The sequence below is a fragment of the Flavobacterium sufflavum genome (genome assembly GCF_004016525.1).
Lineage (GTDB): Bacteria > Bacteroidota > Bacteroidia > Flavobacteriales > Flavobacteriaceae > Flavobacterium > Flavobacterium sufflavum.
Genome location: NZ_SACJ01000001.1, coordinates 173,015 through 230,685, shown reverse-complemented (window position 1 = coordinate 230,685; position 57,671 = coordinate 173,015). Strand labels below are relative to the sequence as shown.

The 57,671-nt window shown below is 34.3% G+C and carries 43 protein-coding genes and 1 pseudogene (2 of these 44 running past the window's edge); 33 read left to right on the top strand and 11 right to left on the bottom strand.

The window, feature by feature from the left end; genetic code table 11:
* The 30 genes from EOD40_RS00775 to EOD40_RS00630 all read left to right on the top strand — a co-directional run.
* Nucleotides 1-382, top strand: the 3' end of a protein-coding gene (locus tag EOD40_RS00775) for an RteC domain-containing protein (RefSeq protein WP_128192996.1). 458 nt of this gene lie to the left of the window's left edge; only the last 382 of its 840 coding nucleotides appear in the window; its start codon lies beyond the left edge, outside the window; it ends in the stop codon at nucleotides 380-382.
* Nucleotides 383-606: 224 nt separating this feature from the next.
* A complete protein-coding gene (locus EOD40_RS00770) occupies nucleotides 607-948 on the top strand; it encodes a helix-turn-helix domain-containing protein (RefSeq protein WP_317127902.1) in 342 nt (113 codons plus the stop codon).
* A gap of 45 nt (nucleotides 949-993) precedes the next feature.
* Nucleotides 994-2,034 (top strand): hypothetical protein, encoded by a 1,041-nt coding sequence (locus EOD40_RS00765; protein WP_128192994.1) that lies wholly within the window; start codon nucleotides 994-996, stop codon nucleotides 2,032-2,034.
* The gene (locus EOD40_RS00760) at nucleotides 2,018-2,674 is read left to right on the top strand and encodes an ATPase (protein WP_164905428.1); all 657 of its coding nucleotides are present in this window, start codon (nucleotides 2,018-2,020) and stop codon (nucleotides 2,672-2,674) included. Before EOD40_RS00765 ends, EOD40_RS00760 begins: the two co-directional genes overlap by 17 nt.
* Before the next feature lie 178 nt (nucleotides 2,675-2,852).
* Entirely contained in the window at nucleotides 2,853-3,320 is a 468-nt protein-coding gene (locus EOD40_RS00755; RefSeq protein WP_128192993.1) for a GbsR/MarR family transcriptional regulator, read from the top strand.
* A 54-nt stretch (nucleotides 3,321-3,374) separates the two neighbouring features.
* Nucleotides 3,375-4,706: a TolC family protein gene (locus tag EOD40_RS00750; RefSeq protein ID WP_128192992.1), complete on the top strand. Its 1,332-nt coding sequence runs from the start codon at nucleotides 3,375-3,377 to the stop codon at nucleotides 4,704-4,706.
* 18 nt (nucleotides 4,707-4,724) lie between these two features.
* Nucleotides 4,725-5,786 (top strand): efflux RND transporter periplasmic adaptor subunit, encoded by a 1,062-nt coding sequence (locus EOD40_RS00745; protein ID WP_128192991.1) that lies wholly within the window; start codon nucleotides 4,725-4,727, stop codon nucleotides 5,784-5,786.
* 62 nt (nucleotides 5,787-5,848) lie between these two features.
* Nucleotides 5,849-8,986 (top strand): efflux RND transporter permease subunit, encoded by a 3,138-nt coding sequence (locus tag EOD40_RS00740; protein ID WP_128192990.1) that lies wholly within the window; start codon nucleotides 5,849-5,851, stop codon nucleotides 8,984-8,986.
* 37 nt (nucleotides 8,987-9,023) lie between these two features.
* Complete coding sequence (locus tag EOD40_RS00735; RefSeq protein ID WP_128192989.1) at nucleotides 9,024-9,446, top strand: DUF2141 domain-containing protein; 423 nt, start codon at nucleotides 9,024-9,026, stop codon at nucleotides 9,444-9,446.
* 221 nt (nucleotides 9,447-9,667) lie between these two features.
* Entirely contained in the window at nucleotides 9,668-10,807 is a 1,140-nt protein-coding gene (locus EOD40_RS00730) for a helix-turn-helix domain-containing protein (protein ID WP_128192988.1), read from the top strand.
* Between the two features lie 642 nt (nucleotides 10,808-11,449).
* Nucleotides 11,450-13,798 carry a TonB-dependent receptor gene (locus EOD40_RS00725; protein WP_128192987.1) on the top strand — a complete coding sequence of 783 codons (2,349 nt, stop codon included), beginning with the start codon at nucleotides 11,450-11,452 and terminating at the stop codon, nucleotides 13,796-13,798.
* Between the two features lie 106 nt (nucleotides 13,799-13,904).
* Complete coding sequence (locus EOD40_RS00720; protein WP_128192986.1) at nucleotides 13,905-14,276, top strand: hypothetical protein; 372 nt, start codon at nucleotides 13,905-13,907, stop codon at nucleotides 14,274-14,276.
* Nucleotides 14,277-14,635: 359 nt separating this feature from the next.
* The gene (locus tag EOD40_RS00715) at nucleotides 14,636-16,366 is read left to right on the top strand and encodes a family 43 glycosylhydrolase (protein WP_128192985.1); all 1,731 of its coding nucleotides are present in this window, start codon (nucleotides 14,636-14,638) and stop codon (nucleotides 16,364-16,366) included.
* A 27-nt stretch (nucleotides 16,367-16,393) separates the two neighbouring features.
* Nucleotides 16,394-18,961, top strand: coding sequence for a glycoside hydrolase family 2 TIM barrel-domain containing protein (locus EOD40_RS00710; protein ID WP_128192984.1), 2,568 nt, complete (start codon nucleotides 16,394-16,396; stop codon nucleotides 18,959-18,961).
* A 39-nt stretch (nucleotides 18,962-19,000) separates the two neighbouring features.
* On the top strand, nucleotides 19,001-21,274 hold the full coding sequence (bglX, locus tag EOD40_RS00705; RefSeq protein ID WP_128192983.1) for a beta-glucosidase BglX: 2,274 nt from the start codon (nucleotides 19,001-19,003) through the stop codon (nucleotides 21,272-21,274).
* Between the two features lie 34 nt (nucleotides 21,275-21,308).
* Nucleotides 21,309-24,521 (top strand): alpha-L-rhamnosidase, encoded by a 3,213-nt coding sequence (locus EOD40_RS00700; RefSeq protein ID WP_128192982.1) that lies wholly within the window; start codon nucleotides 21,309-21,311, stop codon nucleotides 24,519-24,521.
* A 34-nt stretch (nucleotides 24,522-24,555) separates the two neighbouring features.
* Complete coding sequence (locus EOD40_RS00695; RefSeq protein WP_128192981.1) at nucleotides 24,556-25,401, top strand: sugar phosphate isomerase/epimerase family protein; 846 nt, start codon at nucleotides 24,556-24,558, stop codon at nucleotides 25,399-25,401.
* Nucleotides 25,402-25,427: 26 nt separating this feature from the next.
* Complete coding sequence (locus EOD40_RS00690; protein ID WP_128192980.1) at nucleotides 25,428-27,125, top strand: GH35 family beta-galactosidase; 1,698 nt, start codon at nucleotides 25,428-25,430, stop codon at nucleotides 27,123-27,125.
* A gap of 368 nt (nucleotides 27,126-27,493) precedes the next feature.
* Complete coding sequence (locus EOD40_RS00685; protein WP_164905427.1) at nucleotides 27,494-30,109, top strand: glycoside hydrolase family 2 TIM barrel-domain containing protein; 2,616 nt, start codon at nucleotides 27,494-27,496, stop codon at nucleotides 30,107-30,109.
* 134 nt (nucleotides 30,110-30,243) lie between these two features.
* A complete protein-coding gene (locus tag EOD40_RS00680; protein ID WP_128192978.1) occupies nucleotides 30,244-31,974 on the top strand; it encodes a family 43 glycosylhydrolase in 1,731 nt (576 codons plus the stop codon).
* Between the two features lie 62 nt (nucleotides 31,975-32,036).
* Complete coding sequence (locus EOD40_RS00675) at nucleotides 32,037-32,840, top strand: SDR family NAD(P)-dependent oxidoreductase (protein ID WP_128192977.1); 804 nt, start codon at nucleotides 32,037-32,039, stop codon at nucleotides 32,838-32,840.
* Between the two features lie 66 nt (nucleotides 32,841-32,906).
* Nucleotides 32,907-33,725: an SDR family oxidoreductase gene (locus tag EOD40_RS00670; protein WP_128192976.1), complete on the top strand. Its 819-nt coding sequence runs from the start codon at nucleotides 32,907-32,909 to the stop codon at nucleotides 33,723-33,725.
* A gap of 24 nt (nucleotides 33,726-33,749) precedes the next feature.
* Nucleotides 33,750-34,907, top strand: a complete 1,158-nt coding sequence (gene uxuA / locus EOD40_RS00665; RefSeq protein ID WP_128192975.1) for a mannonate dehydratase — start codon at nucleotides 33,750-33,752, stop codon at nucleotides 34,905-34,907.
* 199 nt (nucleotides 34,908-35,106) lie between these two features.
* Nucleotides 35,107-35,715, top strand: a complete 609-nt coding sequence (locus EOD40_RS00660; RefSeq protein WP_128192974.1) for a TetR/AcrR family transcriptional regulator — start codon at nucleotides 35,107-35,109, stop codon at nucleotides 35,713-35,715.
* A gap of 175 nt (nucleotides 35,716-35,890) precedes the next feature.
* Nucleotides 35,891-37,249, top strand: coding sequence for an ATP-binding protein (locus EOD40_RS00655; protein WP_128192973.1), 1,359 nt, complete (start codon nucleotides 35,891-35,893; stop codon nucleotides 37,247-37,249).
* A gap of 878 nt (nucleotides 37,250-38,127) precedes the next feature.
* Nucleotides 38,128-38,619 carry a DUF6943 family protein gene (locus EOD40_RS00650; RefSeq protein WP_231129550.1) on the top strand — a complete coding sequence of 164 codons (492 nt, stop codon included), beginning with the start codon at nucleotides 38,128-38,130 and terminating at the stop codon, nucleotides 38,617-38,619.
* Nucleotides 38,576-38,755: a hypothetical protein gene (locus EOD40_RS00645; protein WP_128192972.1), complete on the top strand. Its 180-nt coding sequence runs from the start codon at nucleotides 38,576-38,578 to the stop codon at nucleotides 38,753-38,755. The genes EOD40_RS00650 and EOD40_RS00645 overlap by 44 nt, the downstream gene beginning before the upstream one ends.
* Before the next feature lie 242 nt (nucleotides 38,756-38,997).
* Entirely contained in the window at nucleotides 38,998-39,933 is a 936-nt protein-coding gene (locus EOD40_RS00640; RefSeq protein ID WP_128192971.1) for an ABC-three component system protein, read from the top strand.
* Nucleotides 39,930-40,172 (top strand): ABC-three component system middle component 8, encoded by a 243-nt coding sequence (locus EOD40_RS00635; protein ID WP_128192970.1) that lies wholly within the window; start codon nucleotides 39,930-39,932, stop codon nucleotides 40,170-40,172. The genes EOD40_RS00640 and EOD40_RS00635 overlap by 4 nt, the downstream gene beginning before the upstream one ends.
* Entirely contained in the window at nucleotides 40,159-41,973 is a 1,815-nt protein-coding gene (locus EOD40_RS00630; RefSeq protein ID WP_128192969.1) for a DUF2326 domain-containing protein, read from the top strand. Before EOD40_RS00635 ends, EOD40_RS00630 begins: the two co-directional genes overlap by 14 nt.
* 123 nt (nucleotides 41,974-42,096) lie before the next feature.
* On the opposite strand, the gene EOD40_RS17905 is transcribed toward EOD40_RS00630, so the two are convergent.
* From EOD40_RS17905 to EOD40_RS00615, 4 genes are read right to left on the bottom strand one after another with little or no spacing between them, the layout of a single operon-like run.
* Nucleotides 42,097-42,270: a hypothetical protein gene (locus EOD40_RS17905; protein ID WP_164905426.1), complete on the bottom strand. Its 174-nt coding sequence runs from the start codon at nucleotides 42,268-42,270 to the stop codon at nucleotides 42,097-42,099.
* Complete coding sequence (locus EOD40_RS00625) at nucleotides 42,257-42,565, bottom strand: hypothetical protein (RefSeq protein WP_128192968.1); 309 nt, start codon at nucleotides 42,563-42,565, stop codon at nucleotides 42,257-42,259. Before EOD40_RS00625 ends, EOD40_RS17905 begins: the two co-directional genes overlap by 14 nt.
* Complete coding sequence (locus tag EOD40_RS00620) at nucleotides 42,562-42,972, bottom strand: DUF5675 family protein (RefSeq protein WP_128192967.1); 411 nt, start codon at nucleotides 42,970-42,972, stop codon at nucleotides 42,562-42,564. The genes EOD40_RS00625 and EOD40_RS00620 overlap by 4 nt, the downstream gene beginning before the upstream one ends.
* Before the next feature lies 1 nt (nucleotide 42,973).
* A complete protein-coding gene (locus EOD40_RS00615; protein ID WP_128192966.1) occupies nucleotides 42,974-43,729 on the bottom strand; it encodes a hypothetical protein in 756 nt (251 codons plus the stop codon).
* 846 nt (nucleotides 43,730-44,575) lie between these two features.
* Here EOD40_RS00615 and EOD40_RS18195 point away from each other — a divergent pair.
* The 3 genes and pseudogenes from EOD40_RS18195 to EOD40_RS00595 all read left to right on the top strand — a co-directional run.
* Nucleotides 44,576-44,836: pseudogene (locus tag EOD40_RS18195) on the top strand (ATPase); the annotation flags it as partial.
* Between the two features lie 196 nt (nucleotides 44,837-45,032).
* On the top strand, nucleotides 45,033-45,356 hold the full coding sequence (locus EOD40_RS00600) for a type II toxin-antitoxin system RelE/ParE family toxin (RefSeq protein ID WP_164905425.1): 324 nt from the start codon (nucleotides 45,033-45,035) through the stop codon (nucleotides 45,354-45,356).
* Between the two features lie 10 nt (nucleotides 45,357-45,366).
* The gene (locus EOD40_RS00595) at nucleotides 45,367-46,473 is read left to right on the top strand and encodes a HigA family addiction module antitoxin (protein ID WP_128192963.1); all 1,107 of its coding nucleotides are present in this window, start codon (nucleotides 45,367-45,369) and stop codon (nucleotides 46,471-46,473) included.
* A 159-nt stretch (nucleotides 46,474-46,632) separates the two neighbouring features.
* On the opposite strand, the gene EOD40_RS00590 is transcribed toward EOD40_RS00595, so the two are convergent.
* From EOD40_RS00590 to EOD40_RS00560, 7 genes are all read right to left on the bottom strand, one after another.
* On the bottom strand, nucleotides 46,633-48,069 hold the full coding sequence (locus tag EOD40_RS00590) for an MFS transporter (RefSeq protein ID WP_128192962.1): 1,437 nt from the start codon (nucleotides 48,067-48,069) through the stop codon (nucleotides 46,633-46,635).
* Between the two features lie 506 nt (nucleotides 48,070-48,575).
* Nucleotides 48,576-49,382 carry an SDR family NAD(P)-dependent oxidoreductase gene (locus EOD40_RS00585; protein WP_128192961.1) on the bottom strand — a complete coding sequence of 269 codons (807 nt, stop codon included), beginning with the start codon at nucleotides 49,380-49,382 and terminating at the stop codon, nucleotides 48,576-48,578.
* A gap of 97 nt (nucleotides 49,383-49,479) precedes the next feature.
* Entirely contained in the window at nucleotides 49,480-50,244 is a 765-nt protein-coding gene (locus tag EOD40_RS00580; RefSeq protein ID WP_128192960.1) for an SDR family NAD(P)-dependent oxidoreductase, read from the bottom strand.
* 52 nt (nucleotides 50,245-50,296) lie between these two features.
* Nucleotides 50,297-52,585, bottom strand: coding sequence for a beta-glucosidase (locus EOD40_RS00575; protein WP_128192959.1), 2,289 nt, complete (start codon nucleotides 52,583-52,585; stop codon nucleotides 50,297-50,299).
* A gap of 109 nt (nucleotides 52,586-52,694) precedes the next feature.
* Complete coding sequence (locus EOD40_RS00570) at nucleotides 52,695-53,480, bottom strand: carboxylesterase family protein (RefSeq protein ID WP_128192958.1); 786 nt, start codon at nucleotides 53,478-53,480, stop codon at nucleotides 52,695-52,697.
* A gap of 39 nt (nucleotides 53,481-53,519) precedes the next feature.
* On the bottom strand, nucleotides 53,520-55,784 hold the full coding sequence (gene bglX / locus EOD40_RS00565; protein ID WP_128192957.1) for a beta-glucosidase BglX: 2,265 nt from the start codon (nucleotides 55,782-55,784) through the stop codon (nucleotides 53,520-53,522).
* Between the two features lie 132 nt (nucleotides 55,785-55,916).
* Nucleotides 55,917-57,671: the 3' portion of a glycoside hydrolase family 2 TIM barrel-domain containing protein gene (locus EOD40_RS00560; RefSeq protein ID WP_128192956.1), read on the bottom strand. Its footprint extends 822 nt past the window's final position; only the last 1,755 of its 2,577 coding nucleotides appear in the window; the start codon falls outside the window, past its right edge; its stop codon occupies nucleotides 55,917-55,919.

Here is a 57,671-nt window from a genome sequence, read left to right as displayed (position 1 = left end):
CTCCACATTTTTCGATTACAAATTGGCGAAAATTATTGCCTTTGATGACCTGGTTAAATATCTGGAAGTTCAAATCAGTGCTTTGAAGAGTAAAAGTCGATATGAGGAAAATCATTATACATCAAAACTCCACTGGACAGGTGCCAAAGTTGATTTGGTAGAATTAATCTATGCTTTGCATTGGCAAAAAGTGATTAACCATGGGAATATCGAAATCAAAGAAATAGCCTCCGAATTAAGCAGAATGCTCAATATAGATATCAACGACAATCTGTATCGAACATTCACAGATATCAAAAACCGTAAAAATCCAAATTCTAAATTCATTCAAAGTCTGGCAGATAATTTTAAAAAAATGCTAGTCGAAGAAAATAGCTTGTAATTTCTTTAATCTAATAAATTCCCAACTTGGGTACAACTTGGGAATTTTTTAAAAATCAGCCAAATCAATCCAAATCACATCAAAATTTAGGGTTAAAACCAAAACCCTAAAAACGTGTTTTTGGGTGTTTTGAAAAAATAGACCCCGAAAACACTAGCGTTTAGTACAATTTGATATAAAAAAACACCCAACTTGGGTTCACCTTGTGAATTTTTTTAAACCAATTGAAAGTAATTTGTTTTGTAACCATAACAACTCAAATCATGGATTTAAATGCTAGAAAATTATTCCCGGAAGTAGACAATTTAGAATTGCTAAGCTACCAGTTAATTACCAAAAGAGATTTGTTGAATTTTAGCAATCTGCTCTTTGAAGCACTTAAGGAAGCGGCTAATCTAAAAGCAGAAACTCCGCAATGGCTCAAATCGTCAGAAGTCCGTAAACTGCTCAAAATCTCTCCCGGTACTTTGCAAACCCTTCGCATCAACGGCACACTTCAATACAATCGGATAGGAGGTATCTTATATTACAAATATGATGATATTAAGAAACTGTTGGAAAAATAAATGAGACATCTTAAGTCTTAATTCTATAATCTTAATACTTGAATTATGAATTACATTAAACACCTTACCGGATTCTTCAATAAATCCAATCAAGATAATTCCATTAGTCCAACGCATATTAGTTTGTATCTGGCCTTATTCCAAAGATGGAACCTCAACCGCTTTAAAAATCCAATCATTATTTCGAGAGAAGAAATGATGACGACTGCAAAAATTAAATCAAAGGCTACCTATCATAAGTGTATGAAGGAATTGCACGATAGAAATTACATAATCTACAAACCATCTTTTAATCCCTATGAGGGGACAGAAGTCATTTTACCCGACTTGTCCAATAGTTGTTCTGCTGATGATTATAATGCTAGTTTAAATTTTGAACGAAGTAAACCAAAATATGAACCTGCAAAAAAACTAACGAGTTCAAATAAAGAACAAAGCAAACCAAAAAATGAATTGCCCACGGCTATTGAGCCTAGTGAAAATAAGGGGAGTTCAAATATTGAACAAAATAAGTCTAAAAAAGATGAGGTTAAAAATCAAACGGGTTCGGAATCAAATACCAGTTCAGATTTTGACTTAACCACACCAAAAAATGAACTTTTAACCCCCAAAAACGATAAAAATACCTCAGCCAGTTCAAAATTTGAACGAAGCGAACCAGAAAATGAACTTCTAAAGCCTTCAACCAGACTAAAAAATGAACGAACCGAGCTAAAAAACAGTCAGGTTGATGAACAGGTTAATATATATAATAATAAAACATTAGAAAACAATAATAAAACTATATATATACCCGAGGAAAAAAAAGAAGAAAGTAAATCAGATTTTATTGCTCCCACTATCGAATTAGTCAAAGAGTTTTTCCAGGAAAAAAAAGTAAGCGTCATTGAAGCCGAAAAGTATTTCAATTATTACAGCAGCAATGGTTGGAAAGTAGGGGGCAAAACCCAAATGAAAGATTGGAAGGCAGCTGCCCGGAATTGGATATTAAACCTGGACAAATTCAATCCCAAAAAAGAAACCGGCAATTTAGACCCTAAAAACCTCAACGTTTCAAATTCCAAAGACTATGCAGAACCACTTTGACCTTCAGGACACTTTTGAAATAAAAAATAACACAAAAATCTACGACCCCAAAAAATGTTTTCAATTTTTAGAACAGCAAGGCAAAAAACGCTATAATTCCAATTTTAAAATTGATCCAAAAGACATTCCGATTATCTACAAGCTTTTGATTTATGCGATTCAAGATCATAAGAGTGCTTTTCAGCTAGGGATTGACCTCAACAAAGGAATTATGCTTTCGGGACCAATTGGCTGCGGCAAGACCTCGTTGATGCATTTAATCAGGCCTTTTATGTATGCTAAAAATGATTATAAAATCATTGCTACACGACATATTTCATTTGAATTTGCTAAATCAGGTTATGATTCGCTGGCAGAGTACACGCTGAAATCTTCACAACAAAATCGTTTGTCAGCTTATTGTTTTGACGACCTCGGTGCCGAACAACAAATCAAACATTTCGGGAATGATTGCAATGTTATGGCTGAGATTCTAACCAGTCGATACGAGCATTTTGTTGAGAGCAAAGCGATAACCCACATTACAACCAATCTTTCAGCTTCAGAAATTGAAAAAGCTTATGGTAATCGGGTACGTTCCCGTTTAAGACAGATGTTTAACCTTATTGCTTTTGATAAAGAAGTAAGGGATAAGCGATAGATTTCACTAAATATTGTTAGTCAGTATAGATATGAAGAGTAGGGACTGAGTTAAGTGGGATAAGAAATCTTGAATTTTTTTTAATTGTATGTGGTCTATATGTTAATTTATTTTAAAAGTTGGTTCTTTAACTTGTGAACTAAAAGAACTTTTATATATTTGCAGCAAAGAAATTAATATGCCTGTACAATTATCAGATAAAAAATTAGAATTAATCGAAGAGCTGGGGATGCATTTCGAGAAGTCTGGTATGCAGCCTGCAGCTTCGAGAATATTTGCTTTGTTAATGATTTCTGATCAAGGCGAATTGTCATTTGAAGATATTTATGGGATTTTGAATATGAGTAAAAGTGCAGCAAGTAATAGTATTAATTTTTTAATCGCTTCTGATCAGGTTGATTTTATAACTAAACCTGGTGAGCGTAAAAGATATTTTCGATGTAAATTAAAATCTTTAAAAGAAGGTGTTCAGAAGATGCTTGAGAGTATGGATGTTTTTAATTCTATTTTAAAAAAGGTTCTTGAGCAACGTGCTGAAGAAACAGAAGAATTTAATAAAGGATTAGAGGATGTTGTGAGCTATCTTGATTTTATGAAGATGGAATTGCCAGCTTTGTTTTTAAAATGGGAAAATCTAAAAAAATAATTTTTTTACCTCTTTGGTTCTTTTTGTTAAGAACTAAAAAAAATAAGTTTAATTATGAATAAAAAAAATGTCTTAAGCTTAGTCTCCTGCTTTTTATTAGGAATCCCGACTTATGCACAGAAGGTTTTTAGTTTAAAGGAGTCTATAGATTATAGTTTAAAAAATCACGGAAGTAATGCGATTTATTTGAATGAAATTAAAATTGCTAAGAGTAGGTCAAAGGAAGCTTTGGCAGACTATTTACCACAGGTAAGTGGCTCTTTTTCATTGGATGATAATATAAAACGCCAGACAACAGTTTTGCCAGGTGCTATGTTTGGGAGTAATCAGGATGTTCAAGTGCAATTTGGAAATAAGTTTAATACTACAGCTGTATTACAATTGGATCAGACTATTTATGATCAGGCGTTGATTTATGGAATAAAAGCGGGTGCTCCTGCCAAAATTATTGCCGAACTAAAACGTCAAAAAAACAATGAGGATCTGATTTATAATACGGCAACAGCTTATTCTCAAATTCTTTTGTTGAAAGAGCAACAAAAAATGCTTTTTGCTAATGAAAAGCAATATGATGAGTTGTTTGCTATTTCTAAATTTCGTTTAGAGAAAGGAGTGGCTAAAAAGGTAGATTTGGATAGAGTAATGGTTCAGCTTAATGATATCAAAGCAAAACAAAAACAGATTCAAACGAATATTAATGTAGCTTATGCTTCTCTTAAGAATGAAATGGGTATGCCTCAAGAGACATCTTTTACTATAGAGGAGAGTCTTGATTATACTAAATATTTACAATTTACAAATGATAGTTTGGATGTAAAGAGTCTTGTTGATTACAAATTACAATCTCAAAACATTGCTTTGAAGGAAATTGATGTAAAGAGAAAACAAGCGGCTTATTTACCTACTATTTCAGGATATATCAGGAATGGACAACAGGCTTTCGGAAATGAATTGGATGCAGCAGTAAGTAATTGGAAAAATTTTTCAGCTATTGGTTTGAAAGCAAATGTCCCTATATTCAGTGGGATGCGTAAGCATTCGCAATTACAGCAAAGTCGCTTGGAACTGGAGAATGCTAAAGAAGATTTTAATTTAAGTATTGGGAAATTTGAGTTGCAGTTTCAGAATGCCAATAAGCAATTACAAGAGAACATTGCAACATTGAATTCAAATAAAAGTAATATGGATTTATCAAAGAGTGTATATGAAACCGGTGTGTTTGAATATAACAAAGGGGTTTCTTTACTCTCTGATTTGTTGAATGCTGATTTTTCCTATCAGCAGGCTCAATCAAATTATTTTTCTTCCTTATATAATTTGATTACTAATCGTTTGCTATATGAAAAGGCAAAAGGATCTATAAGCAATTTTGTAAATCAACTATAATCATAATTTAAAACTATAATGAAAAAGAAAATTATTGTAATATCAAGTGTATTGTTACTTTTTGTTTTAGTAGGCTTTGTTTTAAGTGAAAACAAAAAAGCTATTGATGCAAAAAATGTAGCAATAGATCGTTCAGCTATTCAGGTAGCTGTTACAGTTGCAGAGGTGTCAAAACAAAAAGTATCGGCAAATCTTGAATTACCAGCTACATTAGAGCCTTCAAAGGAAGCTGATATCGCAGCTGTAACTTCAGGTAAAATAACTAGTCTTCGTATTGCTTTAGGTTCAGTTCTTTCTACGGGTCAAGTTATAGGTACTGTAGATACCCGTCAGCAACAAATCAATCTTAAAGATGCAAAAGAAGTTCTTGCAAAAGCCCAAAAAGATTATCAGCTCAATAAAGATTTGTTTGAAGGAAATGCTGGGACTGCTCAAAGTGTAAAAGATGCTGAACGTATCTTGGAAAGTGCTCGTATTAAGTTGTCACAGGTAAATCAACAACTAGGTGACGCAGCTATTAAAGCTCCGATTAACGGTGTAGTTACAGCTAAGAGTGCCGAGGTAGGTGAATATATCAATATTGGAGCTCCGATTGCAAAGGTTGTTGATATTTACAATTTAAAAGCAGTGGTTTTTGTGAGTGAAAAAGATGTTTATAGATTGAAATTAAGTCAAAATGCTGAGATCACTGCTGATGTTTTACAAGGTAAAAGTTTTGGAGGTAAAATAAGTTATATCTCTCCGGTTGGCGATGAAAATCACAATTACCGTGTTGAACTTACAGTGAGTAATAAGTCGGCCATTCTAAAAGCCGGAACATATATTAAGGTTAATTTTAATTTAGGTGTTCAGTCAGATGTGTTACAAATACCGAAAATAGCTCTTGTGGAAGGAACTAAAAATCCATATGTATATGTGGTTTCTGCTAATAAAGCTGTCCAAAGAGTAATTACTGTTGGACGTGAATTTGGAGAGCAAATAGAGGTTTTAGGTGGATTGGACGAAGGTGATGAAGTTATTGTAACCGGACAAATCAACTTAACATCAGGAAGTAAAATTAAGAAAATTGCTGATAATTAATATTCTATTGAGAATGTTAAAAAGAATCAGTTGTTGCTGTTCTAACCATAAAAAAATATAAGATGTCAATTACAGAATTATCCATAAAAAGACCTTTACTAATTACTGTAATCTTTGTTACATTGATTCTTTTCGGATGGATCACATATAAACAATTAGATTACAATCTTTTGCCAAAATTTGAGGCAAATGTAGTTTCGGTACAAACGGTATATAGAGGAGCTTCGTCAGATGAAATTCAAAATAGTGTGACAAAGCCGGTAGAAGAAGCTGTGTCCACAATTGAAGGTGTTAATACTGTTTCGTCTGTTTCTCAGGAAGGTGTTTCAGTGGTAACTATTGAATTAAAATCAGGTTTTGATATGAACAAAGCTCAAAGAGATGCTGAGCGAAAAATTAATGAAATAAAATCGAAATTACCTTTAAATGCTGATGAGCCATTAGTTAGAAAATTTAGTACAGATGAAATGCCAATATTACGAATTAGTGTTACTGGTAAGTTGAGTGATTCTGAATTATATGATTTAGTAGATAATAAAATAAAACCACTGATTGAGAATGTTAGTGGTGTCGGTCAAGTTACATTGATTGGAGGTAATGAAAGAGAAATTCAGGTTACATTAGATAATGATAAGCTACAATCGTATGGGGTTTCTTCCAACCAGGTGAATCAAATTATTGCTAATAGTAATACTTCTTATCCTGCCGGTAGTATTGAGTCTAACAGTAGCCGATATTCCATTCGATTAGATGCAAAAACTTCAAAAGTAGAAGATATGCGCAATTTAATCATCAGGGAGAATGCTGATGGAAGCCGTATATTATTAAAAGATGTTGCGGCAATTACAGATACACAAACAGAACCAACAACTATAAATAGGATTAATGGAGTGTCGGGAATTGGTATTCAGATTAATAAACAGGCTGATGCTAATGCAGTTGAAGTAAGTCAGCAAGTAAAAACAAAATTAGAAAGTATAAAGCAGGAATTTGCAAAACAAGGTTTTAATTATGTAATCGCTGCTGACCAATCTGTATATACGCTCGCATCTGCAGATGCAGTTATGCATGATTTATTCTTGGCTATTTTGATTGTAGGAGGAGTAATGTTGTTGTTCCTGCATAGTTTGAGGAGTTCAATGTTTGTATTGGTTGCGATTCCTTCTGCAATGATACCGACATTTATATTGATGTATGTTTTTGGGTTTTCTTTAAATCTGATGACATTAATGGGGCTTTCGCTTGTTGTGGGTATTCTTGTGGATGATAGTATCGTGGTTCTGGAAAATATATATCGTCATATGGAAATGGGTAAAGATAAGGTCGAAGCTTCGCTTAAAGGACGTAATGAGATTGGATTTACTGCAATGGCAATTACTTTGGTGGATGTTGTAGTTTTCGTGCCTCTTTCATTTGCAGGAGGTCTTATTGGTAATATCCTTAGAGAATTTGCTTTGGTTGTTGTTTTTTCTACTTTAATGAGTTTATTCGTGTCGTTTACCTTAACACCATTGTTAGCTTCAAAATGGGGAAAATTAGAAGTATTGAATAAAAATACTTTTATGGGTAGATTGAATATTGGTTTTGAAGCCTTTTTGGATAGGTTAAAAGAAAGTTACGGTCGTATTTTAATTTGGAGTTTAGGACATAAAAGGTGGATTTTAGGAGGTGTTTTCGTGTTGATGATTGGTTCCTTTACATTATTGGGTAAGGGTTTTATTGGGTCTTCTTTTTCCGGTAATGGGGATAGAGGGGAATTTACCCTGCAATTAGAAACTTCTCCTCAAACTCCCTTGTATTTAACCAATCAGAGAGTAAAAAAAGTAGAACAATTGTTGCTTTCTCAACCAGAAGTAGTTAAGGTTTTTACTAATGTAGGAACACAAAGTGGTTCAACAGGAGGAAGTTCGTCCAGCAGTAATGTTGCAGAATTAGCTGTAACATTGGTAGACAAGGAAGAACGTGAAATTTCGACAGAAGATTTTGGAGCGAAAATTAGAAATGAATCGGCTAATATTCCTGGTATAAAAGTAAGCATAATGCCGACAACTATTGCCGGTACAATCTCACTTCCAATTCAGATAGCAGTTAAGGGTACAGATATGGATTCGATATGGAAAGCTGCTCGATTGGTGCGTGCTATTGTAGCCAAAACACCTGGAACAGATTATGTGGAATACAGTACTAAAAATCCAAAATCGGAAATTTCTATAGATTTAAACAGAGAAAGGGTTTCTCAGTATGGGTTGACTATCCCTGAAGTGGGTAATGCTGTTCAATTAGCCTTTAGGGGAGATAATCAAACAAAATATAAGGAAAGCGGAGAAGAATATCCTGTTAATTTGACTCTTGAAAAAGCTGATCGAATGGATATTGATAACGTTAAACAGTTGACAATTAAAAATAATTCAGGTGCAGTTGTAAGGTTGGATCAAGTGGCCGATGTTAGGGAAACATTGGGGCAGGCGGTGCTTGAGAGAACAGATAAATTAAATACAATTAAAGTGACTTCTGCTGCTGTTGGCCGTCCTAGTGGTACTATAGTTGCTGATATTCAAAAGAAATTGGAGACTGTTACTCTGCCACAAGGAGTTACAATTGATTATTTGGGAGATGCCAAAAACCAGAAAGAAGCTTTTGGAAGCTTAGGTTTTGCTATGCTATTAGGTATTCTTCTGGTGTATCTTATTATGGTCGCTTTGTACGAAAGTGTTGTATATCCGTTTGTAGTATTATTTTCCATACCGGTAGCCATTATCGGGGCTCTTTTAGCTCTGGCCTTGACCATGGAGTCTTTAACAATTTTTGCAATAGTAGGTTTAATTATGTTATTGGGACTTGTAGCCAAAAATGGAATTTTAATAGTTGACTTTACTAATCAATTAAGAAGTGAAGGCTTATCTGTTACAGAAGCATTGGTTGAGGCTGGGAAGGAGCGTTTGCGTCCGATTTTAATGACCACAATTGCTATGATTGTGGGTATGTTGCCTATTGCATTGGCACATGGAGCTGGTGCTGAGGTAAAAAATGGTATGGCCTGGGTAATTATTGGAGGATTGACCAGCTCTTTATTGCTGACCTTGGTTTTAGTTCCATCGATGTATATGATTATCGAGAAAATGAGGTTGAAAGTTAACGGATGGTTTTCTAGTCACGAAGATTTGAAAGTTCAAAAGTTAGAAAATTCAATAGAGGTTTAGGGAACTTTTTATTAATATTCTATAACTCAAATTAAAAATGAAAACAAGATTAACAATTTTATTATCAGTATTAGTATGCAGTGTTTATGGACAGAAACATAATTTAACCATTACACTGCCAAATATTAAGAATTCTGATGGAGGAATTCATGTTTCAGTTTACGATAGTAAAAATAAATCCTCATTTACCAAAATAGGTTATGAATTTAAAGTGATTGATTTCAAAAATGATGGGGTAAAAGGCAGATATGTTATAAAGAATCTGCCAGAAGGAGAATATGCTATTGCAATTTATCATGATGAAAATGGGGATAAAAAATGTAACACAAACCTTATTGGTATACCTAAAGAGGGATATGGATTTACTAGGCTTGAAAAAGTTTGGTCAATCCCTAAATTTGATGAATGCAAGGTACTTCTAAATAAGAATTTGTCTGTTCCCATTAATCTCATTTATTAGATAGCTCAGTATAGCAATCTTGTTACAATAATATTGGCCTCCTTTACAGGAGGCTTTTTTGTAGGCTTATTTTAGGATGAGAAATACAAAAGATATTGGAAAGTAAAAATTATTGATAATAACGAAATTAATGTTAATTTTATTAACGAATTCGTTGTTTTTTAACAAGCTGATAATTATAGCGTAGATGATTAATAAGAATAAAAAAATTACATTGAATTATGGATTTAATATTATCATACATAGGGTTTTCACAATCAATTTTTGCAATAATAATGATCTTGACAAAAAGACCAATGAAAATTGCATCGATAATACTATGTGTGTTGTTAATGGTTTTTGCATTGACCTTTGGGTTTGATATACTTCAACATTATGGTATACTGCCTTCGCGTAGATGGTTTTTGTCATTAAGTCTTAGGATGATGTGTGCTCCATTGTTGTTTTTGTATACAAAATATATAACTAAGGATTTTAATAAATTTAATCCACGCGATTACTTACACGCAATACCATCCATTTCTTTAATACTTGTGTTCTTGATTTTGAAGCTTCAACCGGAAAATAATTCAATTTCGGCTGAATTGTTTTATGAAAAATATAAATTGTTGAGGATGATTTACGGGTGGATTTTTATTTCACTCATAACGTATTATGTTATAAAAGCTTTGACAATTGTAATACAATTTAAAAAGCAAATTAAAGATAACTATTCGTTTAATTCGTATAAGATAAGCCTTGATTGGCTATTTGTAATGATAATTCTGTTTGTTCTTTTAATATTATTGATAATAATTAGTAGTGTTTTGTATGAACAAGGTATGATTAATACTAAAGTTTATATTTTCAGGCATATATTAGAGCTTATCCACGTTTATACATTGAGTATTTGGGGTTTTCATCAAAAACAATTGATATCAGGTACCCAAACTGATTCAGATGGTGAATCTGATTTTGAAGAGGTGTCATCTGGTAAATATGTGAAATCAGGCTTGAAAAAAGAGGATGCTAAGAGCTATGTGGAAAATCTTATAAAGTATATGGACGATTCAAAAGTATGGAAGGATAGTGAATTGTCTATTGCAAAATTAGCATCTCAAACATCAATTTCAAAGCATCAATTATCTGAAGTTCTTAATGAATATCTTGGCAAAAATTTTTATGTTTTTGTAAATGAATACAGGATTGAATATGCAAAGCAATTGTTAATGAATAAAGAATATAGTAACTGGTCAATTATTGCAATAGCTTATGAATGTGGTTTCAATTCTAAAACAGCATTTAATATTTTTTTTAAAAAGTATACGCAACAGACTCCTAGTGAATATAAAAAAATCATTGTCTCTGATCCGGAAAAGTGATTTAGGATTAGTAAAATGGAATACAATTTTAGACAGTAGTGAACTTAAGTTTACTACTGTTTTTTTTTATGCTTTAGGGTGTGAGTAATTATGAAAAAAGAGGGTTGTATTGCAAGGGTAATCCTGTCTAAAATCTAATGAATTATTTATTTTGGTTTATCTGATAAGTGATTTTGAGTGCTTGAGAGGTTTTTTTAGTTGTTTTTGTGATTTTAAGGATAATTAAATGTTTGTTTTTTTATGATTATTTTTAGTGTATGTGTAATTTTATTTACTTTTTTTTATTTAAAGTAAAATTTTTTTCATCCGTACAATTTGTACTTGTTGTTTTAAATAGAGCGTTAATCCCTTGTAATTCAGTATTCCGAGTTAAGTGTACAAGATTCCCAATCCAAAAGAACATGTTTTTTTATTGGGAAAATAAATCGAAACAGTTTTGATGAGTTCACGATATAAATTTGTTAACCAAGATAAAAGTTTGGAAACAACTTAATAGAACTATTACTAACCGTTTGAAAATTTTAAAAATTATTATGAAAAAGATTCTCGTTCTTTTACTAAATGACAGTTAAAGTTAATTATTGACTTCATTTAGACGCTTAAACTTATTTTAAAACAATATTTAATTTTAGAAATATTATTATGAAAACAAAACATTTATTATCCATGTGTGTGATTTCCATTTTTTCATTATCAAATGGTTTGATGGCACAAAAAGTGGATAAAAATAAAAATCAACAAGTTTCAGATTCAACTTCTACTAATAAAAAAGAAGAAAAAAATAGAAATGTAATGTTAAATGCAGATAGTAATATCGGTCCGCGAAATGTAAACATCGGTTTACCATTCACTGGAGATGTTGTTATCTTAGAAAATGATCTTCCTGTTGTATATTACTTTTATCCAACAATCCCAACTACTTCTTGGAGAATGGATAACAGTTTGTCTAAAATGGGACTAATGTCTTTTGCCGAAAGTGCAATCACGACAGGTAAAGTAGGATATGCTGTGAAAAGCTCTGATAGGGATGCCAGTACTAAATTGAAAGGATTTGGGTCTGTATATGTAAATTCATTTGGAGCGTCCAGATATGATTTAACGCTAACTGGACCTCTTGGAAAAAAAGGATGGGGATATATGGTGGATGCCTACAAGAATTTTGACAGAGGTAATGGGACTAATTATAAATTTACCCCATGGAATGACAATACGACAATGCTTAAATTTGCCATTCAGAAAAAATACAGCAAAGGAAATGTGCGTTTGCTTTATAAATCTATTAATGTTCAGTCAGTAGTAACCAATTATAGTCCATTGACCTATAATGGAAACGGTAAGACTACTCCTTTGAGTAATTTTGAGTTAGGAACAGATTCGTATATTCTGGAGACTGGTAAGATACCTTATTATGATTATAATACAGGTGTAGCCTCTTATGCTGATCTAAACAGTAGTAAATTTTCTCGTACAAACTCCAATTCTTTATATTTAACAGGAGAACATAAATTTTCTGGTGGTTGGAATATGACGTATTCAACAATGTATCAGGATGTAAATAGCCCCTTGGCAATAACGTTTCCTTTAACTCTTGGTGTTTATGACCCGGATCGTGCTGCTGCAAGTAATTGGAGTTTTAAATATGCTGGTACGTCTAATGCTTATACTGGTTCTGCACAAATGGTTTCTTCACAGATGATACCACAGTCTAAAAATAATTCAATATTTACCAGAGTGGAATTGACTAAAAAGTTTGGTGTACACGATGTTCGTTTTGGACTTAATCAACTCTACACTCATAGACAATATAATGTTAATTCAGGTTTGTATTTCCAAACAGTTGAAGCTAATCCTAAACTTTTGGATATGTATGTTTTTGTTCCGGCATTTAATATGTCTGTAAAAGCTACTAATGATCATAGTTTGATGCCTGCATCTGCCGGTGGATATGGAAGTGCTACAAATGATAAATACAAAAAGCTGGCTTTATATGCAACGGATGATTTTAAATTAGGAAAAAGATTAGATGTAGGTTTTGGAATTCGTTTAGAAAACCAAACAATTAGTGATAAAACAAATCCCTATATCAATGATTTTGTAAAGGATAGACCTTTAATCAGCAAAGATTTCTCAAATCGATTGAATAAAGTAGGAGCTTTTAATTTTGTGTATAAAATAACGGGTCAGTTTGGTGTTGTAGGAGATGCTACTTATAACTCATGGTATGAGCGTTATTGGGACTATGCTTTTAGAGATGCAAATGGGAATCCTATTCCTGATCCATCAACTCCAGGTGCAAAACCTATGCAAACTGAGGGTAAAGAATTTCAAACAAACGTAAAAAACTTTGGTGGTGGTATTTTTTATAATTTAGGGAATAGCATGCAACTGGTATCTAAGTTAACTTATATCTCTAAAGATAATATTAGAGCTAGTCAATCGGTAACTAACCCTGCTAATCAATCTGAAAGAACAACTTTTGATCCAATTATTTATGATCTAAGTACAGTGGGATGGACTACTGATATTATGGCAAATCCATTCAAAAACTTTTCTATTCATTATTTGTTGACTGTTCAAGCACCTAAATACCAAAATTATTCGTATTCTGCTTATGGGACTACATATGACTATGGCGGTAAATATATTCCTGAATTATCAGGAGTGTTAATGGAAATTGATCCGAGTTACTCTTTGAAAAATGGTATTAGGCTTTGGGCAAGTTTACGTTATTTTGGAAAACAATATGGTAACCCTACAAATGTACTTTATTATAACGGATGGTGGGAAAACTTTGGAGGTGTTGACTACCGTGTAAGTCGTGATATCAACTTGAAACTACAGGTAACGAACTTCTTGAATCAGCAAGGTGTGAAAGGTAAGATACAAGGTGCTGATCAAATTACTGATGCTGCTCCTTTTACTAATCGTACTATTGTAGCGAGTGGTATTCGTCCAAGAACATTTGAGTTAACTTTACAATATAAATTCTAAACAATCAATTTTACATTTTAAAATTTGACAGCACTATTATAAAGTGCTGTCAAATTCAAAAAAAAATAACTTTAATTTAAATACTATTATTATGAAAACAATTAAAATGATGTTCGCAGCTGCTTTACTTATGTTGGTATCAGTTACTGTAAAAGCGCAAGATAAAAAAACAGATTTCTTTGTTGGTAAATGGGAATGTTTAACTGTTGGAACTCCTGGGGGTGATGGTAAATCTACCATAATTTTGAAAAGAAATGCAGAAGGAAAATTGACGGGTTCGTTAATAGCAATGACTAGCTCAGGAAGTGATAATGTTTTTTCAAGAGTAGATGAAAAAGAAAAATCTGTTACTGTGTATTTCAAAGCAAACGGTTATGATGTGTATATCTATCTAGAAAAGGTAGATGATAATCATTTGACAGGTAGTACTATGGATATGTTTGATACTACGGCTACACGTGTCGTTGAAAAAGGCTAAATAGTCCTTAGTTAAAAAAAATGGTTTGTTAGTTAGTTAGTTAATAAGGGTGACTTTTTAAAAGCACCCTTATGATTTCCTACTTATTTTTTTATAGCGTTTTTTGTCCTAAATAATAGTTTTTTTAAATCCTCACCTATTCCTGATTGGAATTATTCAATCAATCTTTATTCTATATTATTTGTAAATAATATATTTAATTAACTAAATATCATTTATTTAAATTCAGATAAAACAGCAATGTGTTTATCAAAAATATTCCATTGGATTAATGGGATGGTTTCTTTATATAGTTATGTTAAGCAATTAAGATGAACTCATTTTTAGAAATTAATTTAATATGTTAGAAAGAATCAATTATGAAAACAACTATAATAAAAAGAGCTTTTTATATTTTGATTTTCTTCGGTTCATTGAAAATCAGTGCTCAAAAGGAAATTAAACGAACTGCTTTTTGTAATCCAATAAACCTGAGTTATAGGTTTCAACCTGAGTTACCATCTCGTCGTGAAGCGGCTGATCCAACAATGGTATTGTACAAAGGCAAATACTATTTATTTGCTTCTAAATCGGGAGGATATTGGGTTTCAGATAATTTGTTGAATTGGTCTTTTATTACAAGTCCTGATCTTCCATTGGAAGATTATGCACCAACTGCTTTAGTAATGAATGAGGAAGTTTATTTTATGGCTTTAGATCGTAGAATTTATAAGTCGTCAGATCCAATGAGCGGGCGTTGGCAAATTGTAAAAGATTCTTTAGATATATATGCAGGAGATCCCTGTTTATTTTTGGACGATGATGGACGACTCTATCTGTACCACGGATTGACAAATTCGAAACCCATCCGTGGAATAGAATTAGATAAAAATACATTTAATCCAATAGGGGAAGAAAAGAACCTTTTAAATACCAATCCAAAACTAAATGGATGGGAAAGAACCGGTGACTACAATACGGAACAGAAAAGACCCTTTTTAGAAGGAGCCTGGATGACCAAACATGATGGAAAGTATTTCTTGCAATATGCTGCTCCGGGGACTCAATATAAAAGCTATAGTGATGGATTATTCATTAGCGAACAGCCATTAGGTCCATTCAAATTAGCTGATAATAATCCGTTTTCATACAAACCTGAAGGATTTGTTTGCTCAGCTGGGCATAGCAGTACTTTTCAGGACAAATATGGTAATTACTGGCATGCAGTTACCATGTTAGTGGGTTTAAAACATCGTTTCGAAAGAAGAATAGGATTGTTTCCTGCTTTTTTTGATAAAGATAACGTGTTTTATACCTATACCGGATTTGGGGATTTTCCACATACTGTTCCAAACAAAAAGATGAATGGCCCTGAGGATTATCAACCTTCTGCCATGTTACTTTCTTATAATAAACCAATTGAGGTTTCTTCTGAATTGGAAGGACATTCAAAAGCATACGCAAGCAATGAAAACATTCAAGATTATTGGAGTGCCAAAACTGGTGATAAAGGAGAATGGTTAATGATTGATTTACAGAATAAATGTAAAGTTAGCAGCGTTCAAATAAATTATTATGATGAAGCTACCAATATTACGGAACGATCACCATCTATTTATCATCAATATTTACTTGAGTATTCTAATGATAAGATAACCTGGAAAACGATTGTAGATAAAACAAAAAACACTTCTGATGCTCCTCATGATTATGTCGAATTACAATCAGCCATATCTGCCCGTTACATTCGGATCACTAATTATCATGTTCCGGATGGGAAGTTTGCAATTTCCGATTTTCGTGTCTTTGGTAAGGCTAATGCAAATAAAACTGAAGCAGTTACAACTTTTACAGCGGTACGTGATATTGCTGATGCATGTACCACGACGCTTAACTGGTCTAAAAAAGAGAGAGCAACAGGTTACAACATTCGCTATGGAACAGCTCCCGATAAGTTATACCTGAATTATCAGGTTTTGGGTGCAAACTCATTGACTATTCATAGTCTTAATGCGCTTCAGGATTATTATTTCACAATTGACACTTTTAATGAAGCCGGAATAACGAAAGGGGAAATTGTTATAAAAGTTCCAACAACCACAAAAAAATAGTAGACAACCAAACTACCAACAAAAAATATGAAAAAAGCAATTTTTATAATGCTTTTGTTAAGCCCATTTATGACTATAAATGCGCAGCGAAAGTTAGAAACAATTAATGAATACTGGCGTTTTGAAAGAAGTGATGTTAATTCGGCACAGGATGCAGCATTCAATGACCAAAATTGGGATATTGTAAATCTACCACATACATGGAATGCTGATGACGCCATGAAAGGGATTAATTATTATCAGGGAATTGGCTGGTATCGAAAAAAAATGATCAGTAAAATTAGTCAGGATAAAAAATATTGTCTGTATTTTGAAGGTGCCTTGCAGGATGTATATGTATTTGTGAACGGAAAACAAGTGGGAAGACATCAGGGTGGTTATTCTGGTTTTAGGTTTGATGTTACATCATATTTAAATAAAGGGAATAAAGCAGTAAATCAAATTGCGGTTAAAGTTGATAATACTCTCAATCCTTCTATCGCTCCCTCAGCTTTTAGTGCTGATTTTAATTTCTGGGGAGGTATTTATCGAGATGTTTATTTGGAAGAATATAATCAGGTACATTTTCGCAACGACAACTATGGTTCGAAAGGTGTATTTGTAGAAACGCCTGAAGTAAGCAACGAATCAGCGAGTGTAAAGATTTGGGGCGAAATCAAAAACGAGGGATTAAATGCATTATCGGTAAAGATTAAAAATATAATTGTTGATGCCGAAGGGAAAATAGTTAAAGAATTAATCTCAAAATTAAAAGTCGAATCTGGAAAAAATACTCCTTTTACAGCGTTGTCTGGAAAAATAACAACACCAAAATTATGGTCTCCAGATTCTCCTTATCTTTATCGTGTAAAGACCCAAATTATTGAAGAAAAAACAGGAGCAATTTTAGATTTGATAGACAATCCTCTTGGGTTTCGTTGGTTCAGTGCTGATACAAAGCAAGGATTCATGCTTAATGGGAAACCTATAAAATTAATCGGTGCCTGTCGCCATCAGGATTATGAAGGGTTAGGAAATGCGTTGAGTAATGATTTGAACCGTTATGATATTAAACTGATTAAGGAAATGGGGGCAAATTATATCCGAATATCTCATTATCCCCAGGATCCTTCCGTGCTGGAAGAATGTGATAAGCTAGGATTGATAGCTTGGGAAGAAATACCCATTGTAAACGCAATTACTCCTACAAAAGAGTTTTTTGAAAACTGTCGTATTAATTTGACCGAGATGATCAGACAGCATTATAATCATCCATCTGTTATGCTTTGGGGTTATTCTAATGAGATATTAATTGGCGGTTATTCTGATGCACTTGGCGAGTTACATAAGGAATTGGAAGCATTATGTCATAAAGAAGATCCTAATAGACTTACGGGGCTGGCTTTTCACGCAAGTCCGCTTTACAATAAAAAAGGACTGGGTGATTTGCCTAATATTGTTGGATGGAATCGTTATGAGGGATGGTATCGAGCAACACTTGCTGATTTTGGGAAATTTTTAGATGAAGAAAATACTAAATATCCAAATCGTCCTTTAATAGTAAGTGAATATGGTAGCGGATCTGATACACGCCTTCATAGTCTAAGCCCGGAAAGCTATGATTTCAGTATGGAATACCAACAGCTATTTCACGCTTCTTATCTGAAACAAATCCTTGAAAGGCCTTTTGTGATTGGTTCATCTATTTGGAATTTTATTGATTTTGGAGTGTCTAAACGAGGAGAATCTATGCCTGGAATCAATAACAAAGGTATAGTTCGATATAACCGTAAGCCTAAAGATATCTATTATTTTCTACAAGCAGCACTTACTAAAAAGCCAGTGCTTTATATAGCTTCTAGAGATTGGGTCGATCGTATCGGAACTTCTGCTTCAATAAACGAAAATTTCGCAAAACAACAAGTCAAAATATTTTCCAATTTGCCTGAAGTGGAATTATTGGTTAATGGTAAATCGGTTGGTAAACAAAAAGTAGTTGATTTTACTGCTGTTTATGAAGTCCCTTTTGAAGACGGCAAAAATATTCTCGAATTAATTTCAGGAAATCAGAAAGATGTGTGTATCGTTAATTTCAAAGTTCTACCTTATGATTTGCGAAGCAGTAAGGACAAGGAATTGGTTGTAGCCGTAAATGCAGGTTCAAAATGTTTTTTTACCGATCCTGATAACCGTGTGATTTATCAACCGGATCAAGCCTATCGAGAAGGTGGCTGGGGACATATTGGTGTTGATTTAACAAAAAAAACGACTTTAAATATGCCTCATAATGTCAAAGCTACCACTATTGATCCACTTTTTCAAACAGCTAGATTAGGTATGGAAGCCTATAAGTTTGATGTACCGGACGGTCGTTACGAAATTGATTTACAATTTTGTGAACTGCAGGAAAGTGAAGCCGGTAAAAGAGTATTCAATGTCAGCATAAATAATGAAGAGGTGCTCTCTACATTTGATTTATTCGAACTTTCTAGTTCGCTTACAGCTTCTATTAAAACATATACCATCGAAGTTAAGAATGGCAAAGGAATTCGAGTTGATTTTAAAGCTATAACCGGACAGCCAATTATAAGTGGTATCAAGCTAACCAGACTTTAGTATGGTATTGTTAGGTTTTAAATATAATTTATAAAATAAATGAAACACACACAATTTCATAGTATATGTCTTCTTTTTTCTCTGCTGTTCAGTACTATTTCTGCACAGAGCCAGAATAGTGATGATAAAAAAATGAATGCTTTTATCACGGCATTAATGAAAAAAATGACTTTGGAAGAAAAACTCGGACAGATGAATCTGGTTACTCCAGTTTCCAGAACGGGTCCTTTTGCAACCAAGAATACATTTGAAAAATTGAAAGATGGTTCTGCAGGAAATGTTTATGCAATTTTGGGGACCCCAAAATCGGTCCATTCCAGAGCAATTCTTGCCGATAGTACGCGCTTGAAAATTCCGTTTTTAAATGGTTTGGATATTATTCATGGATACAAAACAATTTTTCCTATTCCTCTTGGCCTTTCTTGTTCATGGGATACAACTCTTATTGAGGAAACTGCCCGTGTAGCCGCCACTGAAGCTTCTGCCGCAGGTTACAACTGGACGTATTCTCCTATGGTTGATATAACGAGGGATCCCCGCTGGGGTAGAGTTATGGAAGGTGCTGGAGAAGACCCTTATCTTGGGGGATTAGTTGGAGCAGCCATGGTGAAAGGATACCAGGGAACTAATTTGCGAAATGAAACTTCTTTAATGGCATGCGTTAAACATTTTGGGATGTATGGAGCTGCAGAGGCTGGAAGAGATTATAATACAACTGATATGAGTCGTTTGACTATGTATCAGAATTATCTTCCGCCATATAAAGCAGCCATTGATGCAGGTGCAGGAAGTATAATGACTTCATTCAATGATATTGATGGTGTTCCTGCTACTGGTAATAAATGGTTACTAACTGATTTGTTGCGCAAGCAATGGGGGTTTAAAGGTTTTGTGGTTACTGATTTTAATGCCATTCAGGAAATGATAGCTCACGGAGTAGCTGAAGATTATAAACAGGCTGCCGAAATTGCACTAAATGCAGGGGTGGATATGGATATGGCAAGTGAAAGTATGAGAGCGGCTATGGCTGAATTGTTGAAAGAAAAGAAGATTACTTTGGCACAAGTCGATGTTGCCTGCCGAAGAGTACTGGAAGCAAAATATAAATTAGGCCTTTTTGAAAATCCGTATCGTAATTTCAACCTTGAAAAAGCTGAAAAAACTTTCTTGACAGAGCAAAATATCAAGGTTGCAAAAGATGCAGCACTTAAGTCAATAGTTCTTCTAAAAAATGAGAATATGACTTTACCACTGAAGAAAAATACCAAGATTGCCCTTATTGGGCCATGGGGTAATGATCAGGCAGAAATGTCAAGTATGTGGGCTTTTGCAGGAGAAACCAATACTGTTGTTTCATTTTTAGATGGGATAAAAAATCAAAATCCTAATGTGGTCTTTAGTGCAGGAAGTCTGTCTACTGATAATACAGTTTTTATCCAGAAAACACGTAGTTACTATAATGAAGAAGAACAGCAAAAATTACAAGCTGAAGCTCTTGAAGTTGCTAAAAAATCGGATGTAATTGTAGCCGTTCTTGGAGAATCTAAAACAATGTCTGGTGAAGCAAAAAGCTTTACTGATATTTCAATACCAGAGTGCCAGAGAAAGCTTTTGAGAGCTTTGAAAGCAGCAGGCAAACCTGTTATTTTGGTTTTGGTTAATGGACGTCCATTGACTATTGAAGAAGATTTGCCTTATGCAGATGCCGTATTGGAGACTTGGCGTTTAGGTAATGAAGCAGGAAGTGCATTGGCTGATGTATTATTTGGTAATTATAATCCTTCAGGAAAATTGACAATGACATTTCCACGTTCTGTTGGGCAGATTCCAATTTATTACAATCATAAAAATACAGGACGACCTTATACCGAGGGAAAGAAAGAAAACTTTGTATCTAATTATCTTGATATGAAAAATTCTCCTTTATATCCTTTCGGTTACGGTTTGAGTTATACCACATTTACCTATGATAAAATAGTGTTGAGTGATGAATTGCTTACAGGAAATAATAAAACACTGAAAGCTACTATCAAAATTACCAATAGTGGTAAATATGCAGGAGAAGAAACGGTACAATTTTACCTAAACGACCCGGTAGCATCGGTTACACGTCCTGTAAAAGAACTAAAAATGTTTCAGAAAGTATTTTTATTACCTGGAGAGACTAAGGAGTTGACTTTTTTGATTACTCCTGAAAATTTGAAATTTTATAACAGTCAATTGAAATGGGATTGGGAGTCAGGAAAGTTTAACGTGTACATCGGCACAAATTCAGAGGAGGTAATGCAGGCAAGTTTTGTTTGGAAGAAATAGAATTTTGTTTAGATGTTTTTAAAATAATTGAACTATGATTTATAATAAGAAAACTATTAAGTTGGGCATTTTCGCCTTTTGGATAATGTTGTTTGCTGTTTTTCAGGTAAAAGGGAATAACTCTATTTCTGAAAAACAAACTGTACCCGTTAATCTCAGATGTGATTATTTGGTAAACCCTATGGGTATTGGAAATTTGAATCCAAGTTTATCATGGCAATCAAGCACATCTCAAAATAATTATTTACAAACAGCTTATCAGATAATTGTTTCAACAAGTCCAAAGTTTTTAACGGAAAATAAATGTGATGTTTGGAACAGTGGAAAAATTTTAGGTGGTGAATCGGTATCTATACCTTATGCGGGACCAAAAGTAGAATCCCAAAAAAGATATTATTGGACAGTTAGGGTATGGGATAACAAGGGGAATGTTTCCTTGTGGTCAGACTCGGCTTTTTGGGAAATGGGAATTTTAAATACTAAGGACTGGAGTGCTAAATGGATTTCAGATACTCATAATGAAGTAAAGTCAGATCGTGAAAATATGAGATGGATTTGGTTAGCAAATCAAGATGCAACAGATGTACCGTCAAAAACGAAGGCATTTTTTCGTCTCAAAATAAATCTTGATGAGTTACCAAAGACTGCTAGTTTGCAGACTGTTGCAAGAGGTGATTATCAGTTATTTGTAAATGGTAAATTGGTTGTTACAAAGAGTAAAGCTTGGCAAACGTTTGAACGTCAGGAACTCATTGGATATTTGAAATTAGGAGAAAATGTAATTGATGTGAAAGTTTCAAGTGTAAGAACAGCTTCATTTTCACAAAGCACAGGTAAAGCATATCCTGGCAATTATTCTGCTTTTGCAGCAGTATTAAGAATGGAAGAAAAGGATGGAAAAATTATTAAGTTTCCAACTTCTAGCAGTAATTGGGTTTCTAGAAATAATAATGAGGTTGATTGGAAATCGCCTAAAGTAGTAGGAGAATTGAATGAACCTAAATTCGGTTTAGATCCAGGACCACTTTCAGAGTCAGCATCATATATGCGTAGAGCTTTTAATGTGAAAAAGACAGTAGCATCAGCACGGTTATACGTTTCTGCATTAGGTACTTATAGAATGTATGTTAATGGACAGCGCATTGGAAATAATGTGTTGACACCAGAGTTTACCAATTATAATAAAAGATTAACCTATCAAACTTACGATATAACTGCCTTGTTGAAAAAAGGCCAAAATGTCGCTGGTTCTTTGTTAGGAGACGGTTGGTACGGCAGTCCGTTTGGGTGGAATGGAGAGTATGATCTTTATAATATGACTTCAAATAAGTTATTGGCAGAGATTCATGTAAGCTATACTGATGGGACAAAAGATAAAATTGTAACAGATGATTCCTGGAAATCAAATTCTTCCCCAATTTTAATGTCAGAGATATATGCAGGGGAATTTTACGATGCCAGATTAGAACAAAATGGCTGGAATAATTTAGGATTTAATGACAAAGGTTGGAGTTCTGTTAGTGTTATGGAAGGCAGTTATAATAATCTGTCACCTCAGGTAAACAATACAGTTAAGGTAACACAAACGGTAAAGCCAGTTGAAATTCGTAAAACCGGAGATCATCGATGGATTATTGATATGGGACAAAACCTTGTAGGTTGGACACGATTAAAGGTAAAAGGAGAGGCTGGGACACAAGTAAAAATGCGATTTGCTGAAAAATTGAGTTCAAAAGACAGCTTGTTTGTTGATAATCTTCGAAATGCAACTGCAACAGACAACTATGTACTCAAAGGAAAAGGAGAAGAAGAATTTATCCCTCATTTTACCTTTCATGGTTTTAGATATATTGAAATATCCGGTTTTCCGGGGCAACTTACAGACAAGTCTGTTGTTGCCGAAGTTATAAGTTCTGTAGATGAGGTTACAGGTTTTGTAAATACATCAAGTACTTTAATAAACAATATGTATTCACTAGGTATCTGGGGGCAACGTGGCAATTTTATTAGTGTGCCAACAGACTGTCCTCAGCGGGACGAAAGAATGGGATACACGGGAGATGGCCAGGTTTTTTGGAGAACAGGAACCTATAACTATGATATTGCAGCTTTCACACATAAGTGGATGAAAGATATCAAAGACGAACAAACCGTGGATGGTGGATTTACAAACACGGCACCTGCTGTACCCAAAAATAACAGAAAAAATGGTTCGCCAGGCTGGGAAGATGCAGGAGTAGTTGTTCCTTGGGGATCTTGGATGCAGTATGGAGACAAGAGTGTTATTCACGAAAACTGGCCTGCAATGGTTCGTTATATGGATTATGTGGCAGCGATGAGTAAAAATTATATTCGTCCTGGAGGATACTTAGGGGATTGGTTAGCTCCAGATACAACTACGCAGAATAATTTAATTAGTACAGGTCTTTGGGCTATGACAGCCAATATGATGTCCCAGATGGCAACTGCAATAGGAAAAGAGGATGAAGCAAAAAAATATTTGGAGTTAAGGGAGAAAATAAAAGAGGCTTTTCAAAAAGAATTTATAGCTGCTGATGGAAAGGTAGGATCTGGAAGCCAAACTTCTTATGTCATTGCTTTGCATACCGGAATGGTTCCTGATGCTCTAAAAGCAACTGTAACGGAAAAATTGGTAAAAGCGATTGAAGCACATAATTGGCATTTGTCAACAGGATTTTTGGGAACTCCTTATTTACTTTTTGCATTGTCAGAGAATGGAAGAGCGGATGTAGCTTATCGATTATTGCTTAATGATACCTATCCATCTTGGGGGTACATGATTAAGAATGGAGCAACTACTTGGTGGGAACGTTGGGATAGTGATAAAGTGGAAGCATCAATGAATTCTTATAATCATTATGCTTTTGGATCTGTTGTGGAATGGATTTATCGTTCAATGGCAGGTATTAATGCAGACCCTAATGCAGCTGGATTCAAGAAAATTATCATCAGTCCCGTATTTGACAAGTCTGGAAAGATTACCCAGGCAAAAGGTGAATACAAGTCTGTATATGGTGAAATTTCATCGGAATGGAAAATTCTTCCAGATAATAAAGCAGTACTGAAAGTCAAATTACCTGCAAATACTACAGCTAAAATAGTATTACCTGCAAATGTCCATATTATTGGTGTAAAGAATGGAGGGGTATTAGAAAATAATAATTCATTCAATAACTCTAAAATGGAGATAGGATCTGGTGTACATGAGTTTGAAATAAGATTATAACATTAGTCATTTTTTAATTAAGTAGACAAAACCGATGGCAATTCAGGCAATCCAACAGTTTCAGCTTCGGACTGTGTTAGGCAGTGAAAAAAAAGCAAGGGAAACATTACGGGCAGTTAAGGAATCAGGATATGAGGCTATAGAACTGAATGGTTTTATGATAAAAAAAATGCCTTTGATTGTTCCTCTTTTAACCAAACTTGCAGGGATGCCAATAGGATTTAGCGGACGTCTTGACTGGAAAAAGTTGATAGCGGAATCGGGTTTGTTAGTTGTAGGTATTCATGAAGATTTGAGAAGTATTTTGAAAGATCCTCTTAAAATAATTGAAGAAGCTAGAGCATATCAAACAGATTACATTATTGTTACAGGAATGTTTCGGTATGATTATTCCAGCCAACAGGCAGTGAACGAGTTGGCAAACAAATTAAATCAGGCAGGTAAACTGTTGGATGCAGCTAATGTGCAACTCCTATATCATAATCACAATTGTGAGTTTCGTAGATTAGAATCGGGTAAGACAGCATATCAGTTATTGCTGGAAAAAACAAATCCACAATATGTGAACTTTGAATTTGATTCCTATTGGGCTATAGAAGCTGGTTGTGATGCTGTTGCCTTAATGGAAACTCTTGGCGATAGAATGAAATTATATCACATTAATGATCGTGGAACGAGGATGAAAGGCAGTAAAGGATCAATAGTGAAATCGGACGGAATGGAATTAGGGTATGGAAACATAAACCTAAAGGCATTAATTGAATCTGCAAAAAAGAATGGTGTGAAAGCAATTATTTTGGAAACACATAGAAATTGGGTGGACAACTCACCTGTAAAGTCTTTTCAGCTAAGTGCTGAATTTTTAAAGAAACATATTTAAATCAAGAATATTCAAATTTAATTTGTATGAAACAAATACTTTTTTTTATAGCATTTTTTATCATAACTAATGCTAATTGTCAAAAATATAGCGCACCTTATCTTAAGAAAGTTGGCGGGAAAACGGAATTAATAGTTGATGACAAGCCTTTTTTAATGTTATCAGGAGAGTTACATAACTCAAGTACAGGAAGTGCTGCATACATGGAACCTATTTGGGAGCGTATGGCACAAAAGAATCTGAATACAGTTTTGGCTGCTGTTTCATGGGAAATGATTGAGAAAAAGGAAGGGACTTTTGATTTTTCATTGGTAGACGTGATGATTAATGGGGCCAGAAAGCAAAATTTGAAGTTAATTCTCTTATGGTTTGGTAGCTGGAAAAATGGATTGTCAACTTATACTCCTTTATGGGTAAAGAATGACTACAAACGTTTTCCATTAATAAGAAATACTGAAGGGGAAACCAGAAATGCGCTTTCTACTTTTGGTGAAAACTCACTTAAGAGCGATACCCTGGCATTTTCAGCATTGATGAAGCATATTAAAGAAGTTGATCAGAGAGACCACACTGTAATTTCAGTTCAAGTGGAAAATGAAATTGGAGTTTTGGCCTCAAGCAGAGATTACAGTGCTAAAGCTAATACAGCTTTCAATAGTAAAGTTCCTGATGAATTAATGAATTATCTTCTTAAGAATAAAAACAGTTTACACCCAGCATTATTAAAAGTATGGGCTGCCAATGGTTATAAAAAGGTGGGAACCTGGGAAGAAATTTTTGGGAAAGGCGAAGAATTAGATTCCAAAGATTGGAAAACTAATTTTTCATTTTATACCGAAGAGCTTTTTATGGCCTGGAATTATGCAAAATATGTTGGTGAAATTGCAAAGCAAGGAAAAAAGCAATATTCAATCCCAATGTATGCAAATGCTTGGCTCAAGAAAAAAGGGGGACGTCCGGGAAGATATCCCTCAGGTGGTCCATTGCCTCATGTGTTTGATATATGGCGGGCAGGTGCACCATCGATTGATTTTTTTGCACCGGATATTTATGCAGTGAAAGAATTTGACTGGATGTGCGAGGAATTTACCAAATCTGGAAATCCTTTATTTATTCCTGAAACAACAGTAGATTATGAGGGAGCGGCCAGAGCTTTTTATGCTTTTGGAAAATATCATGCTTTAGGATATTCTCCTTTTGGAATAGATGGAGGAGGATTACTGCTTACTGCTGATCCTAAAGATTTTTCAATTCAGAGGGCATATAATTGTTTAAAGAATATTTCTTCTTTCATACTAGAAAATAGAAACACCGAGAAGATGACAGGGCTATTACTACAGCAAGGCGAAGGATCTGCGAAGATTGAGATGGCTGATTTGGATATCGTTGCTGAAAGGTATTCCTCTAAAAACACAGGAGACTTAGTTGGAGTTGATGCGAGCCTTAAAGGAGAAGGTAATCAGAGTGCTGCTGGTTTACTTATAATAAAATTAGCTGACAATGAATTTTTAGTAGCAGGAGGTGGTGGTGTTATGGTTAAAATTGCACAAAATGCAAGAAATAAGTCAAATGTAGGTTATGCTTCTGTCGAAGAAATAATTGTAGAAAATGGTAAAATGCAATTTCATTTACTCAATGGAGACGAGACCGCCTTTGGTGGACCCATTATTCCAGTAGGTGATTTTAAGGCATTTAAAATCAAAGTATATGAGTATGAGAAATAGTATTAAAGAGGGGATTTGAAATAAACGCAAGATACCATACGAAATAGTATCATGGCAAGGGGCAAACAAAAATATGTTGTGCTATAATTAAGCCCGGAGAAGTGAAAATATTTAAGATCAAAATGTATTCCTATTAAGCTTGTTTTTAAGAATGAATTTATTCAGGGACTGTATCATTTTTAGCCAGATTAGTCTCTAGTTATTGTTTTAATGTTTAATAAAGTATAAGTTTAGTTAGTATGAAATTTAGAATATTATTTGAGTATAGGCTAACTAAGATATGTCTGGTTTTAGCTTTATTTTTAATGGGCTACAGTGGATTAATATATGGGCAGTCAAATTTTAAAGGTCAACATAGTACCTCAGTCTTGACTAAAGAAAATAATAATTTACAAATAACCCGAAATCAGTTGTTAATAAACAATAATTGGGAATTTAATATTGGAAAAGGAGAATCTTTTACCAGAATTAATCTCCCTCATACATGGAATAGTAATGACAATTCTAAAGATGGTAAAGAGTATTATCGTGGTGTGGCTAAGTATAAGAAAGATATTGAGTTAAATCAGGATCAGCTTAATAACAAGAAAATATTTTTATATTTCGAAGGTGTCAATCAGGTTGCTACTCTCTTTGTAAATGGAAATAGTATTGGGAAACATATTGGAGGTTATTCGACATTTGCTTTTGATATAAGTAAATCAGTAAAAGCAGGAGCAAATACAATTGATTTAGAAGTTACAAATGAATCTGATGACAATATTGCACCTTTATCAATGGACTTTACATTCTATGGTGGGATTTATCGTGATGCTTTTTTAATCGTTACTAATTCCATCCATTTTGATGTATTAAATAATGGTTCCAATGGAGTTTTGATTTCCACACCAAATGTGACTGAAAAAATGGGGGGATTGAATATTCGAACCCGTTTATTGAATGAAACTAATAAGAACAGAAAGTTGATATTGGTACATCGTATCATTTCATCTAATGGGAAACTAGTTGAAACGATTACCAAAAATGTGGTGCTTTCGGCTAATTCTGGCGTGAATGAAATAAGTCTTGCTGGAAAAGTAAACACTCCTGAACTCTGGTCGCCAGATTCGCCTAAAATGTACACGGTTGTCTCAGAAATTAAGGATTTGGAAACAGGAAGTGTCGTAGATCAAGTGGTAAATCCACTAGGATTTAGATGGTTTAGTATGGATCCCCAAAGAGGATTTTTCCTGAATGGAAAACATTTAAAGCTTACGGGAGTCAGTAAACATCAGGATTTTGAAGGACTTGGTAGTGCTGTTTCCAATGAGTTACTGATTAAAGACTTGGAAATGATGAAAGCAATGGGAGCAAATTGTTACCGCAGCTCGCATTATCCACAAGATCCTGAAGTTCTGAATGCCTGTGACCGTTTGGGAATTTTAGTACTAGATGAAATACCATTGGTGAATTCAATTACCGAGTCGGAAGCTTTTTCAGGGAATTGCCATCAGGTACTGACCGAGATGATTACGCGGGATTATAATCATCCATCGATTTATTCATGGGGGTTAAGTAATGAAATCTGTATTTTGGCAAAAGGACGTATAGGCTCTGAACGGGGTAATGATTATGACAATTATCTTAAAAAAATTATTTCTTCCCTGAATGCAAAAGCAAAATCACTAGATCCATTTCGATTTACCACGCAAAGTATGCATTACAAAACCGATCGCTATGAATCCTCGGGAGTAAACAAGATTGGCGATTATATAGGGGCTAATTTATACTTGGGTTGGTACTTTGGAGTACCAGATTCCTTGATTGTCAGTGCAAAAAAAATGCAAATATTATCTGGTAATAAGCCTTTAATGATTTCCGAATATGGAGCAGGAGCAGATCCCCGTTTGCGCGCAGATAATCCGAGAAGATTTGATTTTTCACTGGAATATCAGACTCAGGTACATAAAGCATGGCTGAAAAGTATTCTTAATAATGATTTTGTGGCGGGTTCTTTCGTTTGGAATTTTGCCGATTTCAGTTCGCCATATCGCGGCGATACCAATCCATTTATTAATAATAAGGGAATTGTTTCGTATGGGAGAATACCAAAAGATGCATTCTATTTTTATGAAGCTGTTCTGGCGAAAAAACCAGTAATCAATATTGGAATGAAAAATTGGAAGTATCATAGCGGGATTGGAAATAGTCCAGGCAGTGCTTCTAAAAAGATTGTGATTTATGCAAATACGGATGAAGCTGAATTATCAATCAATGGAAATTCGTTGGGACAAAAAAAAGTAAATGACTATTCTGCAGAATGGGATGTCCCTTTTCGCAATGGAAAAAACCTAATTGAAGTTTCCGGGATCGCTTCGAATGGAGAAATTGTAAAAGACTATCATACCATAGATTTTAATCTGATCCCCTCTGATTTGCACCAAATGAAAACTGGTGATGTTATAAGGGTCAATGCTGGTAGTTCCTTGTATTTCTTGGATGAAGAAGAAAAAGCAGTTTGGATGCCGGACAGGGAATTTACAAAAGGAAGCTATGGTTTTATTGGTGGAAAATTTCTGGTCAATCAAAATGACCGTATCGAATATCGCGAAGGCGTTGCCGATAATATAAAAGAAACAGTAAAAGATCCGTTGTTTCAAACTCAGCGTATTGGTGTAAAAGGCTTCAAAGCAGATGTTTCCTCTGGTCAGTACGAAATAACATTCTGTCTGGCAGACTTATCGATAAAATCAAAAAGTTCAGTTTATGAATTAGGCAAGGAGGATGATGTCAATAAAGCTAATGTATCTGGAACAACTGAATTTGATATAATGATTAATGGACAAAATATAGCGGAGAACCTGAATCCAAAAAAAATCAAAGGAGAGTTGACAGCCTATGAGTTCTCAACCATAATTTATACCGAAAGCGGATTAAATATTGATTTCATTGCCAAAAATGGAATGGTTGGTATCAACGGAATAAAAATTAGAAAGATTAAATGATTTTTTGTAATTAATTGAAAACAAATGTTTTTTATGTGGGTATTGGAATTGGTCATATTGATTCCGATAGTAGCCCTGTGCAAAAGATTGGTTAAAAAAATAATAGATATTGTAACAAAATAGAGCAAATTGCAATGAGAAAGATATTGATTTTATTTAATGTATTAATTGGATTTACAAGTGCTTTTGGGCAAGAAACTATAAAAGAAGATAAAAAGCAAGGTACCTTTTGTAATCCAATGAATCTAAATTATAGGTTTCAATCCAATTATAGAGAGGCTGCAGACCCGGCAATAATAAGGTATAAAGATAAATACTTGTTATTTGCTTCTCACAGTGGGGGATATTGGTATTCTGATGATTTAATGGATTGGAAGTTTTTAGCAATTGAGAGCCTACCTGCAATTCAAAAATATGCTCCTGGAGTTATTACTATTAAAGATACTGTATATTATGTAGCATCTTCCAGAATGAAAGATTATATCTATTATACAACGAATCCTTTTAAGGATAATTGGAAGAGAATGGATAAAAAATTACCTATGGACGTATGGGATCCTCAATTTTTTCAAGACGATGATAATAAGGTTTATTTATACTGGGGCTGTTCCAATTTAGAAAAAGAGCCAATACGAGTGGTTGAATTAGACAAAAATATGCAACCTAAAACGGAACCAGTCGTTTGTATTAAACACAATCCCGATGAACATGGATGGGAAGTGTTTGGAGAAAAAAATGAATCAGGAAAAAATGGCTTCAACGAGGGAGCTTGGATGACAAAATACAAGGGAAAGTACTACCTTCAATATGCTTCTAACGGAACACAATTCAAGACTTATGCAGATGGTGTTTATACAGGGAATTCACCTTTAGGTCCCTTTAAATATGAAAATTATAGTCCTTTCTCTTATAAACCTGGCGGTTTTATTGGAGGTGCTGGACACAGTTCGACATTTCAAGATAAATATGGGAATTATTGGCATGTAACAAGCTTGAACATTGGTGTTCGTGGTTATTTTGAACGTCGATTGGGCTTGTTTCCGGCTAGTTTTGACAAGGATGGTGTTTTACGTACCTACACTGCATTTGGTGATTATCCTTTGAAAATGCCGTCTGTAAAAACAGGGATTAAAGAGGAAAACCTTTTTACGGGGTGGATGCTATTATCCTATCATAAAAAAGCTAGTGCATCTTCTACATTGTCTCAATATCCGGAAACCAACGCTTTTGATGAGGATGTTAAGACTTATTGGTCTGCTAGTACAGGTAATAAAGGTGAGTGGCTTAGTGTAGAATTAGATGAAAATGTAAAAACAATCAATGCTATTCAGATCAATTTTGCAGATAATGAAGCATCGTTGGATTCAAATTCAAAGAACATTTACAATTATCGTGTTTTGTCATCACTTGATGGTAAGATTTGGAAAGTTGTAGCGGACAGAAATAACAACACCAAGGATGCTTGTCACGATTATATTGAACTCGAAAATCCGATAAAAGCCAAGTACATCAAAATTGAAAATACTAATGTAGTGCCAGGTGGTGGTAAATTTTCAATTTTTGATTTGAGAATTTTTGGAATACAAAAGGGGAAAAAACCAAACAGAGTGAATGAATTTAATGTTAAAAGGGATGCTGAAGATTCACGAAAAGCTTTAGTTAAATGGAGTAATGACAGTTCTGCAACCGGCTTTGTAATTAACTATGGTACAGAGAGTAATAAGTTATATACTTCGGTTATGGTGTATGACCAGAATTATATTGATTTAACAGGTTTAAACAAAGGTATACCATATTATTTCAGTATTGATGCATTTAATGAATCTGGAATTACTAAAGGAACAAAAATAATAACCATAAAATAGTTTGTAAAACTATATTTTGAAGTGCAAGTGCTGGAAAAAAAATCAATTTTTAATATAAAAGTATGAAAGTAAAAGATAAAGTAATTGTAGTTACAGGTGGAGGAAACGGAATGGGAAAGGAATTAGTACTCCATCTTCTTTCAAAGGGCGCAAAAGTAATTGCTGTGGATAGAAATGAATCAGCATTGAAGGAAACTGCTGTGACAGCAGAAATGCTAGGTTATTCATTAAAAACTTTTGTAGTAGATATAACAAACAGGCAGGATGTAGAAACTCTGGCGGATAATGCTATTGCTCACTTTGGTTATGTAGACGGCATAATTAATAACGCGGGAATTATTCAACCTTTTATAAAACTGAACGATTTGAGTTATGAAGAAATAGAACGTGTAATGCAGGTTAACTTGTATGGGACTCTATATGTAACAAAGTCATTTTTGCCTCATCTTTTAATCCGTCCTGAGGGACATGTGGTTAATGTTTCAAGTATGGGAGGTTTTCTTCCTGTACCGGGACAAACTATTTACGGAGCTACTAAGGCAGCTGTAAAATTATTGACCGAGGGGCTAAATTCAGAACTTACTAATACAAACGTAAAGGTTTCTGTAGTGTTTCCTGGAGCAATAAGTACTAATATTATGAAAAATTCTGGTCTGCAGGTAGAAGAAAAACCTATATCAAAAGCACAGGCTGCAATGTTAACCTCGCCATCTAAAGCTGCTAAAATCATAGTGGAAGGTATGGAATCTAATCGTTATAGAATATTTGTAGGTATGGACTCCAAATTTGTTGATTTGTATTATAGACTGAATCCAAAATCTGCAGCAGCATTTATAAGTAAAAAAATGAAGGGATTGGTCGAATAATTAATATTCAGAGAGAAAAGTTTTAAAGTACTATAATAGAATTTAGATAATTATAAAAACAATTAGATGAAAATAAATGAATTTGCAGAATTGAAAGGGAAAGTAGCATTAATAACCGGAGGTGCAGGTGTTCTAGGAGGTGGAATGGCTGGTATATTGGCACAATATGGAGTAATTGCAGGTATTATGGATTTAACAATCGAAGGTGCTGAAGCTGCAGTCGATGTCATTAAAAAAAATGGTGGTGTAGCATTTGCAGTCAAAGCCAATGTGTTGAATAAAGAAGAACTTATACAGGCTCGTGATATTATTATTGAAAAGTATGGCAAGTTGGATATTCTTATCAATGCAGCAGGCGGAAATATGCCGGGAGCTACTATTGGACCTGATCAGGCTATTTATGACATGCAGTTGCCACATTTACAAAAAGTTTTGGATTTAAATATCATTGGTACCATCTTGCCTTCTCAAGTTTTTTCAGAAGTTTTCGCTAAACAAAAATCAGGAATTGTTATTAATATTTCTTCGGCTTCAGCTCAAAGACCCCTGTCCAGAGTTGTGGGATATTCAGCATCTAAAGCGGCTATCGATAACTTCACTAAATGGTTGGCAGTTGAATTAGCAGGGAAGTATGGAGATGGAATTCGTGTAAATGCGATTGCGCCAGGATTTTTCATTGGAGAACAAAACAGAGCTTTATTGTTAACTCCAGATGGTGATTTAACACCTAGGGGAGAAAAAATTATTGAGCATACACCAATGGGTAGATTTGGGGTGCCTGAAGATTTAGATGGAGCATTAATGTTCTTATGCAGCAATATGTCCACTTTTGTTACTGGTACTGTTCTTAATATTGATGGTGGTTTTGCAGCTACAAGTATCTAATTAATACAATTTAAAAGAGAAAAAATGGAACAAACATGGAGATGGTACGGACCAAATGACCCTGTACAATTATCTGATGCAAGACAAGCTGGTGCAACCGGAATTGTTACAGCCTTACACCACATTAAAAATGGACAGGTGTGGGAAGTGGATGAAATCATGAAGAGAAAAAAGGAAGTGGAAGCGGCAGGATTAACTTTTTCGGTTGTAGAAAGTATTCCGGTACATGAGGACATCAAAAAACAATCGGGCGATTACTTAAAATACATAGAAAACTATAAGCAAAGTATTAAAAATCTGGCAGCTTGTGGTATTTATACTGTCTGCTATAATTTTATGCCTGTTTTAGACTGGTCTCGAACGGATTTGTCTTATGAGATGCCTGACGGTTCTAAAGCATTGCGTTTTGATATCAATGAATTTGCTGCTTTTGAATTATTCATTCTAAAAAGACCAGGAGCAGAGAATACCTATACAGAAGTACAGAAAGCAAAAGCAAAAGCAACTTTTGAAATGTTGACCGATGCTGATAAAGTAAAATTGCAACAAAATATTATTGCTGGTTTACCAGGCGCAGAAGAGTCTTATTCTGTAGAAGATTTTTTGAAAGTACTTCAAGGCTATGATGGTATCGATGCCAATAGATTAAAAGAAAATTTATATTATTTCTTGCGTCAAATTGTACCGGTAGCCGAGAGTGTAGGTGTAAAAATGGCAATACATCCTGATGATCCTCCTTATCCAATTTTAGGATTGCCTAGAGTTGTGAGTACAGAAGCTGATTTAGTGCAATTGCTAAATGCAATTGATTCGCCATCCAATGGATTTTGTATGTGTACAGGTTCTTATGGAGTTATTGCTAAAAATGATTTGTCAGGGATGATTAATCGTAATGGAGAGAAAATGAATTTTATTCATTTAAGAAGTACACAACGTGACGAAGAAGGGAATTTCTATGAAGCCAATCATTTAGAAGGTGATGTAGATATGTACGAAGTGGTAAAATCTATTATAAAAGTGGAAAAACAAACCAATAGAATCATTCCAATGCGTCCTGATCACGGTCATCAAATGTTGGATGATTTGAAGAAAAAAACAAATCCGGGATACTCAGCCATAGGTCGTTTAAGAGGTTTAGCCGAATTACGCGGTCTTGAAATGGGAATTGAAAGAAGTTTGTAATATTATTATGCTAATTGATTGAATGAAAAATTCATTACAGGGATGCAAGTGATCATGAAAAAAATCTAATAAACAAAGGGTTCCTTATGCTCTAAGGAACCCTCTGTATTATTGGATACTTATGGAATTATAGTTTTTTATGTTTTAGTAACCATAATTTCTATTTTGGAAAATAATGAAGGAGTTATATAATAAAGTTATGAGAGACAAAATAATATCGAAAGCAATAGATCTTTTCTTAAAATTAGGTTTTAAGAGTGTTAGCATGAACGACATTGCATACGAAATGCAAATTTCAAAAAAAACAATTTATAAGTATTTTGACAGCAAGGAGTTATTGATTTCGGAAAGTACAAAATCTATTCACAATGCAGTTCATGAAAACATAAAAAAAATAATTTCCAAAAATTGTAATGCCATTGAAGAAAACTTTGAAATCATAAAAATGTTCAAGGAAATGTTCAAAATGGCTAATTCTTCCCCTGTTTATCAGTTAAAAAAACATTATCCAAATATTTTTAATGCTTTACTATCAATAGAAGTATATGAATGTAAAAAAGTGTTTGAACAAAACATTGAAAAAGGAATCCAACAGGAATTATACAGAAAAGATTTTAGTATCGAGCATTATGTCTCGTTTTATTACACACTGATTTTTAGCATAAACGAAAATACGAGTTCGGAAAAAGAGTTGAATAAATTAGAATTAGAAGTATTAGAGTACCATACAAGGGCTATGGCTACGGAGAAAGGGATTATTGAACTTAAAAGACAAATTCAATTTTCTAATGATTGTAGAATAAGTTAAAGATGGTAATGTAAAAAAGAAAATTTAAGAACATTTCATTATATATAAAAACACTGTATTTTTTATAATTTGGAAAGACCAATGATATTTTATTATTCAATAAGTAATCCTTTAATTTGTATTGTTTAAATGAATTAAAGCGTCGAATATTTTTGATGCAATAAATAAAGTAGCAATGTCCGAAACCAACCGTGTAGAATACAAACAAGAACTGACAGATAGTTTAGAAAAAGAAGTTATTGCTTTTTTAAATTACAAGGAAGGAGGCATAATCTATATTGGCATCGATAAATTAGGTGTTGCGGTAGGTGTTAAAGATTCCGATAGCGACCAACTGAAAATAAAGGATAGGTTAAAGCATAATATTTTGCCATCATGTATGGGCTTGTTTGATGTAATCAGCGAAAGTAATAATGGCCTTGATATCATAAAGATTGTGGTGGCAAGCGGTTCTGAGAAACCCTACTTTCTGAGGAAATTCGGTATGACCGAAAAAGGATGTTTTGTTCGTATTGGTACTGCATCAGAGCCAATGCCTCAAAAAAGGATTGATGAACTTTTTGCAAAACGCATTCGAAATTCCATTAGCAAAATAAAATCTAACAGACAGGATTTAACCTTTGAGCAACTCAAAATTTATTATGAAGCAACAGGGAGCAAACTCAATGATAAATTTGCTCAAAATCTTGAATTGATTAATGAAGACGGTTTTTTGAACTACGTGGCTTATTTATTGGCAGACCATAATGGAAACTCTATAAAATTGGCTAAATATAATGGTATAAATAGGGTAAATCTGATTGAGAATAATGAATACGGTTATTGTTCATTGATAAAAGCCGCCAAACAGGTTTTAGATAAATTAGAATTAGAGAACAAAACACTTTCTAAAATAACTTCCAAAGAAAGAGAAAATCAACGGTTGTGGAATCCGATTGCCTTGAGAGAAGCGGTTGTAAATGCTATTATTCACAACGATTACTCAAATGAGGTGCCACCAAAATTTGAAATTTTTGATGATAGAATAGAAATTACTTCTGCCGGAGGACTTCCAGATGCTTTGAATCAGGAAGAATTTTTTGATGGAGTCTCTATTCCTCGAAACAAAGAATTAATGAGGATTTTCAAAGATTTGGATATGGTGGAGCAATTAGGTTCCGGAGTACCCAGAATTTTAGAAAGTTACCCCAAAGAATGTTTTAAATTTTCCGATAATTTTCTCCGTATGATTTTTCCTGTGGCCGAAATAGGTAATAAGGTAAATAGTAAAGAAGTTCCTGATTCAGGTGGTGCAATAGGTGGTGCAATAGGTGGTGTAATAGGTGGTGCAATCTCAATTTTAACAGAAAGACAAAAAGAAGTTTTAGAGATAATAATTAAGGATGATAAAATAAGTTATCGTGCTATTGCGGAACAGATGAGTATCAATGAATCTGCCGTATCAAAACATATTGAGCAACTAAAAGAAAAGGGATATATAGAGCGGATTGGAGGCACAAGAGGATTTTGGAAAGTAAAGTACCCAATTCAATAATCGATTTAATTCCCATATAAATATTCGTTAAAAATCACGAGCACCCGAGAGCATAGCTCGAACAGGCGAAGCAATCAATAGGTCTCTCTCCAGTCGTTCGCTTTGTTCCGTTCGGCTGTTCCAGTCGTCCCGCAAAAAGGCGGGACTCCGTTCCACAGTCCACTCGTCAGCATAGCGTCAGCCAGCCCCAAAAAAAGGCAGGCAGCCACTACGCTTCCTCGCCCTCATCTTCACACGCTCTCTCCCTACGTTCGTCGGGGCTTTTGCATCCACAATACCGCTTCATTTCGTTACGCTCCGCAGGCTGCGCTCCACTGCATTCCAGCAGTATTTGCGTCTGCCGCCCCTTGTTAATTGTGCGGTTGCTCCTTCGCCCAGCCATCGGGCTTGGCTCCGTTCGGTAAAAACCTCACTTTGCCCTAAATCAAGGTAACCGCCAAAAGGCGGTGAGCTTATAGTTAGCCCGCCGTTACACGCTGCTATCCCTTCTCTCCATTTCCCCGCCGCGGCGGGTCCATTCCGTTCTCGGTCTAGCGTGGCTGCTCGATTGCCGCAACACCGCCACGGCGCTCCTCATCCGCAAAAAAAGTTCCTTGCCCCGAAAAAGGGGCACCACTTTTTTTGCTCCTTGCGGTGCTTGGGGGTGTTTGATTGCCGATTTCCCAATCGCGTTCCTGCTACAAATCTTCACAGGAACGTAGGTGCATTTTATCGAAAAGAAAAAGAAAAAAAGACAGCAAGTTTAGCATCCATTCCTCACTTCCAGTCGGTCGTTCCTCCCTCCGTTTTCGTTCGTCATTCCTGCTGTGATAACAGCTTTCTTTTTTTCTCTTTTTTCTTTTCGAAAAATAATGTCGGATTTTTAAAACTACTGAGCCATGCCGAATTTTATCATTAAAACCCACCAAAAAGACTGCTGCTATAACGGAAACAGAATCTTTATACTAAACAAAGGAATGAACAGTGGCAAACCTTCTAAAGAGCCGTTTACCAACAGCTTTGTGATACAGTTTCAAAACGAAGAAGATACCGAAACAGTCTATTGGCTAGCCTACAGCCTTTGGAAAGCTAATTTTTGGCATCCATCATTAATCGGGTCCGTAATTCCATTTTTACGGATTCAGGATTTCAAAAACGGATTTAATAAAAAAGTAAATCAAATGCTCCAGGAACACGAACAACATCTTAAACAAGTACAGGCGTTGAGGTTACTGGAGCAAAAGGAGAATAAGTTGCATCAAAATATAGCACTGATTAACGAAATGCGTAGTGCTATTTTAAACTGGTATTGTAAAAATAATTTTAAGAACTTAAAAACAGATGTCTATGAAACTATTTATTTTATATCAAACCGATATATGGAAAAGTAAAGCATCAAGAGTTTTCTTTGGTGTATTTGATAGTAGGGATAAAGCCATTGATATTGCAAAATACAATGGGCTATATTGTTCTTGTGCAAAAGTTGTAGTAGAAGAAATTACTTTGAACCAATTTGAAGAAAATTAATAAATTATAAAGTCTAGTTCAAACTAGGCTTTTTTGATGTTTAGAAAAAGGCTGCCAATTAAAATAAAGTGATAACTTCATTTTTTATAAGTTACTCCTTGGGTAGAATAATGTTTACAAAGTTGACAATTTTTCTAATCTTTTAATATTATAACTGTATTTAAGAGTAGTTTTTTTATTACATATTTATAGGTGGTTTAGAATAAAATATGTTATTTTCGTCATTATTAAATATGTAAATAATGGATTATCGTTTAGAGCTTTTAGATGAAGGTACTTTTGAGAAACTTGTTAACAGGATTTGTCAAGGTTTGTTTGGGATGGGGGTAATTTCTTTTGCTCCAGGTAAAGATGGAGGCAAAGATGGTAAATTTATTGGAAGAGCAAATAAATATCCTTCTGAGAAAGATTCTTGGAATGGTAAATTTATTGTTCAGGCTAAGCACACGGCCAATCCTATTGCTTCATGTTCTGATTCCGATTTTAAAAAAACTATTGACGAAGAAATAAAAAAAGTAAAAACCTTAAAAAACATAGGAGAAATAGATTGTTATTTAGTATTCACAAATAGAAAGTACACCGGTATTGAGGGTGATCGTTTAGTTAAGAAAATTCAAGACGAAACAGGTCTGGAAAATGTTGTAATAATTGGTAAGGAGTCATTAAATGATTTATATATAAACCCTAATAGAAATATTATTAGAGAGTTTCAATTAGATTTAAATCATATACCGTTTGATTTTTCTGAAGAAGAAATAAAAGATATAATTTTAGAATTTCACAACGAGTTGCCAAAAATTAAAACAATTCTTGAAGCTGAGGTTGACAGGATAAGATTTGATTTTGATAGGGTAAAAATTGAAGAGAAAAATAAGAAGAATCAATTGAGTAGAGAGTACTATGAAAATGAAATATTAAGTCATTCGTTGCAGGATTTTGAAAAAATTGAATCTTTTTTAAGTGATACAAGAAATGAAGAGTTTAAAGAACAATATTTTGATATAGCTGCCGAATTAAGAAATTTAATTCAATTAAAAAGGACTAACTTTGCATCGTTTGAAGAAATATTTATTTTTATATTTAAGAAAGTTTCTGATGGAAATAAATTAAATGGGAAAAGACATATTTTCACTTTGTTACACTATATGTATTATGAATGTTTAATAGGAGTTAAATGATTAAACCTGACAGACATACCAATCCAAAATATTCTATTCTAAATATTAGTACGGTTATTTTATCTGAACTTAATGTTTTTTATGCTATCCAATATGATAATCTGTTAAATAAAATCATAACTGTACTTGGAGATGAAGCAAAGGTAAATTTTCCGTATGCTTTAAATTTTTTATTTTTATTAGGAAAGTTGAACTACGAACAAAAAACAGATTCTTTTAGAGCAAATGAAATTAAGTAAATTATATTGTAATGATAGTCGATTTAAAAATATCACGTTTAATCTAAAAGGACTAAATGTTGTATATGCTGATGTATTAACCGATTTAAAAGATAAAAAAAATTCACATGATTTAGGGAAAACTAAATTAGCTGAGTTAATTGATTATTTGTTAATAAAACAAATAGATAAAAATCATTTTTTGTTAAAGATAAAAGACGAAAAAGGTATTTCAATTTTTATTAATCATGTTTTTTATTTAGAAATTTTTTTGAATGATGGTAGATTTCTAACTATTAAAAGATCAATTGATAGTCATTCCAAAGCGTCGTTTAGCATCAATAATCAAAAAACTGAAGGGTATACACCTCCATCAGTTTGGCAGTTCGAAGATTTAGGAGTAGATGCCGCTAAAAAGAAATTGGCTGAATATATAAGATTTGATTTTTTTAAAAATAAACTATACGATTATAGAAAGGCAATAAACTATTGTATTAGAATGCAGCCAGATTATGAAGATGTGTATCGATTATCTAAGTTCAAAGGAGGAAAGGATATAGATTGGAAACCTTTTATGTTTGATTTATTAGGGTTTGATGGTGAGGTCTTGCGTAAAAAATATGAAAATGATATTGAACAAGAAAAAATCGAAAATCAAATAAAACAGCTAAAAAAAGATTTTTCAGTTAACGAAACAGATCGTGACGAAATTATTGCTCAAATCAGCCTTCAAAAGAATAAAACGGATGAAGCTGGACAAAAGATAGATCAGTTAAATTTTTATGAACAAGATCAGAGTTTAATCGAGAAAGGGATAGACGAAATTGAGAATGAAATTTCGAGACTTAATACGCTTTCGTATAATTTGAGTTTTGATATTAATAAACTTCAAAATTCTATTAAGAATAATTTTGCTTTTGATTTGGCTAAGGTTGAAAAAGTTTTTTCAGAATCTAAAATTTATTTTTCAGATTCGTTGAAAAAAGATTATCAAGAGTTAATTAGTTTTAATGAAGAGCTAACAAAGGATAGAAACAGATTACTTAAAAAAACGCTTAAGGACAAAAGTGAAGAATTGAGTCTGATTAATAAGGAATTACAGGGGGTTAACGATAAGAAAGAAGATTTATTAAGTTTTTTGAAAGATACTGATACTTTTAGAAGATTAAAAGAATATCAAAAGGAACTGGCCAAACTTGAATCAGAACTTATTCAACTACAAGAGCGCCTAAGAATTATCGACGTAATTATCCAAAAAAGTGAGTCAAAAGAAACACTTAAAAATGAAATTGAAGGGACAGTAAAGAAAATTAGAAATTTCAGTAATAATACCGAAAAGAATGTAAAGTATAAGCAAATTCGAGATTTATTTTCAAAGTATTTCTTAGTAATAATGAATGAGGATACTTATATTTCATGGTCTATAAATTCTAATAATAATGTAGATTTTAAACCACCTGTAATAAAAACTAAGGATCATTTATCTAAAGATACCGCCAAAGATGAAGGAAGAACATATAGGAAAATATTATGTGTAGTGTTTGACCTAGCTATTTTAGTAGCATATAATATAGAGTCGTATTTTCGTTTTGTATATCATGATGATGTATTGTCACAACAAGATAATGGAATAAAAATAAGGTTGTTGGAATTGATTAATAATGTTACAAAGAGTAATGATATTCAATATATATTATCTGTTATTAAGTCTGATCTTCCAATAAATGAAAAGGAAGAATTTATTTACTTTAATAAAGATGAAGTAGTTTTGGAGCTTAATGATAGGGATGAGTCTGGAACTTTGTTCGGTTTTGAGTTTTAATCAGATATTGAGTCCCTCAGTGCATAGCTCCTTACTTTCGGAAGTACCATAAAAAAACAAAAGCCTGATTCATGAATCAGGCTTTTGCATTGTTTCGGAAAAGGTTACCAATCAAAACCGAAACTATTTTTTAGGTTTAATAAACCATTTTAAAAGGAGCGAAACTATAAAACTGACAGTGGCTCCAATGACTGCTAAGATAATCGTTTTTACAATATCTTCAGAAAGAATATTAGGCATGATACTCAAAAACGTTCCTGAAGCAGTCCCAATCGGAAGGCTGTTATTCGGTTCCATCTCTCGGTAAATTTAGCTTATCCTGATCTTGGCCAAGAGCATCTTTGATGTCCAGCTCTGAGTCGTTGTTCCCCTGAGCCTGTCTAAGGGAAGCATCATCAACAGTAACCTGACTGATTGCTGAAATAACGCCACCGGCCAGAGCTGCATAACCGGCAATACTTACTACTATGGAAGGTAAAACTACCGGAGCCGCAATCACGCTGCCACTTATTGCTAATAAGGCTAATCCAATACTTCGCAATCTTTTGAAAAACTTCGGAGTAGGTGCTTTGATTCTTTCAATGATATTCATATTTCTGGTGAATTAGATTGAATACTTATTTTAACTTCTTCGTTGCGTTGCAAAGCTGCATAAACGATAGTTTTTAACTTTGAAAACGCTTTTCGGGACAAACTGCCTTTACCTATTCCGCTGTGTTTTGTTACGGGAGCAATACAACCTAAAAGCTCTTTTTTAGCATCATTGGCGGGATGGATTAAAATCAAGTCTCTACCCGGTACATTTTTCAAATGCAAGTGCCATTGAAATTTTGGGCTAAATCGCTTCTCTAACACATATTCTCCTTCGGGAACACAAGAAATTCGCCTTTGGTTTCCCAACCAGGGCAATTCGATGGTATAACAAACTATGGTGCCGTTCCATTCTAATATTCCTTGTGTTCCTTCGGGAAAATACGTTCTATGTAACACTAGAACCATCTTACAATCCGCTTACCTGAACCAGTGATAACGGGTTGTAAGCACCGTTTTTCAACGAATACATACTTCCGTTTACCTCTTGATAAAATTCAAGACCTAAAGCCAAAAACAGAGGTTTAGTACTGTTGGCAGTAACCGTATTAACATGACTAATAACAGCGGTAGGAGTAGCATCCCAGGCGGTAATTGCTGTTTCCGAATGTTGCTCTACAAAAGTTTCATTCTCAAAATCAATTTCAACACCAGCTGAAATAATTTTAAAGTGTGTAGTTCCTCCGGGAGCAGCAATCACATTCGACGGAATAAAGGATGGAATATCTACCGAAATTTCACCCGCAACCCTGTTGATGCCTCCGGTAAACGGTGCAAACAAACTGCTGCCCAGTTTTCCTCGAATGTTGAATTCAAATCCGGTTAACAATTCGGCTTCACCATCAATCACGTTTCTCAAACCACGTTCACTTGTTGTATCCGCCTGAATCACTTTAACCATAGATTGAGTCAAACGACTCACCATGCGGCTATCAGACGAATTCAAAAGCAACACCCTGAGAGCTGTTCTCAAAATCTTACCTGCTTTACCAGCTCTTCCAAATTCAGAACCGTTTTCACGTGTTCTTTGAAAAGCAGGATCATTTGCAATTCTGTTAGCGTCAATGCCTCCTTTCTCACGCGCCAGATGCCCGTCTTGCGTTTTGTAAAAAGTAATATCCCCGATAGTACCTTTTAACTTAATTATGCCTTTTTGCCTTGCCATAATTCCTGAAATTTAAGTTCGAAATAATTTTACATTCACTCAACCATCATTATGTTGCAACACTTTCGATTGATTATGAAGCAAATTTTAGACGATTAAACCAGATAAAAAAACACACCATATACCATATGACACTTTTAGACATAATTGGCATAAATCAACTTAAATTACTACTGTTGTGCGAAAAGATTTATTTATTAAATTTATTCTATACTTGCAAAACCATTAATGGGTTTTGAGTATAGTAAAGCCCAATCAAAGCCATAGATAGAGTATGAAAACAGAAGCTAAAAGATTATGTATCTACCCAAAAGACATACAACGTATAACCGGAAAGAGTTATCGTCAAAGTATCAGATTGCTGCAGAAGTTAAGAGAAGATTGCAATAAAGATAAAAACAGTCTTGTTAGTGTTGTGGAGTTTTGTGATTACACGGGTTTAAAATTTGAACACGTTGAACCACATATTATCGGGTAAGATTAAAAGAAAAAAGCTTTTAGTCTCACTTCATTTTGTATTTAGTAATTTGAAAAAAAGACAAAATTTGATTAAATTTGTGTAGTCAATACAATTCATAAATTGAGTTAAATTTAAGGGTGCATAATTCGGTGCACTCATTTTGATAGGGCTTGATAGCCCAGTGTGGATACGGCTTCCGAAAGATGAACAAATCCCTTTCTCTCTGCTGATATTAAACTTCAAAAAGTATCAAAACCTCGAAAACAATAGTTTTTTCGAGGTTTTTTGTTTTCTAGATACTTTGAAAATATTTATTCTAAAAGGTTCAAAAGCGAGACCCATTTGTTTTTTATAGAAATTGTGCCCTGATTTTATCAAGACTTCAACAAAATCGTTTGTCAGGTTATTGTTTTGACGACTTGGGAGCCGAACAACAAATTAAACACTTTGGAAATGATTGTAATGTTATGGCCGAGATTCTAACGAGTCGCTACGAGCATTTTGTTGAGAACAATGCTATAACGCACATCACGACAAATCTTTCTGCTTCCGAAATTGAGAGGGTTTACGGGAATCGGGTTAGATCAAGATTGCGGCAAATGTTTAATCTAATAGCTTTTGAGAAGGAGGCAAGGGATAAACGATAAATTTAATAGAAAAATATTACTAATTCTGATATTTTTTATTGTATTCAGGGACATTGTTTTTGAAAAATAAGATGCAATCTGTATTTTTATAAAATCAAATTCAAGTGTTACCCAATATTACTACAGAAAAATACATAAATTAATGTATATTTGTTCACAAATACGTGAACAAATATGTATATTTGCAAAACCATTTATGGAGATAATCTTTAAAAAACAGTATTTGTCAGACTTGTATCAGGGGATTGTAAAGCCTTATAAGGAATATAAATCCAATCCACAATTGGTAAAGCAATTTATAAACAAAATCAATACGTTAAAAACCGTCACTCGTATTGAACAGTTGTATCAAATTAAAAGTTTACAGTATGAAAAAAAAGAAGGTGACCTTAAGGGGGTCAGCGCGGTTTATGTGAACAAACAATACCGTATTCTTTTTACTGAAGTAGCTTCCACTTCAGATGATCTCAAAATCGATATATTAGAAATCGAAGATTTAAGTAAACATTACGAAAAATAACGACAACAAAATGACGACAACAAACCTAATTCCAGCAATTGCTACACACCCAGGTCTGCTTTTGGCGGACGAAATAGAAGCAAATGAATACACTCAAATTGATTTTGCAAAGTTAATCGGGCTTAAAAGAAGTCAATTAAACGAAATAATCAAGGGAAAAAGAAATATAAATGCCGAATTAGCATTGTTATTGGAAAAAGCCCTTGGGATTGATGCAGAATTTTGGATGGAAGCACAGAAAAATTACGACTTAGATAAGGTTCGTATTGAGGCAAAAAACAAACTAAGATTAGAAGCTATCGAAATATGGAATGTAATAAAATCTTTTATACCAGTAGCCTTTTTTAAGAAAGAACAAATAATCTCTGGAGACCCTTGCCAAGATATAAATACAATTAAAGAAGTATATCAAGTAGAGAATTTAGATCAAATGGCAACGATGAGTGTGCAAACCAATTATGCTAGATTTAAAAAATCAGCAAAGCTAAAAACCGATGTTGTCAACATTATGGGCTGGGTTAAATTGGTACAGCATAGAGCATCAGATATTACAGTGGTTCCATTTCATCACGAAAATCAAGAAGGTGTTATAGAAAAATTAAGAGCCATACTTTTTGAAAATAAAAGCGTATTAGAGAAAGTGCAAAATACGTTACACGAAAACGGGATTAAATTAGTCTATCAAACCAAAGGAGAAAAAACTCCGGTAGATGGCGTTTCTTTTTGGAGTCACGGAAATCCGGCTATTGGAATGACGTTACGTCACAATCGTTTAGATAACTTTGCTTTTACTTTATTCCATGAATTAGGTCACATCTATGAACATTTAATCAATAACAATGAGGCAGAATTCATTGATTTAGATTTTAAAAATGAAGAGGAAGAATATAAAAATTCTTTAGAGGAAAAACAGGCTAATCATTTTGCTCAAAATAGTTTAATTAAAGAGGAAGCTTGGAATACATTTGCAAAAAATATTATATCTTCCAATAATGATGAAAGTATAATTGCTTTTGCAAAAAAAGTAAAAATACATCCAAGTATAGTAAGAGGAAGAGTGTGTTTTGAATTAAATGACTTTCGCTCTTTTACGACTATTGACAAGTCAATAAATTAGTAAGTTGAATTAGCTTTACTTTTTTGTGGGAAGCAAGGAACTTATAAACCACAAGAGCTTAGGCTAAAAAAGGGTTCGAACCTTTGACCCTCCACCTATAATACATATAAAAAAACAGGCTTTTTACAGCCTGTTTTTTTTGTATAATATGAAGTTTTCTTAATGACCTCCACTGATTTTGGTGTCAAAATTGATGCCTTGACGTCTTAAAATGCCACTTACTTTCCATGCATAAAAAACTAAATAAGAAAAGCATAAAACACCAACAATATAACTTTTTTGAATCCCAATATTTTCAGATACAAAACCTTGGAGCCAACTGATGATACCACCACCACAAATCATCATAATAAGAAAACTACTTCCTTGACTGGTGTGTTTTCCTAATCCACTTACTGCCAGAGTAAAAATGCAAGGCCAAAGAGTACTACAAAATAAACCAACACTCGTGAAAGCATATACACTCACAATTCCGGTGGTTCCCATTCCAGTTAGTAGAGCGACAATTCCTAAACTAGAGAAAATAAGCAACATTCGGGCAGGATTTCCCTTGCTGGCTATATCAGCAGCAATTAATACGAGAATAATTAATCCATAAATGTAGAAAGGAGTTAAATCATGATTGGCAATTGCATTTACAACTAAAAAAACAGCAAATGCTAAATAGGGGGCAACAAACCGCAGAATCTTTTGAATACTAATAACATCACTAAAAACTTCTACAGCTCCCGTCCAACGGCCTATCATCAAACTCGCCCAATACAACGAAATGTAAGGGGCAATAGCTCCTATTTCAAATCCCAATTCGTTCTCCATATAAGAAGGTAAATTGCTGGCTGTAGATACCTCAACACCAACATATAAAAATATGGCAAGCATCCCTAAGAGTAGTTGTGGGTAATATAAAGCCGAATTTTTAGAAGAAGCAGTATCAGCTGGAGATTCTTCAATTGTTTCAGGATGTTCAGGCAAGGAAGAGAATTTCAACAATAACGCAACAGCTAAAAAGGCTAACCCAAGTACTAAATAAGGGATTTTAACACTTTCTACACTCAATTCAGTATTTCCAGACGCAGAAGAACCAAAAATGGCAAAACTTACTATTAGGGGGCCAATGGTAGTCCCAAAATTGTTGATCCCGCCCGCAAGGGTCAATCGTTGAGAACCTGTTTTTATAGGTCCTAAAGCAATAGCTAAAGGATTGGCAACGGTTTGTTGCAATGAAAAACCTAAACCTACAATAAATAAACCGGCTAACATTAGTGGATAGGATCCAGTATTAGCTGCAGGGTAAAACAACAACGTTCCTAGAGCAGATATGACTAGTCCTAATGCCAATCCGTTTTTATAACCTATTTTATTCACTAAATCTTGTTTTAATAATAAAGAAACTCCCATATAGATTAAGGAACCTACCGTATAGGAAATATAAAAAGCAATCGATACAAATTGGCTTTGACCTTGGGTTAAATCAAATGCTTTTTTAAATACAGGAATTAATATGTCGTTACTGGCAGCAACAAATCCCCAAAAGAAGAATACGGTTACCAAAGGGATAAATTGCCCCCATTGGGTTTTCAAATTTTCAGAAGTCATTCGTTTTTTAGATTATTTAATTGTTTTAAGTTAATAATGGGATATATGACTCCAAATTATAATAGTATAATTGAGAGTATTTGAGAGAAAGTGTTTTTGCCTAAATCATTGATTGTAGGCCTGTGGATTTTTATATTTTTTAAGTTCAAGAATTCCAATTATCATTAATTGGTTTTGATTTCCAGTATGTTTTTGTTTCAAAAATCTGGCTGATTCATCATTTGTATAAATTGAAAAAAAAAACAGAAGCGTATCGAGACCACTTAACTAACCAAAAAAATAATAATTCGATACCGCCTTCTGTTTTATATAAAAAAATTTAATTTGTTTCAAAAATCTGACTGATTCATCATTTGTATAAATTGATATAAAAAAAACAGAAGCGTATCGAGACCAATTAACTAACAAAAAAATAATTCGATACTGCCTTCTGTTTTTCATCACTACATAATTAATTAAACTGAACTTTTATTTTATAAAATTTCTCACTCAACTATTATATTTTACTAATGTTTCATTGTCTTTTTCATCATTTTACTGATAAAATTGGTCGCAAATCTGGGATTAAGACGATAAAGCAAATCCAAAAATCTTGCGTCTTTTCCAACAGTTATCCTAAACTTATTTTTCTCCATACCTCCAATAATAATTTTTGCAGCTGCGGCTGGAGAAAGTGTCATTCCTCCTTTCACTGATTCATTCTTCATAGTAGGACTTTCCACGCCAGAATTTGCCGTTATATTCGTTGCAATTGCTCCGGGATGGACCACAGTAACTTTTACACTTGAATCTCTCAATTCAGCATAGAGTCCTTCAGTAAAGATTTTAACGGCGGCTTTGGCTGCCCCATAAATGGTTTGCCCTGGAAAAGAAATAAACCCACCCATACTTGAAATGTTCACGATATGGGCTTCAGGTCTTTTTAACAAAAACGGAAGAAATGCTTTGATCATATTCAGCGTTCCGTAGAAATTAACATTCATCACCAGATTTATCTGATCCATCGGCAGCTCGTTTACGGGAATAAATTGCTGAATGATGCCTGCATTATTGATCAATCCGTCAACCAAACCGAAGTGCTTAACAACTGCTTCGGGCAAAGCATCCACTCTTGCTTTATCTGTAATATCTACAACATACCCCTTAAAACGATCATTCCCCACTCCTGCAATTTTTTGGGTTTCCGCAAGAGCCTTTTCATTAAGATCAATACCCGCTACGTTTGCCTGTTTGTTTAACAATAACAAGCAAAGTTCCCTTCCTATTCCGTTTCCAGCCCCTGTGACAACTATTACTTTATTTTGTGCTTTCATATCTTATTTTTTTGGAGTTAACCTAACATTCTCTACCAGCGAAAAGGATGTTTCTATTTTTTATTTTAATTTTTTTTGTTCTTTTCTTAGGTCGAAATTAGGTTCTCATAACCGCACCTCCATCGATACATATAGTCTGACCTGTAATCCATTCTGAGAGATCCGAAAGAAGGAATGATACAATAGACCCCATATCTTCCGGTTTTCCTACACGTGGAGAAGGCATCATTTGTAATACCATATCCACAAGATGACCTGAGTTTTTCATTCCGCTTTCAGTAAGAACCAGTCCTGGAGATACCGCATTACAGCGTATTCCTTGTTTACCATATCTGCGGGCAACATTACGGGTTAGTGCTCCAATTCCTGCCTTAGTAACGGAGTAGGCAACCTTGTCTGGCATGCCAGCATAAACAGCATCGGAAATGGTATTAATCACTGATCCACCTCCAGCTGCAATAATATGAGGAATAGCATATTTACAGGTTAATAAATACCCAGTAAGATTGATGTCAATATTACGCTGCCATACTTCCAAATCTATATCTACGGGGTCCGTATCTTTGGCAACCTGATCAGGATGAATATTTGCAGCTACATTAAATAATCCATCGATTTTACCATATTTATCTACAGCTGCATCTATCATTTTTTTAACACTATCCTTATTTGAAATATCAAGCTCAATTGCTATTCCGCCCCCACCAGCATCCTTTACAGTCTGAACACAACGCATGGCATTTTCCAAAATAATATCACCAACAACAATTTTGGCACCACCGGCACCCAAAAATTTAGCTGTGCCATCTGCAATTCCACCAGCACCAGCAAAAATGATTACTTTATCCTTTAGTCCTTCCATGATCAATAAATTTAGATTTGTAGTTTTATTTAAGTTAAAAATAGATCGAAATCTATAGTTGTTTAATTCTTTTTAATTCATTTATGGTAATAGTGGGTGTCAAAACTTTATGGTTTTTTTCAACTTCGATATCTTTAGCCAACTTGAATTCTTTGGTTAATTTGATATCCCTACTTGACGCGCCCACTTTAACCGTATAGGTTCCTCCATCAGCAATCCACGAAGATTGTTCGGTGTTATAAGAAGCCAAATCTCTTGGATTTAGTTGGAATGAAATAGTTTGGGATTCACCAGGTTTAAGTAGGTTTGTTTTGGCAAAAGCGCGAAGTTCTTCGGATGGTTTTTCTAATGTTTTTTCAGGTGCAGTCAAATACAACTGCACCACTTCCTTACCTGATACTTTTCCTGAATTGGTGACAGTAAGAGTTGCAGTTATTTTATCCTTAAATTTGGAAGTGCTTAGTTTTAATCCACTATAGTTAAAATTGGTATAACTCAATCCGTATCCAAATTCATAAGCAGTTTGTGCTTTGAATGAGTTATAGTAACGATATCCAACATAAATGCCTTCTTTATAAATTACCTCTGTAGGTTTATCAATTGGTGTTCCTGGAAAATTAGTAGAAGAAGGTTCATCTTCATATTTCATAGGAAACGTTACAGTCAGTTTACCAGATGGATTAACTTTTCCCGAAATGACATCAGCAATAGCATTTCCAGCTTCCATTCCAGGTTGCCATGGCAATAAAATAGCATCTGCATAATCTCTCCAGCTAGCTGTTTCGATAACACTTCCAGCATTAATTATAACTACTATTTTTTTTCCTTTAGCATGAAAGGCTCCGGATAAATTCTTAATTAACTTTTTTTCTACATCAAATAGGTTAAAATCATTATTGACTTGTCTGTCTCCTCCTTCACCAGATTTACGGCCAATTGTAAGTATTGCTACATCTGCATCATTAGCTGTTTGGTTAATAACATCTTGTGAAATTTCCATTTCAGGAATTTGATCGTAGGCAGAAGCTGCATAAGTTTTGGCTTTATAGGCAGCATAACTCTCTTTTAAATTCCCTGTTATTCTATAGCCAGCATTGGTAAGTCCATCAAGGATAGAAATTTTATAAGATGGTAGTACGGCACCACTTCCAAATCCACCAATTATAGTCTCATAAGATGCAGCTCCATATAAAGCTACTTTTGTCCCGGTATTCAATGGTAATGCTTTATTGGAGTTGTTTTTAAGTAGCACCATAGATTCAGATGCAGCATTTCTTGCAATAGCGGCATGACCTACTAAATCAGGATTATTTGAATAATTGTACTTTTTAAAAGAAGAAGTTTGCAAAATGAGATTTAGGATTTCTTCTATGTTTTTGTCAACGATTTTTAGATCTAGTTTGCCCTCATTGACTGCAGCTATAATTTGTTCAATTTGACTCGTTTTTCCTGGCATAATAATATTATTTCTAGCTTTCATCTGGGCAACAACATCACTTCCTCCGTTCCAGTCTGTCATAACTAAATTTTTAAAACCCCATTCGTTTCTTAGTATTGTAGTTGTCAGATCGGGATTTTCAGACGTATAAAGCCCATTAACTTTATTATATGAGGTCATTACAGTAAGTGGATTTGCGTTTTTTACAGCTATTTCAAAACCTCGTAGATAAATTTCTCTCAAAGCTCTTTCACTGATATTTGCATTTACTTTATCTCTATTAGCTTCTTGGTTATTAGCGATAAAATGTTTGATAGAAGTACCAACACCATTGGACTGAACCCCTTTCACAAAGGCCGATGCAATGTAGCCGGATACTACAGGATCTTCGGAATAATATTCAAAATTGCGTCCGTTTAATGGATTTCGTATAATATTCATTCCTGGAGCCAGAAGAATATCAACACCGTATTCCTTAACTTCATTTCCAAATGCAATACCTACCTCATTTAATAAGTTGACGTCCCATGACGAAGCAAGTGATATTCCTACTGGCCATGCTGTTGGCGTATATGAAATTTTTTTATCATCAATAAAATAAGGTTGTAGTCTTACTCCGGCAGGTCCATCTGCCATGATTATACCTGGAATACCAAACCTTGAGATAGTACCTGTAAAGCCTACAGCACCACGTCCTCTTATAGCAGCCTCACTGATTTCACCCGGCACCCGCTTGTTTGTACCCACTAAAAGTTGCGCTTTTTCTTCAAGAGACATAGCCTTGACGATTTCAGAAACAGGACTTTTGCCTAACTGAGGTAAGTTTTTTTGTGAATAAACAGTACAACAGGCTGTCAAAACTATGAATAGCAAACATGATTTTGCTAATGTTATTTTTTTCATGACTTATTTTTGTTATTTGTCTCTAATTTTTTTCAAAACTTCGAGAATTTCATTGTTGATATAAAATATTAATCCTATTGATTTAAAAGATGATGAGGTTGTGTTTTTCTTATTTTTTATGACCAAAAAGCCATGAAAATACACTAGGTTCTTTAAAGGTGTAATCCCAACTATTGTGATATACACCCGGATATTCGGTATATTTAATTTCGCGTTTTCCATCGTTCAGTAACTGATATGCCTTACGTGCATAATCAACGGAAACAATATGGTCATTTGATCCATGAAACAACCACAATGGAGTCTTTTTGTTGTGTATAGTAAACCAATCGAGATTTACAGCACCGCATATAATAAAGGCTGCCGCAAATGTTTTAGGCATGCGTGTCAATAATTCGTAGGTACCCATACCACCCATCGATAGTCCGCCTACATAAATCTGTTTTTTATTAACCTTACCGGAGCTAATCCATTCTTTGGTCAAACCCATCAATAATTTCATGGATGTATTAGCTAAACTGTCTTTGTAAAAGGTAAATTTCAACCTTATAGGGCTACCTTTAGGTAAATCTTCTCGTTTTGCGTTTACCCAATAATCATTTTCAGGACATTGTGGGGCAATAACTATGGCAGGATAATTACTTTGTAAGTTATCAACTAACCATTGACCACCATTCTTGAGCTGTTTTTCATTATCAGTACCACGTTCACCCGAACCATGCAGAAAAATAACCAATGGATATTTTTTGCTCGGATTATAATTCTTAGGAAACATAATACGATAGGGTAACGATTGCGAATTGTCCGTATAAACCTTTTTTTCGAATGCTGATATATTTTGAGCCGATAGGGGCACAGCAATCAGTATCAATAGAAAGAAAATTAGTTGTTTCATATTTTTATTATTTAACAATGATACAATTAGAAAAGAAACCTACTTATTCCACACAAATGCTGCATTATTGGTTACGTCAGAATTAGTACCTATAAAAACAGTAAAACTTCCCGATTCCCAATCTAATATTAAATTACTATTATAGAATTTTAAGTCCTCTGTTGTGATATCAAAGCTGACCTCTTTCGTTTCCCCGGGTTGTAAGAAGATTTTTTTGAAATTCTTCAATTCTTTTACTGGTCGGGTAACAGAAGCTACTGGGTCATTCAAATACAATTGTACTGTTTCTTCTCCAGGGTACTTTCCTGTATTGGTTATGTTGACTTTTGCTTTCAATATTTTATTACTTCCTGTCAAAATGGTATCACTCAATATTACTTTATCATAAGTAAATGTTGTATAACTCAACCCATAACCGAAAGGATACAGAGGTGTATTAGGGGAATCCATGTAATTGGATTTGAAATTTCGTTTACGCCCTCCATCATAAGGTCTACCCGTGTTTTTATGATTATAATAGATTGGAATTTGACCTACTGAGCGGGGAAAAGTCATTGTCAATTTACCCGAAGGATTATAGTCTCCAAATAACACTTCAGCAACAGCACTTCCTGCTTCGGTACCTAAATGCCAAGTTTCTACTATTGCATCTGTGTATGGAAGTGCGTTTTCAATTGTCATTGGTCTGCCATTGGCCAACAGTAACACAATAGGCTTACCTGTGTTTTTTAAAGCCTTTAATAATTCAAGTTGACAATTAGGAATTGAAATGTTAGTAAGGTTTTTTGCCTCCCCTGACATGCCTTTTGCTTCTCCTAGTACGGTAACAACAACATCAGATTTTTTGGCTAGTTCCACAGCCTCTTTTATCAGTTTCTCTTGTTCCTCAGCTTCATATGGATAACCTGCAAAACTTTGTAGATATTCATTGTCTGTTATTTGAGTCCCCATAACGGTCTCAACATTTGGATTCACTTTTTTTATTCCTTCGTAAATCGTTACTACACTATCGACATCACCTTTTAAAACCCACATACTGAACATTTCGGCCTTATTGTTTGCAAATGGACCAATCAAAGCAATATTGCTGTCCTTCTTTAATGGAAGTATATTGTTTTTATTTTCAAGCAACACCATAGAGCGCAAAGCTGCTTTTTTCGCAATTTCTTTGTTCTCTTTTGTTAATGTTACTCTATCGGCTTTCTCAGGATCAAAATTCCTATAAGGGTTGGTAAACAAGCCAAGCTTATATTTTGCCTCAAGTACCCTGCGACATGCAGCATCAATAGCAGCCATGGAAACTTTACCTTCTTGTATTGACTGCTTTAAATATCCAAAAAATAATTCGCTTCCCATATCCATATCAGTCCCAGCGTTCATTGCTAGTTCTGCCGATTGTTTATCATCCTTTGAAATGCCATGAGTTGTTAATTCTTGTATAGAAGCAAAGTCGGTTACCGCGAACCCTTTAAATCCCCATTGTTTTTTCAGTACATCGGTAATCAGCCATTTATTAGCTGTGGCGGGAATACCTTCAACTTCATTAAATGAGGTCATAATGCTGCCTGCTCCTGCCTCTACTGCTGCTTTATAGGGAGGCAAATAAAATTGATACATTGTTAATTTACTCATATCGGTAGTATTATAATCGCGGCCGGCTTCAGCAGCGCCATACATTCCGAAATGCTTTATGCAAGCCATCAGGGAGGTTTCGTTCTTTAAGTCATCGCCCTGATATCCTTTTACCATAGCTTGTGCAATTTTACCCCCTAGGAATGGATCTTCTCCTGAGCCTTCCATTACTCTTCCCCAGCGAGGATCTCGGCTAATGTCTACCATAGGTGAAAATGTCCAGTTATATCCCACTGCAGAAGCTTCAATAGCAGCAACTCTTGCTGTTTGTTCAATTAGCGGCATATTCCATGAACATGACAAACCTAGAGGTATTGGGAAAATAGTTTTATAACCATGAATAATATCTAAGCCTGAAAGCAATGGGATTTTAAGACGTGTGCTTTCGGCAAGTTCCAGTTTCGCTTTGACTTCACTTGGTGATCCAACTAACGAATAAACATTTCCTCCAGAACCATCTTTAAGTTTCTCTGCATATTTTTTAGTAGCAAAAGGTCCTGTATTGGAATTTGGAGTTAATAAGTTTAGCTGACTAAGCTTTTCATCAAGTGTCATTTTTTTCATCAAACCAGAGATAAAAATATCCATCTGTTTCTCATTAGTCGTTTTTTGACTCCATAATGGGATTGTTGTTAGACAAATTAGCGATATGTAGATGAGTTGTTTTTTCATAATTGTATTTTAATTTTATCTGTAAATTAATAGTCAGTCAGGAAGAAAATTTAGGAGAATTAGACTTAGAAAACAGATTAGTCACTACTTAATCTTTGATCTTTTTCCTAATGTAATACGAATCATCTATTCTTATTTTGTACGTATTTCAATTTGACCTGCTGCTAATCCTTTAGCTTGAGCTTTTAAAGTTATCTTGCCAGAAAATTCATTTGGTCTTAAAATGACCAATCCTCTACCTTGATAGACTTTCTTGTGATTTTGCTGAAAACTAGACATATCAGCAACATTACCATTTCCAACACCTGCTATGGAGGCGTTACCTGTAAGCTGATAAGTAATTTCTAAATCATCAACATTAGGTACAATATTCCCTTTTTGGTCAATAATTTCTACATTGATGTAAGACAAATCATTTAGGTCTGCATTTATGGTACTTCTATCAGTACTCAGTCGGATAGCTGAAGGTTTACCTGTAGTTATCAATGTGCTTTCACCAGTTTTTTTTTCTCCATCAAATCCTTTTGCAACAAGAGTTCCTGGTTGGTACTCTATTTCAAAAATTGCGGTAATGGAACCCTCTGGAACAATCTGCTCGGCAATTAACTTTCCATTTAATTCCAATTTAACTACTTTACTTCGGGTATATACATGTACTTGCATCTTTTTACCTTCTTGTCCTGGCCATGTCCATGATTTAATCACATCGGGAAATCCCCATGTTGCTACTGCCTCTTTCATTCCTTCAGGGATGGGATTATGTACAAGTATTTCTATTGGGCTGTTTCGCCACACTACATCCTGATAATAAGATGCTTGTTTTTTATTGCCTATCAAATCAAAATCGCCAGTGCCTGAATTAAAGATGGGCCACTCGTCTTTAAAAAACTGCCCCATCCCCATAATTCCTTTTAGTTCAGGTAACCTTTCAGGTTTAATTCTTGATTTACCAATTCCAGCTTCTCCGATATAATCAAAAGCAGTCCACTTAAAACTTCCAATCATGTAGGGTGATCTTTCCGATTTTTCCCAATTCTCCAAAGCAAAGAGAGGTAACGATTCGGTTACTACATAAGTTTTTTGAGGATGTGCTGCATGCTGGGTGTCAAAAAAATCTACTGTAGCACTATCTCGCTGGAAGTGAATAGACTTACTTTCAAGAAAGTAATTATAACCATCTACATCTAAATTTTCCAAATGGGATTTATAATCTTTCAAAGCAGTTTGTGTATAGGGCGGTAAGTAAACCATAGCTTCAGTTACTGGTCGCGTAGGATCTAATTTGCGAACTTCATTTGCTAGTTTTTTTCCAATTTCTTGTCCTATCAGATCAGGTGCTTCGTAGATTTCATTACCAATGCTCCACATAATTATAGAAGGATGATTTCTATCTCTTAATATCATTGCTTCTAAATCTTTCTGCCACCATGCATTAAAATTAAGATTGTAGTCTTCTGGGTTTTTAGGCTTTATCCATGTATCAAAGGCTTCATTCATAACCAGCATACCTAGTTTGTCACAGGCATCTAATAATGCTTGAGAAGGAGGGTTGTGACTGGCTCTTATAGCATTGTACCCATTCTTTTTTAATATTTCAATTTTTCGTTCCTCAGCTTTGTATACTGAAACAGCACCCAGTGGGCCATTGTCATGATGAATACATCCTCCTTTTAAAATCAACTTTTTACCGTTGAGACTAAATCCCTCAGTTCCATCAAACTTGATGCTTCTAATCCCAAAGTTTGTTTCTACTTCGTCAATCGTTTTATCACCATTCTTTATTTCAGTTATAGCTTTGTACAACTGTGGGGTTTCAAGTGACCACAAAGCGGGATTTGAAATTGTAACAGTCTGTTCGTCAATTATAGATTTACCGGCTTCCAGTTG

What these genes read in the sequence shown, in the direction of transcription:
- EOD40_RS00765 (WP_128192994.1), top strand. Translation starts at nt 994, where the DNA reads ATGAATTACATTAAACACCTTACCGGATTCTTCAATAAATCCAATCAA.
- EOD40_RS00760 (WP_164905428.1), top strand. Translation starts at nt 2,018, where the DNA reads ATGCAGAACCACTTTGACCTTCAGGACACTTTTGAAATAAAAAATAAC.
- EOD40_RS00755 (WP_128192993.1), top strand. Translation starts at nt 2,853, where the DNA reads ATGCCTGTACAATTATCAGATAAAAAATTAGAATTAATCGAAGAGCTG.
- EOD40_RS00750 (WP_128192992.1), top strand. Translation starts at nt 3,375, where the DNA reads ATGAATAAAAAAAATGTCTTAAGCTTAGTCTCCTGCTTTTTATTAGGA.
- EOD40_RS00745 (WP_128192991.1), top strand. Translation starts at nt 4,725, where the DNA reads ATGAAAAAGAAAATTATTGTAATATCAAGTGTATTGTTACTTTTTGTT.
- EOD40_RS00740 (WP_128192990.1), top strand. Translation starts at nt 5,849, where the DNA reads ATGTCAATTACAGAATTATCCATAAAAAGACCTTTACTAATTACTGTA.
- EOD40_RS00735 (WP_128192989.1), top strand. Translation starts at nt 9,024, where the DNA reads ATGAAAACAAGATTAACAATTTTATTATCAGTATTAGTATGCAGTGTT.
- EOD40_RS00730 (WP_128192988.1), top strand. Translation starts at nt 9,668, where the DNA reads ATGGATTTAATATTATCATACATAGGGTTTTCACAATCAATTTTTGCA.
- EOD40_RS00725 (WP_128192987.1), top strand. Translation starts at nt 11,450, where the DNA reads ATGAAAACAAAACATTTATTATCCATGTGTGTGATTTCCATTTTTTCA.
- EOD40_RS00720 (WP_128192986.1), top strand. Translation starts at nt 13,905, where the DNA reads ATGATGTTCGCAGCTGCTTTACTTATGTTGGTATCAGTTACTGTAAAA.
- EOD40_RS00715 (WP_128192985.1), top strand. Translation starts at nt 14,636, where the DNA reads ATGAAAACAACTATAATAAAAAGAGCTTTTTATATTTTGATTTTCTTC.
- EOD40_RS00710 (WP_128192984.1), top strand. Translation starts at nt 16,394, where the DNA reads ATGAAAAAAGCAATTTTTATAATGCTTTTGTTAAGCCCATTTATGACT.
- bglX (WP_128192983.1), top strand. Translation starts at nt 19,001, where the DNA reads ATGAAACACACACAATTTCATAGTATATGTCTTCTTTTTTCTCTGCTG.
- EOD40_RS00700 (WP_128192982.1), top strand. Translation starts at nt 21,309, where the DNA reads ATGATTTATAATAAGAAAACTATTAAGTTGGGCATTTTCGCCTTTTGG.
- EOD40_RS00695 (WP_128192981.1), top strand. Translation starts at nt 24,556, where the DNA reads ATGGCAATTCAGGCAATCCAACAGTTTCAGCTTCGGACTGTGTTAGGC.
- EOD40_RS00690 (WP_128192980.1), top strand. Translation starts at nt 25,428, where the DNA reads ATGAAACAAATACTTTTTTTTATAGCATTTTTTATCATAACTAATGCT.
- EOD40_RS00680 (WP_128192978.1), top strand. Translation starts at nt 30,244, where the DNA reads ATGAGAAAGATATTGATTTTATTTAATGTATTAATTGGATTTACAAGT.
- EOD40_RS00675 (WP_128192977.1), top strand. Translation starts at nt 32,037, where the DNA reads ATGAAAGTAAAAGATAAAGTAATTGTAGTTACAGGTGGAGGAAACGGA.
- EOD40_RS00670 (WP_128192976.1), top strand. Translation starts at nt 32,907, where the DNA reads ATGAAAATAAATGAATTTGCAGAATTGAAAGGGAAAGTAGCATTAATA.
- uxuA (WP_128192975.1), top strand. Translation starts at nt 33,750, where the DNA reads ATGGAACAAACATGGAGATGGTACGGACCAAATGACCCTGTACAATTA.
- EOD40_RS00660 (WP_128192974.1), top strand. Translation starts at nt 35,107, where the DNA reads ATGAGAGACAAAATAATATCGAAAGCAATAGATCTTTTCTTAAAATTA.
- EOD40_RS00655 (WP_128192973.1), top strand. Translation starts at nt 35,891, where the DNA reads ATGTCCGAAACCAACCGTGTAGAATACAAACAAGAACTGACAGATAGT.
- EOD40_RS00650 (WP_231129550.1), top strand. Translation starts at nt 38,128, where the DNA reads ATGCCGAATTTTATCATTAAAACCCACCAAAAAGACTGCTGCTATAAC.
- EOD40_RS00645 (WP_128192972.1), top strand. Translation starts at nt 38,576, where the DNA reads ATGAAACTATTTATTTTATATCAAACCGATATATGGAAAAGTAAAGCA.
- EOD40_RS00640 (WP_128192971.1), top strand. Translation starts at nt 38,998, where the DNA reads ATGGATTATCGTTTAGAGCTTTTAGATGAAGGTACTTTTGAGAAACTT.
- EOD40_RS00635 (WP_128192970.1), top strand. Translation starts at nt 39,930, where the DNA reads ATGATTAAACCTGACAGACATACCAATCCAAAATATTCTATTCTAAAT.
- EOD40_RS00630 (WP_128192969.1), top strand. Translation starts at nt 40,159, where the DNA reads ATGAAATTAAGTAAATTATATTGTAATGATAGTCGATTTAAAAATATC.
- EOD40_RS17905 (WP_164905426.1), bottom strand. Translation starts at nt 42,270, where the DNA reads ATGGAACCGAATAACAGCCTTCCGATTGGGACTGCTTCAGGAACGTTT.
- EOD40_RS00625 (WP_128192968.1), bottom strand. Translation starts at nt 42,565, where the DNA reads ATGAATATCATTGAAAGAATCAAAGCACCTACTCCGAAGTTTTTCAAA.
- EOD40_RS00620 (WP_128192967.1), bottom strand. Translation starts at nt 42,972, where the DNA reads ATGGTTCTAGTGTTACATAGAACGTATTTTCCCGAAGGAACACAAGGA.
- EOD40_RS00615 (WP_128192966.1), bottom strand. Translation starts at nt 43,729, where the DNA reads ATGGCAAGGCAAAAAGGCATAATTAAGTTAAAAGGTACTATCGGGGAT.
- EOD40_RS00600 (WP_164905425.1), top strand. Translation starts at nt 45,033, where the DNA reads ATGGAGATAATCTTTAAAAAACAGTATTTGTCAGACTTGTATCAGGGG.
- EOD40_RS00595 (WP_128192963.1), top strand. Translation starts at nt 45,367, where the DNA reads ATGACGACAACAAACCTAATTCCAGCAATTGCTACACACCCAGGTCTG.
- EOD40_RS00590 (WP_128192962.1), bottom strand. Translation starts at nt 48,069, where the DNA reads ATGACTTCTGAAAATTTGAAAACCCAATGGGGGCAATTTATCCCTTTG.
- EOD40_RS00585 (WP_128192961.1), bottom strand. Translation starts at nt 49,382, where the DNA reads ATGAAAGCACAAAATAAAGTAATAGTTGTCACAGGGGCTGGAAACGGA.
- EOD40_RS00580 (WP_128192960.1), bottom strand. Translation starts at nt 50,244, where the DNA reads ATGGAAGGACTAAAGGATAAAGTAATCATTTTTGCTGGTGCTGGTGGA.
- EOD40_RS00575 (WP_128192959.1), bottom strand. Translation starts at nt 52,585, where the DNA reads ATGAAAAAAATAACATTAGCAAAATCATGTTTGCTATTCATAGTTTTG.
- EOD40_RS00570 (WP_128192958.1), bottom strand. Translation starts at nt 53,480, where the DNA reads ATGAAACAACTAATTTTCTTTCTATTGATACTGATTGCTGTGCCCCTA.
- bglX (WP_128192957.1), bottom strand. Translation starts at nt 55,784, where the DNA reads ATGAAAAAACAACTCATCTACATATCGCTAATTTGTCTAACAACAATC.